Origin of the sequence: Microcoleus sp. A6-C6, assembly GCF_036705955.1 — a bacterium.
GTDB lineage: Bacteria > Cyanobacteriota > Cyanobacteriia > Cyanobacteriales > Microcoleaceae > Microcoleus.
This window is the reverse complement of sequence record NZ_JAUBVR010000004.1, coordinates 1-56884: the sequence shown is the minus strand read 5'-3', so window position 1 is coordinate 56884 and position 56884 is coordinate 1. Positions and strand designations below refer to the sequence as shown.

General features: G+C 46.2%; 55 protein-coding genes. 24 read left to right on the top strand and 31 right to left on the bottom strand.

Annotated features, from left to right (window positions below):
- Positions 1-4 precede the first annotated feature (4 nt).
- Positions 5-430 carry an endonuclease domain-containing protein gene (locus tag QUB52_RS03470; protein WP_332966874.1) on the bottom strand — a complete coding sequence of 142 codons (426 nt, stop codon included), beginning with the start codon at positions 428-430 and terminating at the stop codon, positions 5-7.
- 175 nt (positions 431-605) lie between these two features.
- Between QUB52_RS03470 and QUB52_RS03465 the strand changes: the two genes are divergently transcribed.
- Positions 606-833: a hypothetical protein gene (locus tag QUB52_RS03465; protein ID WP_265236279.1), complete on the top strand. Its 228-nt coding sequence runs from the start codon at positions 606-608 to the stop codon at positions 831-833.
- An 88-nt stretch (positions 834-921) separates the two neighbouring features.
- Here QUB52_RS03465 and QUB52_RS03460 read toward each other — a convergent pair whose 3' ends face one another.
- From QUB52_RS03460 to QUB52_RS03450, 3 genes are all read right to left on the bottom strand, one after another.
- The gene (locus tag QUB52_RS03460; protein WP_332973739.1) at positions 922-1317 is read right to left on the bottom strand and encodes a hypothetical protein; all 396 of its coding nucleotides are present in this window, start codon (positions 1315-1317) and stop codon (positions 922-924) included.
- A 357-nt stretch (positions 1318-1674) separates the two neighbouring features.
- Positions 1675-3279: a serine hydrolase gene (locus QUB52_RS03455; RefSeq protein WP_332973738.1), complete on the bottom strand. Its 1605-nt coding sequence runs from the start codon at positions 3277-3279 to the stop codon at positions 1675-1677.
- Positions 3280-3535: 256 nt separating this feature from the next.
- A complete protein-coding gene (locus QUB52_RS03450; RefSeq protein WP_332976116.1) occupies positions 3536-4609 on the bottom strand; it encodes an RNA methyltransferase in 1074 nt (357 codons plus the stop codon).
- Positions 4610-4861: 252 nt separating this feature from the next.
- Here QUB52_RS03450 and QUB52_RS03445 point away from each other — a divergent pair, with 252 nt between their 5' ends.
- Positions 4862-5017, top strand: a complete 156-nt coding sequence (locus QUB52_RS03445) for a DUF2256 domain-containing protein (protein ID WP_265237541.1) — start codon at positions 4862-4864, stop codon at positions 5015-5017.
- A gap of 62 nt (positions 5018-5079) precedes the next feature.
- Positions 5080-6015, top strand: a complete 936-nt coding sequence (locus QUB52_RS03440) for an isoaspartyl peptidase/L-asparaginase (RefSeq protein WP_265237542.1) — start codon at positions 5080-5082, stop codon at positions 6013-6015.
- A gap of 413 nt (positions 6016-6428) precedes the next feature.
- Here QUB52_RS03440 and QUB52_RS03435 read toward each other — a convergent pair whose 3' ends face one another.
- Complete coding sequence (locus QUB52_RS03435) at positions 6429-7679, bottom strand: WD40 repeat domain-containing protein (protein WP_332966868.1); 1251 nt, start codon at positions 7677-7679, stop codon at positions 6429-6431.
- A 195-nt stretch (positions 7680-7874) separates the two neighbouring features.
- Between QUB52_RS03435 and QUB52_RS03430 the strand changes: the two genes are divergently transcribed.
- The 5 genes from QUB52_RS03430 to QUB52_RS03410 all read left to right on the top strand — a co-directional run bounded on the left by QUB52_RS03430 (position 7875) and on the right by QUB52_RS03410 (position 12433).
- Positions 7875-8489, top strand: coding sequence for a tetratricopeptide repeat protein (locus QUB52_RS03430; RefSeq protein WP_332974212.1), 615 nt, complete (start codon positions 7875-7877; stop codon positions 8487-8489).
- Between the two features lie 41 nt (positions 8490-8530).
- Complete coding sequence (locus QUB52_RS03425) at positions 8531-9268, top strand: tetratricopeptide repeat protein (RefSeq protein ID WP_265237547.1); 738 nt, start codon at positions 8531-8533, stop codon at positions 9266-9268.
- Positions 9269-9663: 395 nt separating this feature from the next.
- Complete coding sequence (locus QUB52_RS03420) at positions 9664-10464, top strand: hypothetical protein (protein ID WP_332974213.1); 801 nt, start codon at positions 9664-9666, stop codon at positions 10462-10464.
- 193 nt (positions 10465-10657) lie between these two features.
- Positions 10658-11149 (top strand): hypothetical protein, encoded by a 492-nt coding sequence (locus QUB52_RS03415; RefSeq protein ID WP_265237550.1) that lies wholly within the window; start codon positions 10658-10660, stop codon positions 11147-11149.
- Between the two features lie 534 nt (positions 11150-11683).
- A complete protein-coding gene (locus QUB52_RS03410) occupies positions 11684-12433 on the top strand; it encodes a hypothetical protein (protein WP_265237552.1) in 750 nt (249 codons plus the stop codon).
- Positions 12434-12586: 153 nt separating this feature from the next.
- On the opposite strand, the gene glmU is transcribed toward QUB52_RS03410, so the two are convergent.
- Positions 12587-13972 carry a bifunctional UDP-N-acetylglucosamine diphosphorylase/glucosamine-1-phosphate N-acetyltransferase GlmU gene (gene glmU, locus QUB52_RS03405; protein WP_332974214.1) on the bottom strand — a complete coding sequence of 462 codons (1386 nt, stop codon included), beginning with the start codon at positions 13970-13972 and terminating at the stop codon, positions 12587-12589.
- 351 nt (positions 13973-14323) lie between these two features.
- Positions 14324-14533, bottom strand: a complete 210-nt coding sequence (locus QUB52_RS03400; protein ID WP_332974215.1) for a hypothetical protein — start codon at positions 14531-14533, stop codon at positions 14324-14326.
- On the opposite strand from QUB52_RS03400, the gene QUB52_RS03395 reads away from it, so the two are divergent.
- Together QUB52_RS03395 and QUB52_RS03390 are read left to right on the top strand one after the other, a co-directional pair.
- Positions 14520-15512: a hypothetical protein gene (locus QUB52_RS03395; RefSeq protein WP_332974216.1), complete on the top strand. Its 993-nt coding sequence runs from the start codon at positions 14520-14522 to the stop codon at positions 15510-15512. The genes QUB52_RS03400 and QUB52_RS03395 overlap by 14 nt on opposite strands.
- A gap of 66 nt (positions 15513-15578) precedes the next feature.
- On the top strand, positions 15579-16412 hold the full coding sequence (locus QUB52_RS03390) for a sulfurtransferase (protein ID WP_332974217.1): 834 nt from the start codon (positions 15579-15581) through the stop codon (positions 16410-16412).
- Positions 16413-16575: 163 nt separating this feature from the next.
- On the opposite strand, the gene QUB52_RS03385 is transcribed toward QUB52_RS03390, so the two are convergent.
- The 7 genes from QUB52_RS03385 to rfaE2 all read right to left on the bottom strand — a co-directional run bounded on the left by QUB52_RS03385 (position 16576) and on the right by rfaE2 (position 23984).
- On the bottom strand, positions 16576-18048 hold the full coding sequence (locus tag QUB52_RS03385) for an MBOAT family O-acyltransferase (protein ID WP_265237560.1): 1473 nt from the start codon (positions 18046-18048) through the stop codon (positions 16576-16578).
- Between the two features lie 487 nt (positions 18049-18535).
- On the bottom strand, positions 18536-20095 hold the full coding sequence (locus QUB52_RS03380) for an ATP-binding protein (protein WP_332974221.1): 1560 nt from the start codon (positions 20093-20095) through the stop codon (positions 18536-18538).
- Entirely contained in the window at positions 20092-21111 is a 1020-nt protein-coding gene (locus QUB52_RS03375; protein ID WP_265237564.1) for an ATP-binding SpoIIE family protein phosphatase, read from the bottom strand. The genes QUB52_RS03380 and QUB52_RS03375 overlap by 4 nt, the downstream gene beginning before the upstream one ends.
- A 298-nt stretch (positions 21112-21409) precedes the next feature.
- Positions 21410-21808 (bottom strand): anti-sigma regulatory factor, encoded by a 399-nt coding sequence (locus QUB52_RS03370; RefSeq protein ID WP_265237565.1) that lies wholly within the window; start codon positions 21806-21808, stop codon positions 21410-21412.
- Positions 21809-22078: 270 nt separating this feature from the next.
- Positions 22079-22447, bottom strand: coding sequence for an STAS domain-containing protein (locus QUB52_RS03365; RefSeq protein WP_265237567.1), 369 nt, complete (start codon positions 22445-22447; stop codon positions 22079-22081).
- 55 nt (positions 22448-22502) lie between these two features.
- Positions 22503-23372, bottom strand: coding sequence for an STAS domain-containing protein (locus tag QUB52_RS03360; RefSeq protein WP_265237569.1), 870 nt, complete (start codon positions 23370-23372; stop codon positions 22503-22505).
- Positions 23373-23489: 117 nt separating this feature from the next.
- Positions 23490-23984: a D-glycero-beta-D-manno-heptose 1-phosphate adenylyltransferase gene (gene rfaE2, locus QUB52_RS03355; protein ID WP_265237605.1), complete on the bottom strand. Its 495-nt coding sequence runs from the start codon at positions 23982-23984 to the stop codon at positions 23490-23492.
- Positions 23985-24952: 968 nt separating this feature from the next.
- Between rfaE2 and QUB52_RS03350 the strand changes: the two genes are divergently transcribed.
- The 3 genes from QUB52_RS03350 to QUB52_RS03340 all read left to right on the top strand — a co-directional run bounded on the left by QUB52_RS03350 (position 24953) and on the right by QUB52_RS03340 (position 27515).
- Complete coding sequence (locus tag QUB52_RS03350; RefSeq protein ID WP_265237571.1) at positions 24953-25336, top strand: hypothetical protein; 384 nt, start codon at positions 24953-24955, stop codon at positions 25334-25336.
- Between the two features lie 47 nt (positions 25337-25383).
- On the top strand, positions 25384-26214 hold the full coding sequence (hpsJ-B, locus tag QUB52_RS03345; RefSeq protein WP_265237572.1) for a hormogonium polysaccharide biosynthesis protein HpsJ: 831 nt from the start codon (positions 25384-25386) through the stop codon (positions 26212-26214).
- Between the two features lie 383 nt (positions 26215-26597).
- Positions 26598-27515, top strand: coding sequence for a glycosyltransferase family 2 protein (locus tag QUB52_RS03340; protein WP_265237573.1), 918 nt, complete (start codon positions 26598-26600; stop codon positions 27513-27515).
- Between the two features lie 333 nt (positions 27516-27848).
- On the opposite strand, the gene glgB is transcribed toward QUB52_RS03340, so the two are convergent.
- The 3 genes from glgB to QUB52_RS03325 form a co-directional block, all read right to left on the bottom strand.
- Complete coding sequence (gene glgB / locus QUB52_RS03335) at positions 27849-30143, bottom strand: 1,4-alpha-glucan branching enzyme (protein ID WP_265237574.1); 2295 nt, start codon at positions 30141-30143, stop codon at positions 27849-27851.
- A 405-nt stretch (positions 30144-30548) separates the two neighbouring features.
- A complete protein-coding gene (locus tag QUB52_RS03330; protein ID WP_332970216.1) occupies positions 30549-31220 on the bottom strand; it encodes a glutathione S-transferase family protein in 672 nt (223 codons plus the stop codon).
- A 114-nt stretch (positions 31221-31334) separates the two neighbouring features.
- Positions 31335-31568: a serine protease gene (locus QUB52_RS03325; protein ID WP_332970217.1), complete on the bottom strand. Its 234-nt coding sequence runs from the start codon at positions 31566-31568 to the stop codon at positions 31335-31337.
- Between the two features lie 340 nt (positions 31569-31908).
- Here QUB52_RS03325 and QUB52_RS03320 point away from each other — a divergent pair, with 340 nt between their 5' ends.
- Both QUB52_RS03320 and QUB52_RS03315 read left to right on the top strand, forming a co-directional pair.
- On the top strand, positions 31909-32493 hold the full coding sequence (locus QUB52_RS03320) for a hypothetical protein (protein WP_332970218.1): 585 nt from the start codon (positions 31909-31911) through the stop codon (positions 32491-32493).
- Positions 32494-32696: 203 nt separating this feature from the next.
- Entirely contained in the window at positions 32697-34583 is a 1887-nt protein-coding gene (locus QUB52_RS03315) for a peptidoglycan D,D-transpeptidase FtsI family protein (RefSeq protein WP_265237582.1), read from the top strand.
- Between the two features lie 210 nt (positions 34584-34793).
- On the opposite strand, the gene QUB52_RS03310 is transcribed toward QUB52_RS03315, so the two are convergent.
- From QUB52_RS03310 to QUB52_RS03275, 8 genes are all read right to left on the bottom strand, one after another.
- On the bottom strand, positions 34794-35411 hold the full coding sequence (locus QUB52_RS03310; RefSeq protein WP_332974223.1) for a transcriptional regulator: 618 nt from the start codon (positions 35409-35411) through the stop codon (positions 34794-34796).
- Between the two features lie 468 nt (positions 35412-35879).
- Complete coding sequence (locus tag QUB52_RS03305) at positions 35880-36209, bottom strand: hypothetical protein (RefSeq protein ID WP_332976118.1); 330 nt, start codon at positions 36207-36209, stop codon at positions 35880-35882.
- A gap of 107 nt (positions 36210-36316) precedes the next feature.
- A complete protein-coding gene (locus QUB52_RS03300) occupies positions 36317-36445 on the bottom strand; it encodes a hypothetical protein (RefSeq protein ID WP_332974225.1) in 129 nt (42 codons plus the stop codon).
- A gap of 175 nt (positions 36446-36620) precedes the next feature.
- Entirely contained in the window at positions 36621-37283 is a 663-nt protein-coding gene (locus QUB52_RS03295; protein ID WP_332974227.1) for a pilus assembly FimT family protein, read from the bottom strand.
- A gap of 59 nt (positions 37284-37342) precedes the next feature.
- Entirely contained in the window at positions 37343-38410 is a 1068-nt protein-coding gene (gene hpsC, locus QUB52_RS03290) for a hormogonium polysaccharide secretion pseudopilin HpsC (protein WP_332974228.1), read from the bottom strand.
- A gap of 58 nt (positions 38411-38468) precedes the next feature.
- A complete protein-coding gene (gene hpsB, locus QUB52_RS03285; RefSeq protein ID WP_332974229.1) occupies positions 38469-39128 on the bottom strand; it encodes a hormogonium polysaccharide secretion pseudopilin HpsB in 660 nt (219 codons plus the stop codon).
- 55 nt (positions 39129-39183) lie between these two features.
- Positions 39184-44355, bottom strand: coding sequence for a hormogonium polysaccharide biosynthesis protein HpsA (hpsA, locus tag QUB52_RS03280; protein WP_332974231.1), 5172 nt, complete (start codon positions 44353-44355; stop codon positions 39184-39186).
- 578 nt (positions 44356-44933) lie between these two features.
- Positions 44934-45383, bottom strand: a complete 450-nt coding sequence (locus tag QUB52_RS03275; protein WP_332974232.1) for a hypothetical protein — start codon at positions 45381-45383, stop codon at positions 44934-44936.
- Here QUB52_RS03275 and QUB52_RS03270 point away from each other — a divergent pair.
- The 3 genes from QUB52_RS03270 (at position 45374) to tnpB (ending at position 48167) form a co-directional block, all read left to right on the top strand.
- Positions 45374-46297 carry a sulfotransferase domain-containing protein gene (locus QUB52_RS03270; RefSeq protein ID WP_332974233.1) on the top strand — a complete coding sequence of 308 codons (924 nt, stop codon included), beginning with the start codon at positions 45374-45376 and terminating at the stop codon, positions 46295-46297. The two genes, QUB52_RS03275 and QUB52_RS03270, sit on opposite strands and share 10 nt — an antisense overlap.
- A gap of 188 nt (positions 46298-46485) precedes the next feature.
- Entirely contained in the window at positions 46486-46686 is a 201-nt protein-coding gene (locus QUB52_RS03265) for a heavy-metal-associated domain-containing protein (RefSeq protein WP_265237601.1), read from the top strand.
- 323 nt (positions 46687-47009) lie between these two features.
- Positions 47010-48167: an IS200/IS605 family element RNA-guided endonuclease TnpB gene (gene tnpB / locus QUB52_RS03260; protein WP_332974235.1), complete on the top strand. Its 1158-nt coding sequence runs from the start codon at positions 47010-47012 to the stop codon at positions 48165-48167.
- An 81-nt stretch (positions 48168-48248) separates the two neighbouring features.
- Here tnpB and QUB52_RS03255 read toward each other — a convergent pair whose 3' ends face one another.
- The gene (locus QUB52_RS03255; RefSeq protein WP_265239420.1) at positions 48249-48659 is read right to left on the bottom strand and encodes an ArsR/SmtB family transcription factor; all 411 of its coding nucleotides are present in this window, start codon (positions 48657-48659) and stop codon (positions 48249-48251) included.
- A 141-nt stretch (positions 48660-48800) separates the two neighbouring features.
- Between QUB52_RS03255 and QUB52_RS03250 the strand changes: the two genes are divergently transcribed.
- The gene (locus tag QUB52_RS03250; RefSeq protein WP_265239419.1) at positions 48801-48968 is read left to right on the top strand and encodes a metallothionein; all 168 of its coding nucleotides are present in this window, start codon (positions 48801-48803) and stop codon (positions 48966-48968) included.
- A gap of 275 nt (positions 48969-49243) precedes the next feature.
- The gene (locus QUB52_RS03245) at positions 49244-49504 is read left to right on the top strand and encodes a DUF7219 family protein (protein WP_265239418.1); all 261 of its coding nucleotides are present in this window, start codon (positions 49244-49246) and stop codon (positions 49502-49504) included.
- Between the two features lie 173 nt (positions 49505-49677).
- Here QUB52_RS03245 and QUB52_RS03240 read toward each other — a convergent pair whose 3' ends face one another.
- Complete coding sequence (locus tag QUB52_RS03240) at positions 49678-50748, bottom strand: metal ABC transporter solute-binding protein, Zn/Mn family (RefSeq protein WP_332974236.1); 1071 nt, start codon at positions 50746-50748, stop codon at positions 49678-49680.
- 88 nt (positions 50749-50836) lie between these two features.
- Here QUB52_RS03240 and QUB52_RS03235 point away from each other — a divergent pair, with 88 nt between their 5' ends.
- Positions 50837-51556 carry a metal ABC transporter ATP-binding protein gene (locus tag QUB52_RS03235; protein ID WP_332974237.1) on the top strand — a complete coding sequence of 240 codons (720 nt, stop codon included), beginning with the start codon at positions 50837-50839 and terminating at the stop codon, positions 51554-51556.
- On the opposite strand, the gene QUB52_RS03230 is transcribed toward QUB52_RS03235, so the two are convergent.
- On the bottom strand, positions 51542-51736 hold the full coding sequence (locus QUB52_RS03230) for a hypothetical protein (RefSeq protein WP_265239421.1): 195 nt from the start codon (positions 51734-51736) through the stop codon (positions 51542-51544). The genes QUB52_RS03235 and QUB52_RS03230 overlap by 15 nt on opposite strands.
- On the opposite strand from QUB52_RS03230, the gene QUB52_RS03225 reads away from it, so the two are divergent.
- Positions 51696-52535, top strand: coding sequence for a metal ABC transporter permease (locus QUB52_RS03225; protein ID WP_332974239.1), 840 nt, complete (start codon positions 51696-51698; stop codon positions 52533-52535). The genes QUB52_RS03230 and QUB52_RS03225 overlap by 41 nt on opposite strands.
- A gap of 305 nt (positions 52536-52840) precedes the next feature.
- Here the strand turns inward: QUB52_RS03225 and QUB52_RS03220 are convergent, their stop codons facing one another.
- The 3 genes from QUB52_RS03220 to QUB52_RS03210 all read right to left on the bottom strand — a co-directional run bounded on the left by QUB52_RS03220 (position 52841) and on the right by QUB52_RS03210 (position 55944).
- On the bottom strand, positions 52841-53521 hold the full coding sequence (locus tag QUB52_RS03220; protein WP_332974241.1) for a CADD family putative folate metabolism protein: 681 nt from the start codon (positions 53519-53521) through the stop codon (positions 52841-52843).
- A 133-nt stretch (positions 53522-53654) separates the two neighbouring features.
- Positions 53655-54731 (bottom strand): WD40 repeat domain-containing protein, encoded by a 1077-nt coding sequence (locus QUB52_RS03215; protein WP_332974243.1) that lies wholly within the window; start codon positions 54729-54731, stop codon positions 53655-53657.
- Positions 54732-54972: 241 nt separating this feature from the next.
- Positions 54973-55944, bottom strand: a complete 972-nt coding sequence (locus tag QUB52_RS03210; RefSeq protein ID WP_332970097.1) for a CobW family GTP-binding protein — start codon at positions 55942-55944, stop codon at positions 54973-54975.
- A 194-nt stretch (positions 55945-56138) separates the two neighbouring features.
- Between QUB52_RS03210 and QUB52_RS03205 the strand changes: the two genes are divergently transcribed.
- Complete coding sequence (locus tag QUB52_RS03205; RefSeq protein WP_265239504.1) at positions 56139-56456, top strand: hypothetical protein; 318 nt, start codon at positions 56139-56141, stop codon at positions 56454-56456.
- Positions 56453-56842 carry an aspartyl protease gene (locus tag QUB52_RS03200; RefSeq protein WP_265239505.1) on the top strand — a complete coding sequence of 130 codons (390 nt, stop codon included), beginning with the start codon at positions 56453-56455 and terminating at the stop codon, positions 56840-56842. Before QUB52_RS03205 ends, QUB52_RS03200 begins: the two co-directional genes overlap by 4 nt.
- Positions 56843-56884: the final 42 nt, after the last annotated feature.

Sequence of the window (56884 nt, the reverse complement as noted above, 5' to 3'; positions counted from 1 at the left end):
TCCTCTAGAAAGGGGCTGGGGGTGTGTTTCCGCCTCGGCCTTTGAGCGGGATTGGGTTGTATCCATTCTGCAAAATCCAACCCTGAATAACCTCTAGAACACCTTCAACGTGATACTTTGCATCTTGTTCTGTAAAGCGCAAAAATCTCACGCCAAGCGATTCCAACCGAGATTGTCGTTCTCGATCGCGCTTTTGCGCTTCCTCACTGTCATGGGAAGATCCATCAATCTCGATCGCCAGCATTAATTGTTTGCAGTAAAAGTCTACTATGAATTCATCGATAGGCCGTTGGCGATCGAAATCATAGCCCATGATTTGTTTGCCTTTGACATATTTCCAAAGACTGATCTCGCCTGGGGTCATATTGTTGCGCAACTGGCGAGCAAATTCCTTAAGTTTGGGGTTATAGGGGATGATGTGGTATCTCATAAAGTTGAAGATACGTAATTGTGATTTATCTTATGATACCCCTCCCATAGGTGGTTTCCTTGGTGGCTAAATCCAAAATCCAAAAAATAATATCCGATCGCACCTCACCTTTACCCGATCGTGGCACAATCTGTTTCACACTATTAGTCAACCAAACCAAAGGAGGAATTTTATCATGTGGCTGTTAATCATTAAATGTTCTGCGGAAAGCTGGACTCTCAATTCCAAAGCTTTCAAAGTCATTGCTGACAAATATCCGGCTACGCCTCTTTCTTCCAAAAAGATGAAAGGCGACGGTGAACGGATCATGGAATATCAGATTGAGAATGTCAATGATGTAGAGGATTTTATGGAAGAATGCTTGACTTTAGAGGGCTTTACTGCTAGTTTTGAATCTCTGTAAATCTAAAATTGACTGAGAGTGCGATCGCCCAAATCGACTAAAATAATTCTAGGATTGGCGATCGCAACTTTCCCCAGCATGGTTAAAATTAGTTAGAGCTACGAATGCGCCCGTTGTAATTGACTGTGATGCTTCCATCTTGGGAAACAGTAACAACCGTCTCTACCGTATAGACAGACGAACCGGGTTTGTAACCTTGAAAAGTAAATGTCCAAGTACCATCGCCGTTGTCAACAAAAGGCGATTCTGCTGATGCACCGTGCATCGATGCTTCGGCTCGATATTGTCCCAAACCTCCGTTAGCATTTTCTGCTGCTTGACGGGCTAAGTTTTTGGCTCGATTCAGTTCGATGTTATTGGAAATAACTGTAATATCGGTGAGTTGACTTTGAGAAGAGCGAAGGGGATTGCTCAAGGCGGGGGAGACTCCAACAGCTAAGGTTGAAAGCGCTATCAAACAAGTCAGTCGGGTGTTTAGTTTCATAATACAAACTCTTTATAGTTTCTAAACTCTACAGGGCTTGCGCTAACATACCCGGAATAGAGAATACGGCGGTTGAAACCGCGTCTACACAAACGATGTCCGAGATCAGAGGGACTCAAGAAAATAACGTAAAATATAATTTTTACCGGTTTTCTTCAACCCGCGTCGGCGGGTTTTGTTTTTGTAGACGCGAATTCTATTCGCCCGGTTTTCTTCAACCCGCGTCGGCGGGTTTTGTTTGTGTAGCCGCGAATTCCATTCGCCCGGTTTTCTTCAACCCACGGAGGCGGGTTTTGTTTGTGTAGCCGCGAATTCCATTCGCCCGGTTTTCCTCAAACCAATTTTACAGTGAATCAATTAATTTTTAATTTTCACTTTTGAATCTGCGGGCGTTTCCCCATCGTTCAAATAGCGGTAAGTCATTTTAGAAATATCCCGAATCAATGTTTGAGCTGGTTTCTCTGTTTCCGCCGGATGCTTCACCATCACCGCTACTAAATAACGCTTACCGTTTGGCAAATCCACCATCCCTGCATCGGCTAGCATTGTATTTATGTTGCCCGTTTTGTGAGCAATCACTGCTCCTTCGCCCAAGCCTCTCGGTAGCAAAGTATCGTTTTTAGTTTGGCGCATGATTTGCAAAATACGATCGCGCGATTTGACAGAAACCAAATTTCCGCGATCGATCTGGGCTATGATATTGATCAAATCCTTCGGGCTGGTAGTATTCGTTCCCTCCAAATCCGGCAACTTATTTCGCAACACCGTCGCCCTCAATCCCCAGTTGGCAAATTGCTGATTCAAAACCTCAGCACCTCCCAACAACTCAATCATCATATTTGTCGCCGTATTATCGCTGATCACAATCATTTTTCTGGCAACTTCCAAAGCCGAATATTTCTTACCAGGCCCGTCATCTTGCATATCTCCAGAACCGCCCACAATATTTTCCGGCTTCACCGTTAACATCTGATCTAACTGGATTTTGCCCTCGTCTACTGCTTGGAAAAAAGCTACTAAAATTGACACTTTAATTGTGCTCGCTGAAGCAAAAGGAGTATCGCCGTTAAAATTTAGGTAGCTTCCACTATCTAAATCAACTAGAAATATTCCTGCTGTCAAAGTAGGATTTTCTGTTGCTAAAACCTGAACTTCCGTTTTCAAAGCTGCTAATTCTTGATTCAATTGCAATGCTTCTGGGGCGGCTGGGGCTGCAATTGCGCTATCGGCTGGGTTCTTGCCTGCGGGCGTTTCTTGTGTCGCTACACTCGATCGACTCACAGCATTTACCACTGACAGCAGCGTACCGCAAATCACCGCAATCCCAACTCCCAAAATCAGCAACCGAGTAGCGTATACCAACGGTGGCACGTTCCGAGTTGCAGAGCGTTTGCCCGGTCTCTGGCTCGATTGCGAGCGTGGCTTCGGCACGGGAGCTTTTTTGAGCTTGGGGGCTATTACCGAGTCTGGAATGCTCTCTGGTGGTGTGCTGGCTCGACTTTTTCGAGGTGCGAGGGGAGTTGTAGTTTGGGTTTCGCTGATGGGATTGCTGGCGGGAGTGCTGACAGGAGAAGTCGGTTCGGGAAAAACGAACATATCCACAGCAGCGAGGCCTTTTTTACGCGGTTGGCGAGTCTTCGACTGGGGAGTTTTGGTAGTTCGGGGTTTTCTGGGATTAATCGCCGATTGGGGATTTGACAAAAAGTCCTGCGCGCTCAATTCTGCGGCGGTAGGTGCGGGAGTATTGGCTCTACTTCTCTTGCTGCGGCTTGGTTGTGGTGGGAAAGTCGCAGGTTCTGATGTTGGAATTTCCGGGCCGTTTGGCGGTTGAGGAGGGCGGCGGCTACCGGATTTGCCAGACTGACTTGCTTTGCCGGATTTAGGCGGCTTTGGGCCGGAGTCGGCAGAGGCCAGCGAGGACATCACTGATAATATCGATCGTTTGGGAAACCGCTCTGCCACGTCTTACTCCTTGTACACTGTAAAGTTTAAGTTTAAGATTTTTTAGCTTACCAGCCAATCAATTTGAGATTTTGGATTTGAGATTTTGGATTGATCCCAAACGCACCCGTGGTATCAAAAACCGGGTTGATTGCTGGGAAATTACCTTAAAGCGTAGGTTTTTAGTCAAGAAACCCGGTTTCTTTGGTGACAAGTGGGTAGGTCAAGTTGTCACCAAAAATTGTTAATCTCACATCCCAAATTATCACCATTTGCCCTAAGTATCCGTTGGATTTTCGGGCAGAGCCCCATCAAGAATATCAGAAACTGGCGATCGCGGATAACTTTTTAATCCCCATTCTGTTTGACGAATCACGCCCCGTAGCATGGCGACTTCATCCACTGTCGGATAAGCGCGATTGTACAAACGCCGAAATTTTTCCATCCGACTTGCTGCTGTGTGCGGCTGCAAATAGCCAATTTTCAGCAGCAGCGTTTCTAGTTGCTGGTAATATCCCTCTAAATTTTCCAAGGGAGCACTGTTGGGGGGAGGAGAGGGGGAGAGGGGGAGAGGGGGGGATTGGGAGAGGGGGAGAGGGGGGGATTGGGAGAGGGGGGGATTGGGAGAGGGGGAGAGGGGGGGATTGGGAGAGGGGGAGAGGGGGGGATTGGGAGAGGGGGAGAGGGGGAGAGGGGGGGATTGGGAGAGGGGGGGATTCGGAGAGGGGGAGAGGGGGAGAGGGGGGGATTGGGAAAATATTGCCTCTTCCTTATTCCTTGTATCTGTTAAATCCGTTACAGAATTTGTTACCGAACTTCCTTCTTCCTTCTTCCCTCTTCCTTCTTCCTTCTTCCTTCGGAAACCTTCCTCGCGATACAACTCATAACAACAAATAGCCACAGCTTGTGCAAGATTTAGGGAAGTGTAAGCATCGCTGCTGGGAATCCGAATCAAGCGCTGGGCGCGGTTTAATTCGCTGTTAGTCAATCCACAGTCTTCTCGACCAAAAATTAGGGCGCTGGGGGCTTCTAGCAACCAAGGTAAGGCATCTGCTGGTGCTTCTAGCTGCATTGGGTGCGATCGACCATCATCTCCTGTAGTTGCGATCGCCCTGACACATCCTACCAAAGCAGCAGGCAAACTCTCAACAACCTTCGCCGTTTCCAGTATGTCAGCAGCGCGCACAGCCATCAATCGGGCTTCTTCCCCTAAATGATCGCACTGGGGATTTACCAAAATTAATTGGCGCAAACCCATATTTTTCATGACGCGGGCTACTGAACCCACGTTTAATGGCCCTGCGGGTTCGACTAAGACTATTCGGATGTTGGCTAATGCCGTTGCGACCATTTTTACTGGGAGATATTTTGCTGAATTGAGAGTTATTGCATAAATCTTGGAATTATAGAGAAACCGCAGATTTAATGCAGATTAACCTGCATCACAGGGGATTTAAGCGCCCACCTTTAGGTGGATTGTTTTTAGGCTGGGGCTTAAATCCCCTGCCTAAAAACTTCGCTGTCAACTGTCAACTGTCAACTGTTAAGCAGATTAACGCAGATTAACGCAGATAATTTAAGATGACGTATTGTCAAAATTAGCATGGCTAAGCAGCGATTGAAGTCCGATTTACCGACGAAGATGTGTCCTGTGTGCGATCGACCTTTTACTTGGCGCAAAAAATGGGCCGACTGCTGGGATGAGGTAAAATACTGTTCGGATCGCTGTCGCCGTCGCCGCAATAGTACAGAAAATTAAGAATGTCTTGCTATTTGCCAAACTGAGGCTAAAATTGCAAAGGAAAAATTTTAGGTTAAAGTATGGCATCGCAACAGGTGGAACCAAAGCTAGTTATTCACGGCGGTGCCGGTAGTTGTCTGCAAAGCAAGGGCGGAATTGAAGCGGTGCGCAAATCGCTTTACGATGTTTTGGAGGCAGTTTATCCGCTGCTGAAAGACGGTGCAAGTGCCGTAGATGCAGTCGTGCAGGGCTGTCGGTTGTTGGAAGATGACCCGCGATTTAATGCCGGTACGGGTTCTGTGGTACAGTCGGACGGGCAAATTCGGATGAGTGCTTCGCTGATGGACGGTTTGGCTCAGCGTTTCAGTGGCGCGATTAATGTTGCTCGTGTGCAAAATCCGATCGAACTTGCTAAGTTTTTGCAGACTTCGGACGATCGCGTACTATCAGATTATGGTGCGGCGGAATTGCTGCGAGAACTTCATTTGCCGATTTACGATCCGATGACGGATTTGCGTTTGCACGAGTGGATGCAGGAACGTCAAGGTAATTTTAACAGAGCAATGGCTAATGTGGTGGCGGAACCTGCGGGTGTTGGCACGATCGGAGTTGTAGCTTTGGATACTCAGGGATGTTTGGCTGCTGGAACATCGACTGGCGGTAAGGGTTTTGAGCGCATCGGGCGGGTTAGCGACTCTGCTATGCCGGCGGGAAATTACGCGACGGGCAATGCGGCGGTTAGCTGTACGGGTATCGGCGAGCACATCATGGATGAGTGTTTAGCGGCGCGAATTGTGATTCGGGTAACGGATGGTTTGAGTTTGAAGGCTGCTTTTGAGCGTTCTTTTGCGGAAGCTGACGATCGCAAACGAGATTTTGGTGCGATCGGGATTGATGCTAGCGGTGCGATCGCGATCGGCAAAACTAGCGAGATCATTCTCGGTGCTTTTCACAACGGTACGCAAATGGGCGATACTTTGGAAGCAAACAAAGGAACGTTGGTTTTTGTTGCTTAGAAAAGCGGTTTGATTTTCCGTAACAAAACCCGATCTTGATTGGTAATTACGATGGTGCGCAGTGCGAACCTTACTGATAATTCGTAGGGTGTACACTGCGTACCATCCCCTTAGTTAACCGATGCTTAGGTGGCACGCTATAAAGTCAACCGGTGTGCAGTGCACACCCTACAAACTAGATATTTAATTAGTGATTCTTCGTCAAACTGTGCGCAGTGCACACCATACAAACTAGATATTTAATTAGTGATTCTTCGTCAAACTGTGCGCAGTGCACACCATACAAACTAGATATTTAATTAGTGATTCTTCGTCAAACTGTGCGCAGTGCACACCCTACAAACTAGATGTTTAATGAGTGATTCGTAGGGTGCGCACTGCGCACCATCCCCCGATATTTAATAGGTAATTTATTAAATTCGCAACTGCCAAAGTTTAACAGTACCATTATCGCTGCCGCTAACCAAAGTTTCGCTCAACTGCCCGATCGCCACCGCCGACACAGGGCTAGAATGTCCATCCAAAGTATGCAACAATTCGCCACGAAGATTCCAAATCCTAACAGTTCCATCAAAACAGCCCACTGCAAAGTATTTCCCATCCGGGCTAATCGCGGCGGCGGAAGTGATGCGAATTCCTGTTTGCAGCGAATGCAATAATTCGCCTGTTTGCAAATTCCACAGTGCGATCGTTTTATTCCCGTGACATACGAGAGTTTGGCTGTCGGGAGTAATTGCCACATAATTTTCGCTGCCAAATGTTCGCCGCACTTCTCCCCCCGGCAATTCCCACAAAGTGACGGTGGCGCGACAGAAACCGCTGGCTGCATTCAGCCCGCTGGCTATTAACGTTTTGCCGTTGGGACTCAGGGCGATCGCACTTATGTCATCCCCTTGATAGCCTTTCAAAACTTGCAACAGTTGGCCGCTATTGAGGTGTTGCAGCTTGACAGTGCCACAGGTGGTGCCGATCGCCAAAATTTGCCAGTCGGGGCTTACGGCGACGGATTCGTGGCGGTGTACGTCTGCTAAGCGCTTCAGCAGTTCGCCGTTTTGCAGGTTCCAGAGTTTGACTGTGCCCGCGCGCGATCGAGTCAGCAGCGTTTTGCTAGCGGGGCTGAAAGCAACTAGCAATACGGCTGTTGAATGTCCGCAAATAGTCCGCAACAGTTCCCCGCTGTGCAAACTCCAAACCTTCACTGTACTGTCGTGGGAACCTGTTGCGAGTAATTCTCCGTCGGGACTGATCGCGGCGGATAGAATGCTGTCTGAATGCTGGAGGGTGGCTTTTAAGGTTGCGCCGGATGAGGTTTTTGGTTGTTTTTTATACCCGGCTATTACCAGCCAGTCGATCGCATCTCTCCAATTTTTGAGGGCATTTCTCGGCCGATTTGTCAGCGTTTCTATATATCGATACAAAGTTTTGGATAAGTCAACTTCTACACCTTTGATTTGTTTGTTGAGAAGTGCCGCAATTTCGGCCGGGCTGCAACCGCACAGCAAGCCGCACAAGTGCCTTTTTTCCACGGGTGTCAGCCCTCTTCGGGTGTGCGGGGCAAATTCTAGTTTGGCGTTGGCCAAGTCGGTGTAAAGCTTTTCGATGTCCCAGTCGCGGGTAGCCCGTGTAAAAGGTTCTTCTGGTCGATCGAGGGTTGAGGGTGTCATTTGTGGCAGTCGCGATCGAGTTCCTAGTCAAATTCCTAACCAAAATCCTAACATTCGCTGTGCGCGATCGAACTGCTTTCACCGCTAATCTATTTTTAACACAGCAAACAACCAAAAGAGTTTCGGGTAAAAAATCTGCGGAAATCCTGACTTCTACAGTTTGCTAAATAATTCTACATTAACCGGAGAAACAAAATGCCTGGTATTGCGATCGCCTTATTTTTTGGCCTCGGTTTGATTTTAAGTCTTGTTGGCTATATTTGGGGATTAGTTCAAGCTTTCGGACAGGAAACTTTTTGGGGAGTGCTTTACTTAATTGTACCCTGTGCTGCCTTAGTTTTTTATATCAAAAATTGGAGCAATCAACAAATTAGAAAAACTTTCTTGATTCAATGTGCTGGCTTGCTAATGTTTATTTTGGGAGGTCTTACTACTTCAGTATTTTATGGCGCAAATTTTACAAACAGCCCGGATTCTGAGCTGAATCAAGAACTAAAAAATAACAATCCATCGCCCTCTTCTTTTCCTGGGGATCTTAACACTTCTCCATCACCAAGTCAAAAATCACCTCCGAGTTCTGGGCTATCTTCTCAAAGTTCTCTAGCACCCGATAGCAAAGATGAGTTCAAACAATCGATGAAACTCGGCTATGTCTACTACGCGCAGCGAGACTATCCAACGGCTTTAATCCATTTTAACAAAGCTTTGCAGGTGCGTCCTGGCGATGCTTATGCTGTCAAGGCTATTGAAAATACCAAAAGCGCGTTAGCGAAGCCCTCGAAGAGGATCGTCCAAGCAAAGGCTAAATAACCCACATACACATTCACTTGAAATTGATTAAACATAAAATCATGAAACAGACATCAGATAAACTAAAATTCGTAGAAATGTTCGCATTTTGGATACAGCTATTTGTTGGGGGGAGTTTTTTATTGGTCGGTTTGTTTGGGGGTTTGTCTTCTGGCAGTTTTTTCGTTTATTTATTTGCTGTAGTTGGTTTGCTGTTGATGATATTCGTAGAGATTGAGACAATTACATTTGACAAAAATCTCGGTCATCTGACTATCAAGCGGCATAAACCACTCATTGCCAAGACGAAACTTATCAAACACCTACTTCAAGATATTTCAGGTGTGGAAATACAGGAAATGTCAAGTAGCGAGAGCAATACCTATCGTGTCTGTCTTGTGTTGCACTCAGGTAAGCAACGTGTTCCTCTAACTTCTTCCTTCAGCACTGGTTTAGGAAGCAAGCACAAAAAAGCCGAAGTCATTGCGACATTTTTGGATATCCGAAATTACGGTCTTGATGGCTTTCCCACAGACAACTCTAACGAACTTAAATGGGAGACTATAGCAGAGGAAATTACCCACTGGGAAACTGCAATCAAAAGTGATTCTAATGATGCTGATGCTCACCTGAGATTGGGATTAGCTTTGATACTTCAAGACAAAACAAAAAATAAAGAACAAGCAATGGGCTATCTAAAACAGGCCGAGACTTTGTTCAAAGCTCAAGGCTGTGACGAAGAAGCTATGCAGGCTGCTCAACTTTACGGCGCGGCTTATTGGGGAATGCTGGGAAAGTGAGGTTCAGATGCAGTCTTGGATACACTCCGACTGAAGAAACCAAACCGGGTTTTTTTGCAAAAATACTTCGTTGTAATCCGCAGATTCAGTAAAAAGTCCGGTTTATGGGTTTTATCTAAGTCCTAATTATCCGACATCTAAACTTTACAGCCAAGTTTGAATAAACTCTTGTGGGGAGTAGGAGTTAGGCATCTTGCCCGCCCTCAACATACAATAATTATGACTTTTATGAATTTAATTAATGAATTATATGAATTGACCTGAAAAGAAAACTGTTTAATAATTGTAGTTAAGAGCTTTTCTGTAGAAATCATAGGAAAACTAAATTTTTCAGTCAAAACTCTGCAAAATTTTGTAAAAAATTTCAATTAATTACACGGGAGCTAATACCTAAGATGAAAGTTATCAAAAAAACCGAACATCTTCTAAAGCTTAATAATTTAGGAGAAATGATTTATGGTGCGATATCTCCTACAGTATGGGTAACGGGATTTTCAGGAATACCTTTATTTATGATGCTCTTGATTATGGCATCTGCTGGAGTGGAAAGACTTTCCTGCAACAAAATTGAGCCAAAAATCGCAACTTGCGAACTCAGTAGATCGAGTTTTATGGGGTTAAAGCAAGGCGAATTAATCTCGATCGAGCAAGTCCAGGGAGCTAGATTTGAGACAAGCAAGACTACTGATAGTGATGGCAACCCCATGACTGTGAACCATGTATTTTTGGTGACGAAGGAAGGGGAATTATTGCTAGCCAATCAAAGTACCGAGGATGCAAATTCGTTCAATAAATATATACAAACCTCGACCGGAGGGTTGGTGATAGAAAAAGATAATCGGTTATTAAGTTTTGGGATAATGCTTTTTCCTAGCTTGTTTTTAGTTATTGGTTTTGGAGTCTTTTCTGGTGTATTGCGTTCTTTTATTGTTGAAACTTACATTTTTGACAAAAATGCAAGTACCTTAACTATGAAGAAAAAAGGAATATGGGTGAATGAAGTTTCTGAACGCTCGCTCGCTGAAATTTCAGAAGTCGAATTAGAAACAAAACACACCGAAAATGGTATCTTATGCAAGGTGTATTTGCTAACCAATGGGGGCGATCGCCTCTTTTTAAGTAGTAGTTTGAATCATAAAAAACAACAAAAAATGGCTGATTTAATTCGCAGCTACCTCAACCGGCGATCCGTCTGAATAAATACACCGATCTCAAAACCGATCTGGAAAATTCTGCAAAATATGTTAATCAATTAAACGGGAGTTGATACCTAATATGAAAGTCATTAAAAACACCGAACATCTTCTAAAGCTTAATAATTTAGGAGAAATGATTTATGGTGCGATATTTTTTACAGTATTGGCAAGTTAATTTTTAGGAATATCTTTCATGAAACTTATAAAACAAACACCCAATCAACTAACAATTCAAACTTGTACATTCTGGGATGGTTTGTTATTGATTTCTCCTTTCATAGTAATTGGCTTATTGCTGATTATTTTTGCGTCAAATTGGATAGGTGGAGGTATATTTTTGTTGTTTTCGCTGTGTTTGTTGGACGGCGCAATAGATGAAATCTATGTTTTTGATAAAAGTTGTGGCAAAATGACTGTTAAACGACGGGGTTTGTGGCTGAATCGTGTTACACAACGCTCAACTCGCAATATTTGTGCGGTGGAATTAGACGCAATAGCAGATAGCGAGGGGAATCTCAGCTACTATGTTGATTTGTTGATGTTGGGGGGCGATCGCGTTTGTTTGGGAAGTAATGCGAGCGGCAAAGAACAGCAAAAAATTGTTGACTTGATTTGCGAGTATCTGAATTTAGCATCGCGCCAGTCAGCTAACGGGATTAAAAATGAGAGAATTGTGTTATTTTGACGCGCACAGTCTCATATTTCTTTGCTAAAGCTGTTGATGGTAGCTAAAGCTCTAATTGCTCAAATTTTTCAACGTTTTGATGCGTTTATTTAAGATTGTTCGCCACGCCGCAGCCTACATCCAACCAAGGCGCAAGTAAACTCGCGACATTAATTGTAGGCGAGAAATATTTAAGCTAATCTATGAGTAATACAAAATCCGACTTAAATACCCCCTTGATTCTTTAGTGCTTCTGGCCTAGAACGAAAGGAAAGTTTGGGATGCGTTTCAACCGCCCGGTAAGAGCGAGGGGTTTTTCACGCGGATTGGGTATAATCGCAGTTACGCATCAATTTTTGGGCTAGTCTGCGAGTATAGCCCGAATATCTAGGTTAAAAAATTAAGTCGATCGCACTTTAATAGCGTAACTTATGGGTAGAATAACAAATACTTTCGCTCCCTCGAACCTCAAATAATATATAACTTAACAATTCGCTATAGCTCGATCGGGAAGTGGATTTGTAGCATCGTTTTAGGAATAAAAGGGTGAATTAAATGAAAATAATCAAGCACACAGCAAGTGAACTAATCATTCAGACTCAAAACATATTTGATTTTTGGTTCTACAGTTGTTTATTCATGACCTGCGGGCTGATATCTCTGGCTTTTCACTATCATGCAGCTACCCTGATCTGCCAGCGATTGCAGCAAAAACAAGGAAGTTGTCAGATTGTGCGATCGAATTTACTGGGCTCGAACATCCAAGAAATTCAGCTTGATTCTTTGCGGGGGGCGAAAGTTCAAAGCTGCGGGTATAAAAGCAGAGTCGTGCTTTTGACGAGTGTTGGCGATGTTCCTTTTACTCCTAACTCGACTAACTGGGGGAATAAAGAGGCTGCTGCTTCTGATATCAATTTTTTTGTTAAAAATGCAAAACGTCGGTTGCTGCGCTTAAGTCAAGACGATCGCTGGCTGGGATGGACAGGAGGTATATTTTTGCTCGCGGGAGTCGCAGCCCTCCTGTTGGGAAATAATGAAACCTACAGCTTCGATGGAACTTTAAACACTTTGACTGTCAAACAGCGGGGTTTGTTGGTACGTAAAGTCATTCAACACTCTCTGTGCGAGATTTATGGGGTGGAAGTCGATCGCACCAAAGATCGGGAGCATGACATTTGGTACGAAGTCAGATTGTTAGTTTCTGGCGGTTCTCGCATATCTCTGCCCCACACTATGAACCCCTATGAGCAAGCAAAAATCGCCAAAGCGATTAACAACTATCTGCACGCGCGATCGCACTATTGAACTTTGGTAGTTTGTAGGGTGTGCACTGCGCACCGGTTGACTTTCACGCCGATCGCACCGACATAGGTTAACCCGCCGGTGCGATGGGCGCACTCTACAAGACTAGCCGGTGCGCATTGCGCACCCTACAGAAGAATGTGCGCACATATAATGTTATTTTTCCGGTTCTTTTAACTTCCAACCAGGTTTGACAACTTGCCGCGATCGGGCAACTACTAAACAGTCATTCGGCACATCTTCTGTAACTACAGAACCCGCCGCTACGGTAACATCTTCTGCCAAAGTTATTGGTGCCACCAGCACGCTATTGGCACCGATTTTAGTCCGATCGCCTATTTGAGTTTTGTGCTTATTTTTGCCGTCGTAATTGGCGGTAATTGTCCCAGCACCGATGTTGACTTTTTCTCCCAAATTCGCGTCGCCCAAATAAGACAAGTGAGCAACATTAGTGCGATCGCCAATTTGAGTATTTTTCAATTCTACAAAATTGCCGACGCGACAGTTCGCCCCTATTTGCGCGTGTCCCCGCAGGTGTGCGTAAGGCCCAATTCGCGAATTTTCCGCCACAATACTATCAGAAATTACCGAATAAAGCACAGTCACATTTTCCCCTATTTGACTGTTTTCGATCAAACTACCGGGGCCGATGCGACTCCCAGAGGCGATCGAAGTTTTACCCCGCAGATGCGTTTGCGGTTCAATTACCACCTCCGGCTGCAACTCTACGGTATCGTCGATCGTGATGCTGTTGGCATCGATCAGCGTCACGCCGGCTTTCATCCACTTATCCTTTACCCGCGTTTGCAAAATATCGGAAGCTGTGGCTAAATGTTTGCGATCGTTAATTCCCAAGATTTCTTGATAATCTTCAACATCCACCGCCATCACCGGAGAGAGAATACTTACCGTATCAGTTAGGTAATATTCTTTTTGGTCATTGTCTGCTTTCAAATTTGGCAAAATCTTCTCTAAATGCGGCCAGTGAAAACAGTAAACACCTGCATTAATTCGCTGGTTTTGCTTTTGCTCTTTCGTGCAGTCGCGGTCTTCGATAATTTGCTGAACTAAGTTTTGACTGTCGGTAAATACTCGCCCGTATCCTTGAGGATTTGGCAAATTAGCTGTCAATATAGTAGCAGAGTTTTTGTGCTGTGTGTGAATTGCCATCAATTGTTTGATAGTTTCTGCCCTCAGCAAAGGTACATCGCCATTTAAGACCAGCAAATCTCCTTGAAATCCCTTTAAGTGAGGCAGCAATTGCTGGATGGCGTGACCGGTTCCCAATTGTTCGGTTTGTTCGACAAATTCTAGGGGAGGAGATTCAGGATTCTCTGGTATTTCTTGACCTCCTATCAGTGATTGTTGAACGAGTTTTCCTCGATAACCGACGATAACAAGTCGCCGGGAAATTTGAATTTCTTGACAACTTTCGAGGACTCGCTCAACTAGGGTTCGCCCGCCCAATTCGTGTAGAACTTTGGGCAAGTCAGATTTCATGCGCGTGCCGCGTCCAGCAGCTAAGATTGCTATTGCTATCATTGTGCGATCGAGCTATTTGCTATAAAAACTAGAATATTGACAAACTGATGATATCACTCGCTGTCCGTCGATGGTAGTGCGATCGCACAATTTTTTAATCTCCAATCTCGAATTCGGGTGTGCGGCGTCTTTTTGCAGCCGGATGTCCGTTTGAGACGCTACGCTTGCGGTTTGACTTGATGTCGCTGGGGTAGATAGAGCTCCGGGCGAGGTATCAAATTTCTGAGGACTGAAGTCCTTACTAAGAGCCTAACTCAGGTTCGTAGTAAGCACTGAAGTCCTTCCCCAAGGGATACGAGGGGGATCGAGAGTGATAATTTGGATCTGTCAGCTTGGATTTACCGAGATAGATTATACTATTCGTTGAATTTCAGTTATGGTGTTTTCAGCTAAAAAAACTATTAGTTGCTTCTTCCTCCTCCTTCCTCCTTCCTCCTTCCTTCTTTTTAGCCGCTCGCGTAGCCTTTCATACCTTCTTCCTTCTTCCTTCTTCCTTCTTCCTTCTTCCTTCTTCCTTCTTCCTTTCTGCATTATCAGATGTCCAGCTATGACAGAGATCAATTTTCAGGAACTTGCCAAGCAGGGAAATCCACAGGCGATCGCATCTTGGCTCAATAGCAAGTTACAATCTGAAGGGATCGCAGCCTCTGCGAATCTCGACGGTGACTGTTTGGATGTAATTCTGGAGGCCGAGCAAGTACCGATAGAAGATACATTAGTTGATTTTGTCCGCAGCCAACTGACGAATTTGCAGCCAGATTCGATTCACAAAGTGAAGGTTGAAGGGCGAGAAAGCGGTGAGATTGCGGCTGCTTGGAGTCAGGAGTTTAGTTTGGAGAGCAGCATTTTGGAACCACAAAGCTTTGCGGGAGAATCAGTGCAAAATACTGGGGTTGCTAATATGGACGATCGCACAGAAACGGAAAGCACAAATATGGATGAGGATAAATCGCCGGAATTTGCTGCATTTGAGCACCGGTTGCGATCGACTTTCATTGTCGTCGGGCTGGTAACGGGTATGTTGGCGATCGCCGTGGTGGCGTTTGTTGGTAAAATTTTAAACGAGCCACCAGCATCTGCGGGGAAAAATCCAGATGAAACTGCCAATGTAGTAGCAACTGCACCGGATACCTTTCGAGAGGCTGTTAACAGCGCCGTTAAAGCAGCAGAGTTAGGGCGATCGGCAAAAACGAAGGAAGATTGGGCGATCGTTGTCGATCACTGGCAAGAAGCGGTATCGTTGATGAGAAGAGTACCCGTATCCAGCGTCAACAATCAACTAGCTCAGACAAAAGTAATCGAGTATCAAAAATATCTGCTTTATGCTCAAGAATCAGCAGTAAATCCACCTCCCCTAGAGCCAACTCCCGCAACAGCCACAAAAGCAAAACCGGAAAAAGCAACTCCGAAAAAAGCTAATTCCGAAAAAGAAACTTCGGAGAAAGCAACTCCGAAAAAAGCTACTTCCGAAAAAGCCGAACCAGAAAAAGCAACTCCTAAGAAATCCACTTCCGAAAAAGCCGAACCAGAGAAGCGGTAAGGTACACATGGCGCAGTATGAATTAGCAAGTCCAAGACTGTAGATAAAACACAAATTTGCATAGTTATGAATGAGAATAATTTAATCGTTTCGCCTGAATGGTTGGCCACCAATGAAAATCCGCAAGTTGTAATTATTGACTGTCGGTTTGCCCTCGCTGACGCAGAATTGGGACAAAAACAATATCAAGAAAGTCACATTCCCGGAGCTTTCTATTTAGATTTAAACCGGGATCTAGCGAGTGCAGTTGGCACACACGGCGGCAGACATCCGCTGCCAAATATTATAGAATTAGCTGATAAATTGAGCGCGATCGGGATTAATTCATCAGAAACTTTGGTCGTAGTTTATGACGATTCGCGGCTGGCTTTTGCGTCTCGTTTGTGGTGGCTGTTGCGATATATGGGACACAGCAAAGTTGCTTTGTTAGACGGCGGTTTCAGTGCTTGGAAGGCGGCGGGATATCCGGTAACAGATGTTTTGCCCGATCGCCGCGACGGTAAATTCGTGGTGGAATTGCAGCCGGATCTGGCGGTTGATATTGAGGTTGTAAAACAGCGGAAAGACTTGCCGGAGAGGGTTTTGGTTGATTCGCGAGAAGGTGAGAGATACGAGGGCTTGCGGGAGCCGATCGACCCCATTGCAGGTCACATTCCGGGTGCTGTTAACTATCCTTGGCAAGGGGTGACGGATGAAACTGGAAAAGTGCGATCGATCTCCGAACAAAAACAGCGGTGGACGGAATTAGAAAAAGCCGAGGAAATCATCGTTTACTGCGGTTCCGGGGTGACAGCTTGCGTAAATTTATTGTCCTTAGAAATCGCGGGAATTCCCGATGCTAAACTCTATGTCGGTAGCTGGAGTGACTGGTGTTCCTATCAAATAAACATCGGCGGTTGAAATCGCATTTATACAACATTTTCTTCAACCCACGGAGGTGGGTTTTGTCTGTATAGACGCGGTTTCAACCGCCCGGTTTCTTCAACCCACGGAGGTGGGTTTTGTCTGTATAGACGCGGTTTCAACCGCCCGGTTTCTGTATAGACTCGGTTTCAACCGTCTTCTAAAAATCGAAATAAATATAAGGCAAACCGCCATCGGGGGCCAACACCCAAACTGCATACAAACAAAGCGGCACTAACACCAATTTCAACGGCCAATTTAACTCCAACTTCAAACCCCGACTCAGCGCATAATTCCCCAGCATTGCGGCAGCCACAGCCGCCAACATCCAAGTTAAATGCACTCTTTCCAAACCCAAAGCTTCCACATAAACTTTATTTGCAAACTGCACATCAGCAGTGTGTCCCCACAAATGCGAAATCGCCCATCCCGAATCCTTCAAATCGGGAAGCCGGAAAAATATCCAACTACCAAAAACCATCGCCTGAGTTAACAGCCAACCGATCGCAATCCCGATCGGATTTTCCCACAAAAACTCCATCCGCAACCGCTTAAAAGTCACATCCGTCACCCGGTGTACCGCCAAAGCCAAACCGTGCAAACCCCCCCACACAATAAATCCCCAAGCCGCCCCGTGCCAAATTCCCGCAATTAACATTACGATCGACAAATTGAGACAAGTGCGCCACAAACCGACACGCGAACCCCCCAAAGGAAAATACAAATAATTACGCAACCAATCCCCCAAAGTCATGTGCCAGCGCCGCCAAAAATCACCGATGCTGGTACTAAAATAAGGGAAATCAAAATTTGGTGGCAAATACCAACCCAACAGCAAAGCAGTACCGCGCGCCATGTCAACATAGCCACTAAAATCGAGATAAAGTTGCAGCCCGTAAGCAAAAATCGCCAGCCACAAATCCTCGCTACCCGCCCGCTGCAAGTTGGTAAAGCTTAAATCGACGTAAATTCCCAAGTTGTCGGCGAAAAGACCTTTTTTGACTGCACCAAATGCGATCGTCCAAAGTGCCTCAGAAATGCGATCGGGCGTGGGAAACTTCTGTGATTTAAGTTGATTGATCAAATTATGATAGCGAGTAATCGGCCCCGAAATCAGTTTCGGAAAAAACAACTTGTAAGCAGCAAAGTGCAGCAGCGAAGTAGCAGCCGGCGCGCCTCGGTACACGTCAATCAAATAAGCAATGCACTCAAAGCAAAAGAAACTCAATCCTAGGGGTGCCATGACGTGAGTTTTCACCCAGTTAGCGCTGTCTAAGGCGAAGGGCCAATTTAACAAAGTGCCGATCGAACTCAAGAAAAAAGGCACATACTTAAAACCCAAAAGCAGCAACACATTCAGCCCAATTCCGATCCAAAGCAGCAACAAACGGCGGCGATTCCAAGATTCATTCGCAATCCGCCAATCCAGAGGTTCCCCAATCGCCATCGCCAAGTAGTAATTAAACAAAACACCGACTAATAGCAGAGGAATGTACCAGATTTGCAGCGAAGCATAAAAGATCAGACTACCAGCCAACATGATAAACAGTCGCCACCATCGTAGGGGAACCAACCAGTAAGCCGCGAACAAAACTAACAGAAACAGGACATATTGAAGGGAGATGAAAGTCATTTTTCACAAATAAACAAGATCGGATATTCGATCGGGACAGGGCGCAGTACCCATTGGTGTCAACAATCGCTTAAAACCATCTGTATCTCTCGTTTTTAGCCCAGCCTCGATCCCCTAAATCCCCCTTAAAAAGGGGGACTTTGAAAGTGCTTCCAGTTCCCCCCTTCTTAAGGGGGGCTAGGGGGGATCGAGATTTTGCTAACAACGAGATTTGTCATGGATTTTAGCCGATCGCAAACACGAACAAAAGCACAGCCTCAGTCCCTACGGTATAGTCGGCAACTGAGAACTGCTACATTTTACAGCACAAAGTTAAATGCTGTTGCAAATTAAATAAACTTCGTTTATGTAGACGCGGTTTCAACCGCCATCTTATCTATCTTGAAATTATCTGCGTTAATCTCCGTTTATCTACCTTATATCTGCGGTTGACCGATCGATCCTGTGATTTATGCAATAAGTCTAAAGACTAGCCGATCGCCAACCTTCAGTACCGTTGGCGGCCTCGATCGCAGTACAATGAATTTCTGCCAGCAACTTTTTCAGCAAATACCGAAAAACTATTTTCATCGTCCACACTCAAAACTTTTGCTGCTGAATCCGGCGCTGGCGATGGCCCGGAGCCCCGCAAGCTACGAGAATTTGCGATCGCCAGCGATATTGCTTCTTTCTTAGCAGCAGACATTTCCAAAAAATTTTCTGGATCTCCAGCATACACGATCGGCAGTTTGACAAAAAAAGTCGAACCCACTCCGGGTGAACTTTTGATTTCAATACTTCCCCCCAGAAATTCCGCCAATTTTTTGCACAGAGACAATCCCAATCCGGTGCCTTTGACGCGCTTCTGCAAGGGATTTTCGAGTTGGACAAATTCTTCAAAAATTCGCGTTTGGTCGGCTGGAGAAATGCCAATGCCCATATCTGCGACTGAAAAAGTAACTGTTCCCCCGTCTCCTATTTCCGCAGCAACTCGGACTTCGCCTGCTTCGGTAAATTTGAGGGCATTAGAAATCAGATTTCGCAAAATTTGAGAAACTTTGCCCTCGTCGGTAGTGAGGATTGGAAGTTCGAGAGGATCTTCAAAAATTATAGAAACGGCAGAGTTTGGGGGAAGCAGGGGGCGCATCATTCCTCGCAGGGCGCTGAACAAATCTTCGACTTCAAAATCAGCCACGCGAACAGTTAGTTTTCCGGCTTCCACTTTGGCTAAATCTAACGAGTCGTTGACAAGTTCTGCGAGAGACTCGGCGGATTTGTAAATGTAATTTACTTGCTTGTCCTGTTCGGCTGAAAGTTCTCCGTCGAGGCGATTTAACAATATTTCAGAAAGGCTCATAATTGCCGTTAGTGGAGTGCGAAACTCATGGCTCATATTGGAGAGAAAGCTGGTTTTGAGTTCGCTGGCGCGCCGGAGAGATTCGGCTTTATCATTCAATTCGGCGTAAAGTACCACGACTCCGCGATTGGTATCTTCTAGTTGTTGATTTAATTGTACGAGTTCTTCTTGACGCTGGCGGAGTTCGTCTAAAGTGCGTAGTAATTCTTGATTTTGCTGCTGAATTTCGGCGTAGGGATCTTCGGGAATTTGGCGCGCTAGTTTGTCAACTAATTTATTTAGTTCGATCGCACTCAGCGCAGGCATATTTTTGGAAAACTGTTTAATTAATTGTACAGCCGTTCCGCGATCGGGCGCAGAGTCGATTTTCACTTCGTCCATCAACCGTTTCGCTGCTGCTAAACCGAGTCCCGCGCCGGTTTGCGATCGAAAATTGGGGCCCAACACAGTCGCTAAATCAGCAATTCCCGGCCCCGTGTCAGAAATCCGAGTCCGAAAAAATTGGGGCGATTCCCCTTCCACAATGAATTCTACTTTGCCACCGCCTGCATATTTGAAAGCATTGCGGGCAATTTCGGAAACTGCTGTGGCGATGCGGGTTTGTACTTGGGAATCGAATCCCAGCCCTTTAGCAATTTGGCGAGCTCTTTGGCGTACTTGTACGATGTCTTGTTCAAAGCGGACTTCTGTCGTCAGGATTGGGTAACTCACGCTGCTTCTCTCACCTTGGCTACTATAACTGTCATGTCATCGCGAGTGCGTTTGAAGTCCCGGTAGAGCACGGCTGCGATTAAAGCAGGATGTCGGGAGGCTAAACCCGGATAGCGGTTTAAATTCCACTGCGTCGCCAAACCGTCGGAGTGCATGATGAGTAGGGACTGCTGCGACCAAGGATAGACAAATTCTGCTACTTTTCGCATCATATGTCCAACTGTGCCATTGTAGGAAACCATGCTACGGGTTTGGTTATCTGTGACCACTACACCGGTGATGTTGCCAATTCCGGCAAAACAAACAGTTTGTTGGGTAGGATCTATTTGGGCGATCGCCGCAGCCGCTCCTCTGGTATTTTTTAAAGCAGCGTGCGCCTTCTCTAAAATTGCTTTCGGCCCGAGTTTGGCGTTTTCCTCAAATACCCGCACTGCTTCGCCAGACGCTTCCTGGGCCAAATCCCCGTAGCCGAGCCCGTCTGCAACTAAGATCAGGTTTTTGTCAAGGTGATTTTCTGCCGCCCACGAATCCCCGCAAATTTGCTCTCCTGCTTTCGGTAAGTGGATAACCCCTAATTCTAAATAATTGCTGTTTTGAAAGGCTTCCCGGCTATTTTGGGTAGGTTCCACCCGCGCTAATAAGGCTGTCCCCAGTTTTGGTACAGAATGAATATCAAAAAAAGTAGAGAGGCGTTTAATTGCCCCCAGTCCAGTTCCAGGGCTTCCCGCTGTAGAAAAACCGTCCCGCATACACAGCGCGACATTTGCCATTCCTTGGCCCCGGTCTAGCGCTACTATTTCAATGCTATATCCTGCCGCTGTTTTTAATGTTCGCAGCAAAAGTTCTCCTTCGCGACCGTGTTTGACCAGGTTTTTTGCTGCTTCGGTGGTAACAATTGCCACTTTACCGCGATCGGTCTCATTAAATCCGACTTCGGTCGCTAGGGCAACTGCGATTCGGCGCGCTTCTCCCACTTGACTTTCTTCTGTTACGGGCAGGGCTACGGCATCTATCATTATTTTATAGTTCTAATCTTAAGCTGGCGCGCATTTAAAAAGTCATTAGTCATCAGTCATCAGTCATTGGGCATTGGGCATTGGGCATTGGGCATTGGGCATTGGGCATTGGTCTGATTGCATAAATCTGTGATTAATTGCGAAACCGCAGATGCAACGCAAATGCAACACAGATAATTTTAAGATAATTTGCGACTTTGGCAAGAGGTATATTAGTTACAAAAAAGCAGTCAAGCGTGAATATTTCCCCCCTCTCCCCATCTCCCAATTTCCCAATCTCCCCTTCTCCCCATCTTCCTCACCGCCAGCGGACGATCGCAATTTTAGTCCCCTTACCCACTTTGGAAACAATCTCAAATTCGTGCATCAACCGCTTGGAACCACTCAGCCCCAAACCCAAACCGTGATTAGAAGTATAACCGTCAGTCATTGCCAATTCGATGTCTGGAATTCCCGGGCCATTGTCTTCAAATATCAGCCGCAGCCCTTTGCGGCTGCCTAATTGGAGCGTTTCGAGAGTTACAGTTCCCCCTTTACCGTAGTCTACAGTATTGCGGGCGAGTTCGCTAGCTGCGGTAACGATTTTCGTTTGGTCTAATAAACCGAATCCCATTGCTATAGCCCAAGCTCGCACTTGCTGTCGGACGTGGACTATATCGGATGACGATCGGATTTCTAGTGTCTCACGTTTTGACATGGCTACTGTACCAAAATAGAACTTCTCCCCAAAATATAGGACTTACACTCGTCAACTTAGTTTCTCCTAATAGGACTTACGCACTTACTACGATTTTTTCTCAATAGAGAACATAGTGAAGCAATTTCAAACCCTTGATTTAACCCTCTTGAGTGCGCAAGCCCTGTCCTAAGAAATCTTCAGTTTGTCAACAAGGTACCTACAAACAAACTCGGTTTTTTTACTGTCTGTGCATCAGTCAGGGGACAATTAATCGACTGTTTACGATCGCTAGTCAGGAGAGAAACCCAAGGATTTTCTCAACAAAATCATGCCTTTTTCAACGCTTAAAGCTGTGCGAACTCCTGTCAGGGAAAGCCCCAATTCAACGAGCGTAATAGCAACCGCTGGCTGCATCCCGACCACAACTGTTTCCGCATCTAAAATTCGCGACATACTAGCGATATTGTTGATAATGCGACCGATAAAAGAATCAACTATTTCAAGGGAAGAGATTTCAATTAACACACCTTTAACACCTGTTTTGACGATGCGGTTCGTCAGGTCATCTTGCAATGTCATTGCTAAGCGATCGTGCATATCCACTTGAATTGTTACTAGCAAAAATTCTCCCATTTGAAGTATCGGTATTCGTTCCACAAATTCACCTACTTGCTAACATTTACTTGAGTTGTCATGTCAGAGTGCAATATTTTTATGTTTCCTCTTTAATATTTTTTATAGTTAAACCTTGGCGCTGCAACGCGACTTTAAAAGCATCTGCTAAAGTAGCTTTTGTGAGAATATCCTGCAAGTCAACTCCCAAGTGAACTATGGTTTGAGCTATTTGCGGGCGAATGCCACTGATGATGCACTCAGTACCCATTAAACGGGCGGCTGCGACAGTTTTTAATAAATGTTGAGCAACTAAAGTGTCAACAGTCGGCACGCCTGTAATGTCTAAAATCGCAAATTCTGAGCCGGTTTCCATGATTTCCTGCAACAGAGTTTCCATGACTATTTGAGTGCGGGCACTGTCGAGAGTCCCGATCATGGGTAAAGCGAGAATGCCTTGCCAAAGTTTGACTACGGGTGTTGACAATTCGAGCATTTCTTGCTGCTGGCGTTCGATGACTTCTTCGCGAGCTTTGAGAAAAATTTCTGTCACCCAAAGGCCGAGCTGGTCTAATAAACTGGTGGAAAGCCACAGTTGTTCGACAAGTGCGTCGCGGTTTTGTGTCAGTTCGCGACAAAGCCGATCGAACAAAGGCTTTTTGAAGCATAAAATGAAACTCGCTATCTCTGAGGGAGTAAAGCCTCTCTGAACGCGCGATCGCGAAACTTCTGCTAGCAGCAGCCGCATATTTTCCCATTCGGGTGTCTGGATGTCGCTAAAGTTACCGTGCCCCACTGCAATGTGGAGCAATTGCAGGAACTCTTGACACTCAGACCGCAATTCTTTGGCTCTCATCAAGTCGTCCCGCCGCAGCCCGGTATTTTGCAGTTCTTTGAGCCAGTCTGCTAGTAGCTCTGCTTTGTGTCTTTCTAAGATTTCCGCAATCGTGTTATTGCTTGTGAGTTCCATTGAAATTATCTCCTGTTTCGCAATTGGGATGAAGTTGTACGAGCGATCGCACCAAGCGTATTTTTTGATGAGCCAAATTCTGAGTTTAGCTCACTGTTTGCTGTTTGTGATCGAGGGTTAAGTACCTAACTGCAAAATGCGTTTGACGAGCGCGCTGGTAGAACTGGGAACTTCTATTTCGATCAAGGAAATCTTGCCGCCTCCGGCGATAACCGCCGGTGCTTCCGGCAAAGTTTCGAGTTGATAGTCGCCTCCTTTAACATAAATATCTGGCTTCAGGATACTTATCAGTTTAGTTGCTGTAATCTCGGAAAAAATTACTACCGCGTCTACTGGTTTGAGGGCAGCTAACACTTCGGCTCGCTGATTTTCCGGTACGATCGGGCGGGGTGGCAATCCCGGCTGTTGCGGTTTGATAGCTTGCACGCTAGCGTCGCTATTCAAACCCACCACGAGCGATCGCCCCAAAGCTTTTGCAGCCTGCAAATAGCGAACGTGGCCCGCGTGCAGGATATCGAAGCAGCCATTAGTAAACACGATCGGACGCCAATTGTCCGGATCGGATGCGATCGATCTTTCAAGTTCTCCCAACGTGTAAACACCCGAAATCATTGCAGTCATGACTAAAAAAATTGCACGGCGATGAATCATCCTAGCAAAAAATGTAAAATCTTGCACCTTTGCCATTGCACAATCGAACGCTCAAGCTGTTAATAATTAATAGTTGGCAATTAGTAATTGGTAATTAGTAATTGTTCACTTTTAAGGAGGAAGCAACAAACAAGAATGCCCTTCGGCTGCGCTTTCCGGCAAACAGAAAGAAAAAGGGAGAAATAGCTACTCCTGTATCTGTCCTCCCACCAAAAAACCGATACTTGCTTTCCCACAGTCGCCATCCGGCCAAAATTTGAGACCAAGAGTTCAAACTCCCAGATTCATCTATGGAGTAATAACATTTGCGATTTGCGATTTGCGGTTGGCGACGAGGAATAACTTATTCGCTATGGGTTCGAGCATGAGCCGACAGTTGCATTGTTTTTGGCAATAGGTATACATCTTAAAGCGAAAATGGAAAATCTCAAATCGACTGACTGCCGTGTTGTGCAGTTGGTAATTGGAGGTTCAAAAGATTGGGAAACAATTATTTCTTTCAGCTCTCTGTGAGATCAATTACTATAAGACAGGGGATTTTATGCCACGCCATCTGGCAGGCGGGAGATATATAGCCTTTCGAGCTCTCATATGAGGTACTATCCGGCATAGGGCATAGGGCATGAGGCTCTCCTCACTTTTTTGAGAACCGCTATAGGGGGTGAAACCCACCTAAACCTTACCCTCCTATGTCTATTATTTCTCGCACTGCCAGGGAAGGGAAAGCTAGTTAAAAGCTGTAGCCACAAGCGTGCAGAACCATCTGTGCGCTGCCCCCTCACGGGGGCCCGTGGGTGAGTGCTATCTTGACAAATCTTCACAGCCGCCGCCTCTAGGGCGCAGCCTCCTGTGTCAAAGTCTGCATACATCGTGCAGCAACTCCGATCGACTGGTGTGGCAATCGCAGCCTGTGAAAACTGGGAGGAAAGTTGAGGCGATTACCCGATCGAGCTATTTTGGTGGAAAATAACGTAAAGTACCAACCTGCGCCAGCCTCTGGTTGGGGCTTCCAAAATCATCAAATGGGGGACGGTTTGATTCGTCTTTCGTCTGCGGAGTTTCCCATCTCAACAGCCATTTTCAAATTCAGCACTGCTGTTTCCACAGATTCGGGACTTAACCTCTGGGATGCTGTGGCGCCGGCCACGCGATGGCTGCCCCCAAGCGAAGCAATCAGTGAGGAAGAGCAATTGAGCGCTCTCACCAGTTATAGCGGTTCTCAGATAAATGAGGTATGCAGAAACCCTGTATTGTCAAGCTTTCCAGGTCAAAATTCATACCTCACCTTTTTGAGAAAGGCTATAACTCATTAAACAAAATGTCGTTCAATCTAACGCTGTAGAATTATCTCACAGGAATTATGAAAGCAACTAACAGCCGTCAATTTTCTTCAGTAGCTGCTCGCACTCTCAAAGTAGTCGGGATTATCTTGATTCTCTCTGCCTTGCTTGACTGCATTGTTCTGTCGCTGCCGGGAGAAATCTCCGATATGAGCAATCGAGGCTGGCAGCTTGCCGCAGCAACTCAGATAGTTGATAGGGGTATTATTCCTTTGATGGGTATCGCCCTGCTAATGACGGGCTTTTGGGTGGACAGCAGCAGCGGAGTCTCTATTGAGCGGCGTAATGTTTGGGTTGACTTGCGATTCTGGGCCCTGTTGATTTCCAGCTTTTTAGGGCTAATTTACCTATTGCTGGTTCCCGTTCATCTTAACAATACTCGTTTGGAACTCAAGGATAATCTGGCTCAAGTCGAGAAAGAAGCCGGACAAGCCGAAACTCAACTAGAAGGGCAAATTAAAAGTGAGCAGTTTAAAGCTCAGGTAGAACAGCTCAAAAGCCAGCGCCGCAGCCAGATAGGCGCCCTGCTGCAAGATAACGGGAAGCTGCAAGAAGCACTCAAGAGTCCAGATGTTCCCAAGGAATTGAAAGCTGTGCTTCAGGAGTCGAAAAATGACCCGAAAGCCCTCGACAAGTTCCTAGAACAGCAAGCCCAAGAACTGCCAAATCAAGCTCGCAACGAGATTCGCACCCGCAAGCAACAAAAAGAGAAAGAATTGAGAACTCGATCGAGAAATTCGAGTTTGCAGACAGGAATCAACAGTTTGCTGTTGGCGATCGGCTACATTACTGTTGGTTGGACTGGACTCCGAAGTATGGGAATTCTGCGGTTCGGCCACCGCAAAAATTGACCTGCGCCAGCCCCTAGAACCCGTAAGTCAAGATATCTTGCGAGAAATACTTAATCTGCTGAACATAGCAACCGCGCCTGGCAGTTACGACCTTATTAATGACTGAAGCCATTGATTTTCTTGCATTTTCACATCGACTTCTTCCCGGTTTCTGCCCAACGCAGGGCGTTAATCCCCTCGCGTAGTCGAAGAGCCTTCTTCCTTCTTCCTGATGACTAATGACTAATGACTGATGACTGATGACTGATGACTGATGACTAATGACTGATGACCAATGACTGATGACCAATGACTGATGACCAATGACTGATGACCAATGACTGATGACCAATGACTTCTTCCTTCTTCCTTCTGCTATAGTTTGCCCTTACTGAAAGCTGGGAATGTTCTCAATTTATATTCTGACTTACAACGAAGAGATTGATATCGCCGCTTGCATAGAATCGGCAATGCTTTGTGACGATATCATTGTAGTTGATTCTTTCAGCAGCGATCGCACCCTTGACATTGTTCATAACTATCCGGTGCAAACAGTGCAGCACCGCTTTGAAACTCACGGACGCCAGCGGACTTGGATGCTCAAAGAAGTAGAATGCAAGTACGAATGGGTTTATATCCTCGAAGCTGACGAGCGGATGACGCCTGCACTGTTTGCTGAATGCTTAAAGGCGATCGTAAGTCAAGAATATATCGGTTATTACGTAGCTGAAAAAGTAATATTTATGGAGCGCTGGATTCGTCGCAGCACTCAATATCCCCGCTATCAAATGCGCCTATTTCGCAAAGACCAAGTGTGGTTTACTGATTACGGTCACACTGAACGGGAAGTCTGCAATGGGCCTACTCACTTTTTGAAGGAAACTTACCCTCACTATACTTGCAGCAAAGGTCTTTCCCGCTGGATTGAAAAGCACAACCGCTACTCGACTGACGAAGCAGCCGAAACTTTGCGTCAATTAGAAGCGGGCAAGGTGAATTGGTGGGATTTAGTATTTGGCGCCTCGGAGGTGGAAAGGCGGCGCGCTTTGAAAGATTTTTCTTTGCGCTTGCCTTTGCGGCCAGTCGTGCGCTTTTTCTATATGTATATTTTACTCGGCGGATTTCTTGACGGTCAAGCGGGATTGGCTTGGTGCACGCTACAAGCTTTTTACGAATATCTAATTTTGCTCAAAGTGTGGGAAATGAAACATATGCCACTGCCAAATTTAGACGCAGTGGAGGAACAGTCTATTTCGGAAGTAATAACAGTTGAGCCGTCTAAAGTTTCATCTAATATTTGTGCGTCGGATACTCGTAGTTGAAAATTGGGAATTGGGAATTGGGAATTGTTGGGCGGAATGAAACGGAGGGTTGTTTTTTCACGGGGCCGGCGTATAAGGTGCGTCGCCATGAGATTTGCGATTGAATGCCAGAGATTAAAAATGGCTACAAACCCTACGATTACTGTTACATATTTTTTGAGAAATGGTATAAAATCTAAAATCTAAAATCTAAAATTCTGTAAGTTCCGTTAAGAATATGCGACACAGGAAAACAGAAGAAAAACCCGGTTTCTTGGAGAAACCGGGTTTCTGAATACCCTCAAAGTTTGAAGTTTAATCAAGTTTTGATTGTTAACTCAAAACTCTCACAACTTAAAACTCTTGAGATTTGGCTGCTGTTTTTACCCGATCGATCTTTAAGATCAACACACCCAAAGGTGGCAAACACAAGTCGATCGAATAAGCACTGTTGTGGAACCACCACTCATCAGTCCACTTACCCCCCAAATTCCCCATATTACTGCCGCCGTACTCCCGCGCGTCGCTGTTAAACAACTCCGTATAGAAACCCGGTTCCGGCACTCCTACACGATAGTGAGAGTGCGGTTGCGGCGTAAAATTGCACACTGTCACCACAAACTCATCGCCATCCTTCTCGCGGCGCACGAAGGCCACCACGCTGTGCCGATTGTCGCTGCAATCAATCCACTCAAACCCATCCTCAGCAAAATCTTGACTGTAAAGTGCCGTTTCGCTGCGGTACAAATGGTTCAAATCTTTAAAAAATAGCTTCAACTTTTGGTGCGGATCGAATTGCAGTAACTCCCACTGCAAATCCCCCCAAACGTTCCATTCATGCCACTGGCCGAACTCCATCCCCATAAACATCGTTTTTTTGCCGGGATGAGCAAACATAAAGGTAAACAAACACCGCACGTTTGCAAACTTTTGCCATTCGTCCCCTGGCATTTTGCCGATGATGTGGGCCTTGCCGTGGACGACTTCATCATGGGACAAAGCCAGCATGAAATTCTCGCTGTGGTTGTACCACATACTGAAAGTTATGTTGTTCTGGTGGAACTGGCGGAACCACGGATCCATGTGGTAATAGTCAAGCATATCGTGCATCCAACCCATGTTCCACTTGAGGTTGAAGCCCAAACCGCCTACATAGGTCGGCCAAGATACCATCGGCCAAGAGGTAGATTCTTCGGCGATCGACAGTGCCCCTGGGAAATAGCTAAAAATGACGTGATTTGTCTGACGCAGAAAATCTGCCGCCTCGATATTTTCGCGGCCGCCGTACTGGTTGGTCAGCCATTCTCCGGGTTCGCGACAGTAATCTAAGTACAACATCGAGGCTACGGCATCTACGCGAATCCCGTCGATGTGATACTTGTCAAACCAGAACAGAGCGTTTGATACTAGGAAATTCCGCACTTCGTTGCGGCCGTAGTTAAATACTAGGGTTCCCCACTCTTTGTGCTCGCCCTTGCGGGGGTCGGCGTGTTCGTACAAGTGAGTTCCGTCAAAGAAAGCCAAACCGTGGCCGTCTTTGGGGAAATGCCCTGGTACCCAGTCCACGAGTACGCCAATGCCGTTGGCGTGGCACTGGTCAACAAAATACATGAAATCTTCGGGTGTGCCGTAGCGGGAAGTTGGGGCGAAATAGCCGGTGACTTGATAGCCCCAGGAACCGTCGAAGGGATGTTCGGCGATGGGCAGCATTTCGATGTGGGTGAATCCCAAGTCTTTGACGTAGGGAATTAGCCGATCGGCCAATTCGCGGTAAGTCAAAAAGCGCGCCCCGGGATTCAGTTCCGAAACCGGAACGGCGGGTTCTATTTCCCCATTTAGCCCCAGGGCGGGTTCCCCAGCGCTGGCGTGCAGCCAAGAACCGATGTGGCATTCATAAACCGAAACTGGTTGTGTCAGTTGGTCTGTGTGCCGCCGCTGGTCTATCCAAGCGCTGTCGTTCCAAGTGTAGGTATCTAAGTCTGTGACAATTGAGGCTGTTTTTGGCCGTACCTCTTGCTGAAAACCGTAGGGGTCGGACTTTTCGTAGGGATGTCCGTCTTGGTTTTTCACTTCGTATTTGTAGTGAGTTCCGTAGGATAGTCCCGGAATGAATAATTCCCAGATGCCGTTTTGGGATTTCCGCATTTGATGTTTACGGCCGTCCCAATAGTTGAAATCTCCTAAAACTGAGACGTTACGGGCATTCGGAGCCCAAACTGCAAAATATACTCCTGTGATGCCGTCTACTTCGGTGAAGTGGGCCCCTAGTTTTTCGTAGATCCGATGGTGGTTGCCTTCTGAGAATAGGTGTTGGTCAAATTCTGTCAGTTTGGGCGATCGAAAGGCGTAGGGGTCGTAGATAAAACGATCGTGTTCCCCTTCTTTGACTCGCAATTGATAGTTTGCTAGTTCTGGGGTGTCGATCGTACATTCAAAAAAGTGAGGGTGATGCCCTGATGTCATCGGGTATTCGGCCCTGGCCTCTGGCAAAACTACCGATACTGCATCCGCATTGGGAAGATAAACTCGGACGGCCCAGAATTTTTTGCCATTTTCTTCGATCGCGTGGGGGCCTAGCACTTCAAATGGATCGTCGTGTTGATTTCCAACAATCCGGTTAATCTGTTCAATGGGGACTGTCGCGGGCATAAAACTACTTACCTCAATATTTTAACTAAATGGCTTTCAAAACCTAGAGCGACGCTGCACTTTACATTTGGATACATTTTTGATCGCTAATCCTACCACGCTCACTGCTCCAACGTGCGCCCTTGCCCACACAGCAGGCAATCTGATTGCCTTGCTGGCGGTCAAGCTGTGATTTTACTGCTAACGCCTAACATTTCACTATACAAATCTTAAAACAGATTGAAAAATTTATATTTTTCCCCAAATATCCTTGACTTTTTATAAACTGTGTGATATGTGATTCTTTTTCAAACTCTTGTCGATTCGTTTAACCAGGGGCGTGAAGGAGCCTGAGTTTTTGGAAGAACTTAATTTTGATTAATAGCTGGAATTTTTAGGCTTTGTTGATCGCCCGACAGGTATCTTTTAAAATCCCGGAGGCAGGGTTTCGCCGCAAACCTGGTGAATTTTGGCAATGCGATCCAACAGCCAAGGATACTCAATCCGGTATTGAGGAATCAAAGCTAAAGGACTCAGCAGGGCGGCAGCAGTGATATCTGCCACGCTCAAGGAGTCGCCTACCAAATAGGAACCATCCTGCCAGCGACGCTGCAACAGGCCTAAAGCAGCACTCAGGCGCAACTCGGCTAGTTTTGCCGAAGCGTGGTTAATGCCGAACTGACGACGCGCCAATTGAATCACTAACTGGCTCAAAACAGATGGGTCAATTTGCTTGCCCGCACCGGCGCGAAACTCGTAGTAAACAAATCGAGTGGCAATGCCGATGCTTTCATCGAGCCAGTCTTCGATCATCCAAGCCTCTGCTTGCAAACTCTCGTCTGCGGGCAACAGTGGCGGGGAAGGGAAGCGAGACTCGATCGAGTGCAAGATTTGCGTCGAGTCTGCGATCGCGAACGGTTGACCTTCAAGTTGAGGAATAAGTACCGGCACTGTCCTCAAACCTCCCGTTAGAGGCTTGAGTTTCAAAACGTGCAAGCCCGGAGTCAAATTTTCCACTTGAAAGGGGATGCCCTTGTAACCAAGCGCTAAGCGGACTTTGCGGCAGTAAGGGGAGGTACTAAACTGTAGTAAAAGCATCTGATAATAACACCCAACTTGAGGCCTAGACTGATGAGATGAAAAAATGCGAAGAGCGAACTATTTTTCACCCACTGGCTAGGCTCGTTGGGCAAACACTCCGGGAACCCCTAGTTAGGGCTTTTTAGGAGCGGGAGAAGGGGAAGCAGTTCCACCAGCCCCAGCTCCACCAGCCCCAGGAGTAGCCTTTGGAGATGCTGTCGGTGCTGGAGCAGAAACAGGAGGAGTAGTAGTGGTGCCACCAGCAGGGGTGGGGCTAGCACCGCCACCGCCGCCTTCACCGCCGCAAGCACCGAGGGCTGCTGCAATGCCAATTACCAAAGTCAAACGAATTAAACCCTTGTTCATAAACACTCCTTAACATTCAAAACCCATCGCAAGGAAGGGAATAGTGTACTTGAGAAACAATGCTGGCACGAATAGATTGACGATTCGCTCGTTGATTACAATACTGCATTTATTAATAAATTTCACATTGATTCTGGCGAATCGGCAAAAAATTCCTTGTTTTGGCAAATCTAGAAGTCAAAGAGACCAGTGGTAGGATGGGTTGGTTGGTTAGTGAGGTATCTTTAGGTAAAGGATAACCGATCGATCCGAGATTTCCAGAAATTGGCGATCGGCAACCGAAAAAACTCCTAACCTCAATCAAGCTGAAGCTGCCCCACTATACGTATTGGTGAATTCTATGACTGCTGCTATCAGATCCCCAGATTCTCCTCGCCGCTCGCGATCGACCGGCAAGCCCACTACATACCCTGCCAAAAGCAAAGTTACTTCTATTGCCCGAGCTAGACGGGCAAAAACTGGGCCGGTATTGCCTAACTACTCGCCAGCCGACGAACAAGCCAAACCGCGCGCGGCAGCATCGGTGCTGAAAGTGATGCCCGATCGCCAGTCGCAGCCGATGTGGTTGCGATCGCTCCTGCGGATGGAGCGGGCCTCCTCAGCGGCAGTGGTACTGATTTTGGGTGGTGCTCTGACTCTCTACGGTTTGACTGTTTACGGCGAGCAGCGCTGGAGTCAAGAGTATCAAAAGCTGGAAACTCTGCGTCGGGGTGAACAGCAGTTGAGTGCTGCTAGCGAAGTCTTGAAAAACCAACTTGCTAAAGAAGCTGCAAATCCAGAAACGGGTTTGGCTGCTCAGAAGCCTGCGGACACGATTTTCTTGCGCCCGGCCCCGGAAAACCGATCGCTCGGTGCAGAGGCTCCAAACTCCGAAGCACCTGCTCTCAAAAATCCATCAAGTGTGGCAACGCCACTGGGCTATTGAGGGGTCAACGCGGAGAGGGCCCAAGGGAACTGTCCGAGGGCCCGATAATTTGAACGGATAGCATTCGTGATTCGTCTGAAGGAATCGATCGCAAAGGTTTATGCAATTAAGAACTGCTTAACGGTCTGGGTGATTGCTATAAAATATAAAATCTAAAATCCAAAATCCAAAATGATATAAGTTGCTTTTAAATTTTTAATTTTATGAGCTATGATCCCCGTTTTGACCGATACAGATCGCCGAATTTTAAACGTCCAAAAGCGTCGAGCGATGGCGTTTGGTGGGGCAAACTGACCAAACCCAGAGTTGCGACTAAGGCTAGCAGCCAGCCCCGGCCGAGGCCACCGCTGGAACGTTTAAAACGCAGCAAGTTCCGCTTGTGGGCTGTGTGGGTGGTTTTGATGCTATCGGGGCTGGGGCTGGCTGTAAATTTGTTCTATTTGCAGGTGACGCGAGCTCCGGCGCTACGCAAACAGGCTCTTGAACAGCAAACTCTCAAAACGAAGCCGTTTGTGCCGAGACGCCCGATCGTCGATCGCACGGGGAATGTTTTGGCGATCGACAGACAGGTGTACACGCTCTACGCTCACCCGAAGTTGTTCAAGCACTCAAAGGGGGATATTGCTGCTAAATTGGCTCCGATGTTGCCGATCGAAGTAGCCCCTGGCAATACGGCGGAAACTGAACTGCTGCGAAGGTTTAATCTGGGCGAAAGCGGTATTACCATTGCTAGTTCTTTGGCTCAAGAGGTAGCCGATCGCGTGGAGCGGATGCAAATTAAAGATAGTCCCGTGGACGGGCTGGAGTTGGTACGGCAGCAGCAGCGTTTTTACCCGCAGCAGGAGTTGGCGGCGGATATTCTGGGTTATGTGGATGGGGAACAGAAGGGACAGGCTGGGGTGGAATACAGCCAGCAGAATTTGCTGGAACGATCGATGCCGTCGATCCAATTTAGTAAGTCGATCGATGGACATTGGCTTCCCGATCGCCTGACGGCGGGATTTGTGCAGCTTGATGACTTGAAATTGCAATTGACGATCGACAGTCGCTTGCAGCGGGCGGCGCGGATTGCTCTGAAGGAGAAAATGCTGAAATACGGGGCGAAGCGGGGCACGGTGATTGTGATGGATGCCCGCAACGGGGAATTACTGTCAATGGTGGCTGAACCTACCTATGACCCGAATCAATATTTTAATTTCGATTTGTCGCGCTATAAAAATTGGGCTGTAACTGATGTTTATGAGCCTGGTTCGACTTTTAAAGCGATTAATGTGGCGATCGCCCTAGAAGCCGGTGCGGTGAAACCTAACACTGTGTTTAACGATGAAGGTCGGATTTACATGGATGGCTGGACTATCCAAAATTCCGATTACAAACAAGTTGGTGCCCGCGGCCCTTCCACTGTTACGGAGATTTTGAAACATTCTAGTAATGTGGGGATGGTGCACGTCATGAGAAGTATGAAAGCTTCTCTTTACTATCAAGCTTTAGAAAAACTGGGAATGGGACAAAGTGCAGGAACTGATTTGCCTTTTGAAGTAACCAGTCAGCTTAAAAATCGCGAGCAATTTATTAATTCTCCGGTGGAAGTTGCTACTACGGCTTTTGGGCAGGGTTTTTCGATAACTCCGATGCAGTTGGTGCAGCTTAACGGGGCTTTGGCTAACGGTGGCAAGTTGGTAACTCCTCATGTTGTGCGGGGACTTTTTGATCGGGAAGGTCAAGCTTTCTGGAAGCTGCCGAGGGCTGTTGGGAAACAAGTTTTTTCGCCACAAACTACTAAGCAGGTTTTGGAAATGATGGAAACTGTGGTGGATGGTGGTACGGGGAAAGCTGCACAAATTCCTGGGTATCGGATTGCTGGGAAAACGGGGACGGCTCAAAAAGCTAATGCTGGTGGGGGTTATTCTGATAAGGCGATTATTACTAGCTTTGTGGGGATCATGCCTGCGGAGGCTCCTCGGTATGTGGTGCTGGCGGTGATTGATGAACCGAAGGGTGGTTCGGGGGGAGTTGTGGCGGCGCCGATTGTGGAGTCGGTGATGGAGACGCTGATTAATATTGAGAAGATTCCACCGAGTAAGAAGTAGGAAGTCGGTTGAATGGAGATGATTCGCGTGGGGCTGGTTCACCCGCATAAGTGTCTACTTAAGACTAAAGTCCTTTGGATCTGTCGTTCAAATCCGAGGCCTGATCCCCCTAAATCCCCCTTAAGAAGGGGGACTTTGAGTGCTTCTTGTGCACACCCTTCTTAACGGGGGGGACAAGAGTACATACAAGGGTGAGGTCTGGATGTAGTCTCAGTAGCAATATCTGCCGTCTTTAGCTGTGCGTTGTCTTTGGGAGGTGCGCTTGTGTCCTAAGAGAGTGGAGACGATGACGCAGCGATCGCTATTTTTTAAATCGGGATGAGATAGTGTTAGGGTTCCTTTTGCTCGCAGGCTTGTTTGGCCGCACTCGTCGGTACTGTTATAAACGACGCAACCTCGGAAGTTGAACATTACCCGCCGAATTGTTTTTTCTCCTGTAGCTTTGTTGTTTTCATTGACGTTGAGCAGTGTTGTTTCATCGGGATTTATTTGAATTTGCGGTTCTAGGTTTTTCCATTGACTGGGTGGTACTTGGGCTGGGGTAATCTCGGCTGGGTGGACTGCTACTTGTAGGTTTTTTCCTACTTCTTTGAAGCTAGTTTGCCATGAAATTTTGTCGCGTTTGGCGTTGCTTAGGGCTAATTCCATTGCCCAATAAGCCCGATCGACTGATAGCTTCAAACGGTGGTTGTTGATGAACATCAGCCAACTGGGAGTGACGATCGCACTAAACACTCCTATGATTAAAATAATTATCAATAACTCAACCATTGTAAAACCGGCGGCAGGTGCAGTGGCTCTGCCTTTGAGCGTTTTATGTATTGACACGTAGATGCACTCCTTGATATTTAGTTTGAAATGAAAAATGGCTAGGAGAAACTATTTTTGATGGCTCGATTTTAACTTTTGAGTTTGGTTACTGTGTAGATCGGTATTTACTGAAATTTTATATCTATTTAAACAAGCTGCGGGTAAGGATACGGCAGTGCTGTTTGCCGACAAATATCGCCTGCAATGTATATGCTCCAAGGGATAGTCTAGTCAGGATACGGCAGTGCTGTTTCCATACAGGCATCGCTTGCAATGTATATTTTACAACAATACGGTAGTCGGGACACGGTAGTGCTGTGTCGCTAGAGAGATCCCGCAGCGGATCAATGGCGGGTATTGATTCGATCGCCCTTTGGGAGAAATCGCCCGATCGGATCAATGGCGGGTATTGATTCGATCGCCCTTTGGGAGAAATCACGGGTATTGATGCGATCGCCCGGTGTGGATGAGAGTCTGCGGGGGTTGCTAAATTTGCGATCGCACTAAAGCTCGAAAGGCTTTGATAGCGACGTTTCTGCTGGCTGTTTTGCTGCGTTTGATATACTGGGGGATGAGATGGGCGATCGGGAAGTTGGGAAATTGGAAACTGCGATCGACCTTGATGTATTTTCCATCTTGGAAGACACTGATTTGCAGGTTGTGGCCGTTGTAGCGCCACAATTCGGGAATTCCTAATGCTGCGTAGTTGTTGAGCTGAGTGCGCGATGTGATGTCGATTTCTATGCCTAAATTGGGATGGTGGTTTGTGGCTAAGTCGATGCGATTTTCGCCTCGGACTGCGGCTGCGTTTTGGATGTAGAAACTGTTGTCTGCTTCTACTCCTTGAGCTATTTTTGCATTTTTAAATGTGGTTGAGCCCAGCGGTCAAAATTCTATATCTAGTTCTTTGAGGAGATTTTTTACTAATCGCTAATCAGCACTTTGTTAACTTCGTGTTCCATGCACGGAACCATGATTTTTAAGGTTCCGTTGCTGTATGAAAGTCGGGATGAGCGCTTTTCTCCCAGTTCTGCTAATATGGTTTCAAACATCTGCCAGGTTAGGTCTTTTGGCGGTAATTGATTTTTTGTCTGAACTGTTATTTGTTTTAGTTCTAGCTGCGTAGTTTGAGTATTTTAATGGCATTTAAAATATCAAATAATTTATGTTAATATTTTTTAGCAATTCAGAACTTATGCGGAATCGCTGTTAGAGATTATAAAATATCTAGGGAACTGCTGGACAACCCTCTTTTGTAGTATCGTTATATTTTCCCTCAGCAGTTCGCATTCCTCCTAGGAGAGTTTCCACAAATACACACTTTTTCGGACCGCCAACAACACCGCCAACAACAGGAGCAACTGTGACTTGAAAAGGTAGGGTTGGTTTACTATTTGGATCGAAAGCACCGTCAAACTTAAAGGTGAGGGATTTTTGAGTAGCACTAAGAGTAGGAGCAGGAGAAGGAGGAGGAGTTATATCTCCACCAATAACAGCAAGTTGAACCTGTCCGGCTTTAATTTCACCTCCAGCATTTAACTGCTGCGTACTACCACCCGTAGCTACTGGCGGGTAAAACATAACTTTTAGTGGATCGCTGGTATCAAATATCACACTCACATCGCGTTTAGTTCGCTTTGCTTCGCTTTGTGCAGTTCGTAGTGATTGCAAAACTCGATCGTTCACAGTGCGAACTCTTTGATTGTTGATGAATGCCAGCCAACTCGGAGCGGCGATCGAACTTAATATGCCTAATACCAACACTGTCACCAGCACTTCTAGAAGCGTGAATCCTCCATCGCCCTTTCTAGATGCAGTTTTGTTGAATTTAGGGTGGGCTTTGGCAGCAGAATTATGCAAAAGTTTTAATAATATTGGTGGGGTTTTCATAGTTTTCTCCTGTTTTTGCGATCGGCGGGGGCGATTCGGAAATATGTTTCAATAATAAGTTACTTTCCTCGCGCGCCTAGACCTTGTACTTGCACGGTTGCTGTTGGAAAAAATGCCGAACTCGTGGATTTGAAATCAGCATCATTGGCTTGCAGGCGGCGCAGGCTGTTTCCTCTGATAGTAACTCGGGCGATGTTTTGGTTGTTTGATCTATCTACACAAGCGTAGAAGCTATTTGTGTCTGTTGCTGCTGGTGAGTCGGTTACTCTTAGGGTCGTTTCGAGAACAGCATCTCCTTTTGAGTCCTTAGGATTATTAAAGGCGAGCGTGCATTCATTGCCTACTAATGCCACCTTACTGTGGTCGATGTAATTAACCAGTACATCAGAGCCATCCCAATTACCTGGTGGTAAATTTGTCACATTTTGCTCGGGCTTCGTAATGTCAAAAGCTGGTGTCGTACCGACGGGAGTACCATTGTAAGCTGGGCTGGTCTTTTGTCCAGAGTTTAAACCCGTGTAAGGCTTAGTTGGGTCACTACTTTTATTTTCCAATCCGTCCTGAATTTGATACCGAGCAATACGGGTAGGACAAGCAGAGCCTTGCGGCTGACACCAAGTAGAGTCAGTATCTTTAATCTGGTAGTATGCAACTAATGATAAAACATAGGTATCGTTGCATTCTCCTGCTGTACCGGGTTTTGCGCTTGAATCGCATTTATCTGGTTGAGGAGTCAGATTAATATCAACAGGAAGAGAGTTCTTGAGAACTTGTCGCTTCCAAAATACAAGAATAGGAGTTTTATTTGTTTGTGGGGGGAGGAAACTTTTGATAGCAGGAATACCAGTAGTAGGATCGTTATCGTAAATATAAATAGCTTGACTCAAATCTTGGGCGATGAAATCAACAGCCGCCTGAAGGTCTTGCTCGGTGTTTGACTTGACTTGTTCCCTCCTGTCGGTATTCAGCATATCAACTACAAAGGCGAGCATCGGGGTGATGATTAAAAATGCCATAATCGAGCCGACTAATAGCTCGACTAGAGTCATGCCCTTTTCTGTTTGAGCTGGTGCGGAGCGGTTTCGCTGGTGCTGAGTTTTGAGAAGCAACCTGAGTAAAGTTTTCATTTTGACTGTTTCCTTTGTCAAATGTGGAGCGATTCTAAATTTAATAACGGGACTTTGATTATTGCTTGCAGCCATTTGCGATCCGATCGCAAAAATTGTTGTAAGCACCTGCTCTATCAGTAGCGCCTATTTCCGTTCTAATTTCTACCAAAGGCGCTCGGAGATTTCCCAGCCCTGCGGTAGTAGTTCCTTGCTGTACTTGTCGTTTTTGATCGGCTTGAAGTTTCTGAGTTGTTAGTGCGCCCACCTCACTAGCAAAAGAATCAGCCCTGTAAACACGAACAATTAAGCTGTAGCCTGTTTTTGCCGGATTTGTAGTAGCTGGTAAGTTGTTAAAATAGTAGCCCTGAACTACAAAGTCTTGATTGCTGCCATCGGTACAGATTTGATCGCTATCTTTGTCTATGCAGTAAAGAGCGTTGATATTGGTTGGGGCGGGGGTGTTTTCTAATTTATTGTCGGTTGTGTACTGAGCAGGAAACCCCGTCGTACCTGGTTTGAGCGCCTCAGACCTGAGCCCCTCAATATAGGTTTTGGCGGCTTGAGTAGCCATTTCTATCCGTTTGGCTTGGACGCGAGTTGCTACTGAGAAAGCCATCACGGGGGCGATCGCGATCATCAGCACCGACACTACAATCATCGCTACCAATGACTCGATAATCGTGTAGCCGCCTTCTTGGGACTTATGTAAACTTTGTGGCTGTTGGCGTTTGGTCATCGTAATCACTCCGCATTTGGAACTCAGAAATTTGAGTGTTTCAAGGTCAGGGAACTTAAGGACAGTCTGCTGGTTTAGTAGCGCCGTCATTGCGAGCATAGGTGCCAGAGGAAGTGCGATCTGGATTCAATTTTTCAGCGCACAGTAAAGACTTCACCCAATCATCATCCCGGCTGATTTCTCTGAAGTATTCGTCTGGTTGTTTCTGAGAAGCAGGGAGAGTGAATTTTTGGGCGAACAAGTCGGCGGGCTGCGAAAGTAAACCTACATCAAATCCCCAGTCCCGATTTGGTGCAGCGAAATAGCCGACATTACCAGCTAAGTTTTGGATTCTGTAATTGGCGGAGGTGCCGGCTGGATCGTCAAAGATTTTGGTTTTTAGAAGCGAACCAGCAGTGCTATCGTTAATAACTGATTGATAGGGAGCTGTTGCATAGGCGCTGCGTTTGAACTGGATAAACGAACCAGCGATCGAGGTAGTTAGGTTTTGCCAATTTTCCATAAAGCGGGGTAAGTTTTGCACACCACCATTGGTTTCGCCAAGGGTGTCAGATATTTTGCGTGAAGGAACGTCATTTGAGGCGACTATCAGGTTGAACTCTGTAGATTGCGCTTTTTGCATCCATTGCGTTAATTGGGCCTGAGCGCCTGGAAATAAGGGCCCAGGACTAGAATCTGTCGCCTGAATCTGCAAGGTAGGTCTTAGCTGTGGCTGCTTAACTGTGTTAGCAAGATTAGAACCTGCATTAGTTGGTATTGTCACGTAGAACAGTGGGTTTGTATTGGCGTAATCAATTCCTCCTAGTGGAGTTACTGGAGTTATTGTGGTCGCATACCAAAGAGCATTGTCTCGCGGAGTAGGGACACCAGTATTAGTTGTAGTTGCACCAGCATTGGTAGAGGAATAGTAAGCTAAGTTCCCAGCATTAATCCCCAATGCAACCGGAACGTTGTTGTTGTCTAGCACCAGTTTGTTTCGGTTGGGGCTTCCCGCTGCTGAAGAGTCTCGCAGAAAAGCTACCCGACGGGGATATCTGCGATCGGCTGGATCTATGGCTGGTCTAGCTGTTGTACCCGACAAAAGTTGATCGACAGATGTAGTATTTGCTGGGACAACGCTTGCTTGTTCTCTTTCAGCTTCAAATTCCCCAACAGTACCAGCGTCAATACCAACTACCCAGTCATCGGCGCCGCAAGCTGAAACAGGCAACTTGCGGCAGATTTCCATTACATACTCTGGAAACTCAGCCCGTCGCTGAACTGGGGTGATGAAATTGTTGAAGTATGAACTGTTGGGAGCATTATTACTAGCTGTGCTACTCCTGTACTTTTCGTCTGTTGGTGATACGCTAGTAGTCCCCTCAATGTTAAAGTCTGCACCGCTACTCAGACCGTTAGTGACGTAGTTGTTAGCATCGAAACCGTTAATCAGGCGAGCTGCTTTGGCTGTTACTTCCGTCTCTGGAACGCCCGCATCGTTGCTCGGATTCCCATCTCCATTAGCATCTCTGCCATTTAGGTCAAAGCCGAAATTAACTTCATTAGCTGTACTACCTGTAGCATCAATCAGGCCATTGCCATTAAAGTCATAACCGACAATTGTGCTGCCTGCATTATTTCTCAGGTCAAAATCTCCGTGATTGCGGAAACCGTACCGGAAGCCTTGATTTAATTGACCTGAAGCTGGTGCAGAGAGGAGCGTGATCGCATCCGAGACCACTGTTGCTGCTCGCCAATCATCGCTGCCTGCGCATTTCCCAGGGTATCGAGGGTCGCCCAACCGACAAGCAAAATCGGGATTGAGGTTGGCACCCGAACGGCCGTAGAAATCGCTGGGAATCCAACTAAAAGGATCTGTAATTTTCCCAAATTCCCGCTGGGTGTGTTTGTTAAATGTGCCTTGGATGTAAACCGGCAGGTTAGAAACTAACAGCAGACCCTTCTCTTTAAGTACGTCTGTCAATGTGGTTACAGTTGTCGGGCGACCCAAGCTTTCTCCGTTAATCAGCATAATTCCGTGGGGGCGGCGGCTGGGGTCTAGCTGAGAATCCGTTGAACTGCTGATTTTGCTGCGGGTTGCGTCAATAGTGCCAGTAGTATTCGGAGTGCGATCGCTCCGATCGGGTGCTGCATCATCACGGCTGGCGTAAATTAGGCCGCTGTAAGGCAGCATATACTCTGGGTTAAGCGTGTTGATGACGGGCGATCGCTGGTAGCCGATCGTTTTCTTCCTGAGCTGAGCGATATCTAATTGCGTCACCCGGATTTCTAAGGGTTGCCGTTCTGCTAGAGGAAGGTCGTAATTTCCTGTTAATTTTGCGCTCTGAGTGCTAGCCATCAAGCCGCTACCAGCGGAAGAACTTAAAGGACTGCTGAGGCTATAAGTTTCGTCCACGGCAGTAGCTGGGTCATCCTTGTCGATCGCCTTAACTTCTCTGGGATTGAGAAAAGCAACTTCCCGAATTGTCCCGTGATCCAGCAGAGCACCGCTCGGATCAAAGCCCGTCGGATCTGCCAAAATTTTAAAAGAGCAAAGAGTAGAGTCGATCGCTGCTTTTTCCGACAAGGTGCGTTCCGTGTCAACCTTCTGCAAAGCCTTCCTTAAGTTCTCGTTGACAAACCGACCGTCTGGGAAGACGAGACTGGCTTGATAGTTCAAGCGATCGTTTGGTGCTGCTGGATTGAGACCCGATGGGTCAGTCATGAGAGCTGCCGTCAGAGTTGCACCCGGTCTCGCTTCGGGAGGGCCGTAGACGATGCCGTTGTTGGATTTACCATTTGGGTCGATTCCCGATGGCAAACCTGGACGGTTGAGACTGGAATCAAATACAGTTCCACCCTTGCTGTATCGGTAGCTGGGATCGTAATAGCTGCTGACGCAAGCCAGCGGACTATCAGCTAATTTGGCAGTTTCAGTGTTTTGATCGCTTGTGTTGTCTGCGTAGTGATAGATGGCAGTTGCGCGCATCCGCAAGTCGCCCTTAGCATATTGGGGAGTTGTGGGGTCAATGGTACCCGTTAATACCGCAGGGGAAGGGTTGGGCAAATTGTTCCAAAGGGCAGCAGGCAAATCCGTCCAGGGGTCAGTACCAGCAGGAAGAGTATTGTTGTTATATACCTTGGAGTTAAGGCCGGGTGACATCGGCATCGAGTCCGGCCAAACAACGGGGAATTTTTCAACAATAGTTGTTGCCGGATCGTCGTACAAATCAGATACTCGATCGGTTGGAAGAACAGCAGCAGGGTTGAATACTTTAGGAGGTGGCAGAAAAGAGTTTTTGCGCTCGTAAACGCCGGCACCCGTGATTACCCGCAGTCCGCCAATGCCATCAACTGCTGTTTTGGGTGCTTGGGCCGCACTCTTTTCCCAGAAACCATCGCGATCTCCTCCTCCTACATCAGCGAACTGCTTCACTTGGGGCTCCCGGTAGCGATCGCCCCCATCCTTCCAAGGAACTCCTAATTTTTCTTTTGCTTCATCATCACCCTGACCCACAAATCTTCCCTTTGTTGCATTCCATTTCTGTGCTGGTAGGTTGTTTCCTACCACTATGCGATCGCCTAACTCGGATTCTTTATTATTTTGCTCTACATAATCCGGGCTGTTGGCTTGCAGCCTGACAGTTGTATCTAGTTTCGTGTTGCTGTCCGAAGGTGTAACCCAGGCATCGACTGGTCGCAGTTGCTCCCCTGTACCGTCGAATGGAGATGTAGTTACCACTTTTGTTGTAGGGTTAACAAAGCCAGCCAATGCGTCTCCAGTCGCCGGCACTTCTGCAAACGGGACTTTCCGCGTCCGCAATCTAAAGTAAGATTCCAGCTTTTCTGTGCGAATTTCGTCAAGACGAGCGGCGCTCGGAGCTGTGGGGTCAGTTTCCTCTGCAACTTGTTTGGCAATGGCATTTTTAACTTCCGTTGGATCAGCCGAAGGAGAGGGATTTTGTGCTACCTGTTGTGAAACTAACAGACCGATGCGATCAGAATAGGCCTTGTTATTGTACATGACCCCTAAAGCACCTGCGTTGTAGTCTACAGATTGATCGCTTGGGCCTTTAATTGCTTTCGCTATGTCTGGATCGGTAGCAGTTGTCCCGAACAAATGAACGAGTATCTCTTTTCCCGTGTTACCATCATTCCCTGACCAGCCATTAACAACGTTACCGCTAACGACGATTTTGCTATTTTCTAGGTTGTAGAAACAAGATTCTTTGCTGCTAACAAGATAGAATGCCACCGGGCCAGTGTTCGTATTTGTGACCAGAAAGTTACTATTAGTAAATATGCGTCCGTTCAGACGTAGCGCCGGGCCGGGAGATACTTCTAAATCATCTTCATAAACTACCGCATTATTTTGTAGTGGAATGCGTTTTACGTCTTGTTGATACTCCAAAGCTGAGAAGCTGGGAGTTCCTTTAAATTTATTAGGAATCGGGACGTTCGCCGTGTAGACAAAAAAGCTTTTTTTGAGTACGCCATCTGCTTTGTACCAGTCCGTACTGCCTACCAAACTAGCGCTAGTACCTGCTGCTGCTTTGCAGATAGCGTTGCTAGAACCTTGGGAACTCGACATCGGAGGGGTTCTGGCTTCTAAACTCTTTCTAGCTCTCTTAAAGTCTCCTGTATTCTCGCGAGGAGGGCTGCGAAAATATATCCCGTATAGAGTGTAGGTGTCATTTTCACCATCGTTGTCAGTATCGACAGGGAACCTCCAAGCGGTATTTATCCTCTCACTTTCATTAAGTTTAGTTGGATCTGTAGGGAAAGGATCAATTCCGTTTTTACCGTCAATATCGAACTTAATCTGGAGCACTTCCTCATCTCCAAATTTAAAGCTATCTGAATCCATCGCTTGGTAAACGCTCAACTCTGATGGTGTCTCAAGTGTTCCGCTTCCTTGAGGAGATAACGCATACTGAATTTTTGCTTTTGCCCGATCGAGCGCCGGAGTAGCGGCCGCCAGCACCTGCTGGTTCACGCGCACGTTGCGAGCCGTATTTGCCCGATCGAACGATCGCAGAGTAATCGCCACAGTCAACAAGATCACTACCAGCAACACCATCGTCACCGTCGGCAGCACAAACCCCGCCACAGGAAGTTGCGCCCTGCGGCTCATAGCCATCATGGCACGCAGCATTGCTCTCATCAGCCGATTTGCCCCGGATCTGGTAACACCAGCGATGCGCCGCAGCAAAGATACGATAACTCTGGATAATTTGCTTTTAAACATTAACGCCTTCCTGAATAATTTCAGAGCTGGTATTGCAGGTAGTTACTGCTCGACAGTACGATCCCATCTTTATAGTTCCCAATTTCCACAACATCCATATCACCCCTTGCACAAATTCACAAAATGTGTACTCTCGCTGAAAAATAAAACCGACAAACCCGCGATCAAACTCATCGCCGATATATTTTCCCCGAAAGATTTGACCTGCAAGGATTTTGGTTCGGGAACTCCACTCTAGTCTAGTTCGATCGAAATGTCAGGGCCCAGCAACAAAGTCAAATGGAGGTGCTGTTTTTGTGCCGAGATTCGATCCCCCGTATTCTTGCCCCCTACTCCCCCGAAAGCAAGGGGGGGACAAGAGTGTTCTCAAAGCCCTGTTTCTTAAGGGGAGGACAAGAGTGTTCTCAAAGTCCCCCTTTTTAAGGGGGATTTAGGGGGATCGAATTTCGGCTGTAGTGCGATCAAATTTTGGTTGTTGTGCGATCGCCCTACGGGAAAGGGCACTGCCGTATCCTCCTGCAACCCGAATGCGCGATCGCCCTTGATGTATTGTCCAAAAGTGCGATCGTGCTCAAATATCAAGCAGCGGCGGTAGCATTTGCTTGCAGAGGCTCAATTTCCTCCGCTGTAGCGTGACGGCGCGCGTCCTTAAAGCCCCAAGCAAATAACCAATCGGGGTCAGCGTGTCCGCAGCCGATCGAATATATCTGACTGTGCTTAAAATACTTAAAAAACTCCTGACACTTTTCGTCAGTCATTAGCGACTCATCTAACGGCAAATCATGAATCAGCGCATACAAATCAAATTCATCACGCTCTGGATTCCATTGATAACGCAATTGGGGACTGTAACCAAGTTCGCTCAACTTTGCCAAAGCCTCATCAGAGTTAGCATGGCCGTCTAACCGAACGCGGTTAAGACAAACCACTACCTGAACGTGGCGGTACTTTGCTGGTGTTAATCGATATTCGGTCATCGCGGGTGTATAACCTCCAGCTAGTAAAGCTTTGATGGCTTTTGACTGCAAAAAAAATCGCGGGTGTTTCTCGCGATCGACCCGACGTACTCAATCACCTCAGTTTAACTCATTCAGTAGCCACCATCTGTAAGCTATATTTATCAACAGTTCGACGCCCAAACGGACACCAACGAAGCGCCAAATATCACCACCAACCCATGAAGCAAACTCCTAATCCCCCAAATTTCATCATCATTGGTGCCCAAAAAGGTGGCACAACCTCGCTGTACACCTATCTCACCCAACATCCCCAAGTCGCCCCCGCCGCCCAAAAAGAAATCCATTATTTCGACCTCAACTTCGACAAAGGTGCAGAATGGTATTACTCCCAATTTCCGTCCTCAGCAGAACGCGGATACAAGGTTACAGGAGAAGCCAGCCCCTATTACATTTTTCACCCTCATGTTCCGCAGCGCATTTACCAGTTATGCCCAGAAGTAAAATTAATTATATTGCTGAGAAACCCGGTTGACCGAGCGATTTCTCACTATCATCACGAGATCAAAATTAAATGCGAATCGCTATCTTTTCAAGAGGCGATTGCCTCGGAACCGGAAAGACTCAAAGCCGAACTTAAAAAACTTCAAGCCAACCCAACATACTACAGTTACGAGCACCAACACCATACATATCTCAGCCGCGGCATTTACGCAGACCAACTTCCAGCATGGATAAAACTATTTCCCAAATCACAACTTTTAATCCTCAAAAGCGAAGATTTGTATACAAATCCTTGCGGCACATACAACAGCGTGTTACAATTTCTAGGCTTGCCGCCCCACGAATTAGAAACCTACGAAAAATACAATTCCAACCAATATCCGCCCGTGAGCGAGACAGTATACGAGCAATTAAGGGCATATTATCGATCGCCCAATCAGAGATTAGCTCAATTGTGCGATCGAGACTTCGGCTGGGACTGAAATCATAAATCCGACAGGGGTTTAAACCCCTGCCGGAATTGCACCGAAAGCGCACTGCTGAGACGGCAAAAAGCAATGCCTGAGTCTCTACCCGCAGCTAAACTTTCAAAAAATCTTATGAAAACCAACCGAAATAAGGTTAAAATAAAGGCAGAATAAATCCTGCAATCTACAATACTGGTTTAATTATGGCACTCAAACTTCATGTTCCGTCGATCGTCTGTTCCGGCTGCGGAACCACTATTACCGAAGCCATCAAAACTGTTGAATCCGATGCGAAAATCGATGTAGATATAGCAGCCAAGACTGTCACCGTGGAAGCTAAAGCCTCGGAAGAGTCTATTAAACAAGCTGTGGTTGCTTCCGGTCACACTGTCCTCGAAGCCTAATATTAGGATCAGCCCTAGTTTCTAGTCGGGGCCGTTTTAAACATAATCCCTTACATGAATCTTGGGTTGGGGAGGGCGAGTTTACAAATATTCTCGATGTGCGTCATAGATATCGGTGAACTCGCCGCTACAGAATCCGCGTATACAGAAATTGCCAATGACTACTGACTAATTTAACTAGCGTGAGTGGGAAGTCCCGCGCTCTACCTGTACTCAGGTGAGCGACGGGATGAAAACGAGCCAGAAAACAAATTGAGCGACAGCGAGTCAATTCTATCTATTTGAGCTATGAGAGTTTAATCAGTATTTGGTGTTCTCGATAAATGTATAAAGCATATAAATACAGAATCTATCCAACAAGTGAGCAAGAAACCTTGCTTGCAAAGTCTTTTGGCTGTTGCAGATGGTTCTGGAATTATGCCTTAAATCTTTGTCAAGAGACATATAAGAATACTGGTAAGGGATTAACTAGAGGGTATATACAAGGATTGTTGCCCAATCTCAAGAAAGAATATGAATGGCTAAAAGATCCTTATTCTCAATGCTTGCAAGTCGTGGCATTGAATCTATCGACAGCCTACAAAAACTTTTTTGATAAACGCGCCATGCTGCCTAGATTCAAGTCTAAGCATGGTAGACAGTCGATTAGTTATCCCCAAAACATCAAATTTGAAAATGACTATATCAATCTACCTAAGATTGGTTTGGTACATTGCAAGCTGCATAGAAATTTTGATGGAGCTATTAAAACTGTCACAGTATCTCGCAACCCTGACGGTAAATACTTTGTTTCCGTTCTAGTCGATACTTCGACTACGCTCAGCACATATGATGGCAAAGATCAAGCCGAATCAGTACCAATTAATAAAGCGGTTGGGCTTGATCTGGGATTAACTCATTTTGTAATTACCAGTGATGGCTCAAAGTTTGATAATCCGAGATTCTTGGTCAAGCATCAAAGGAACCTAAAACGGAAACAGCAAAAGCTATCCAAGAAAAAGAAAGGTAGCAACAATCGCAATAAAGCCAGATTGAAAGTGGCGAAAGTCCACTCCAAAATTGCCAGGTGTCGCGAAGATTGTCTGCACAAACTATCCCGCAAGGTAGTAAACGAAAACCAAGTTATTGCAGTGGAAAATCTCAACATCAAAGGCATGGTACGGAATCATAATCTAGCCAAAGCGATCAGCGATGTTGGCTGGGGTATGTTTCTCACGATGCTTAAATACAAGGCTGAGTTTGAAGGAAAGATTTATATCGAAATTGATCGATGGTTTCCTTCATCCAAGACTTGCCATGTTTGCCTAAATCGAGCTGACAATTTGACTCTTGATGTTAGGGCATGGACTTGTAAGCATTGTGGTACGCACCATGACCGCGATGTAAATGCAGCAATCAATATAAGAAATGAAGCCTTGCGGATTCTGGCGTTAGGAACTAGCGCTTCTGCTTGTGGAGGGGATGTAAGTCGTCAAGAGTAAGATTTCGGTCTTGCTAGACGCTGTTCCCGTTGAGACAAGAAGCCAGCACGCTCGCCGCCGTATCGGTCAGTGTCTGGTAGTTCACGATTCTTCGTCCAAGTGTTCGGCGACTGCTCGGTAAAGTTCCAAAACGTGCCGATCGAGTAAACTATAAAAAACCTGTCTGCCAACCTTGCGGTAACTTACCAACCGCATCGCCCGCATCGCCCGCAACTGGTGCGATACTGCCGATTCACTCATTCCCAAAGTCGCCGCCAAATCGCACACGCACAATTCTTGTTTTGCCAACACAGACACCAGCCGCAAGCGATTCGCATCTCCCAAAAGACTGAAAAACTCTGCCATTCGCTGAGCTTTTGCCGTGTTGAGCACTTGTGTTTGGATGTCCCCGACCCGCGAACAGTCAGCTACGTGCAGGCGATCGCACGTTGGTGTATCGTTCTCTTGGTGAGGCTGACTGATCGCTCCGTTAACAGCAGAGTTTGGTGACATCTTTGATCGGCTGGGTTTAATTCTCATTTTCATCTTAGCGCGATCGACCCATCTTTTGTAACAAAGTTTTTACATTTCCTTGACATACATCTGAATATATGTTCAGATGTATGTATCGATCATCCACCAGGAGAATCCAAAATGACTACCGTCACCCAAATAAAATGCGCCTGTCCTTCTTGCTTGTGCGTTGTCAGCCTGACTGAAGCCGTCGAAAAAAGTGGCAAATCATACTGTTCCAGTGCTTGCGCTGACGGCCACCCCAACGGCACCGGCTGCGGCCACACCGGTTGCGAGTGCCACAAATAAATATTCCGCTTCAGAATAGGTTAAGGAACCCCTGTAAAATCTATCTAAAGGGAGATGCCAACAGCGCATCTCCCAATTTTTGTGCTTTTAGGTTAAACTAAGGTTAAAATCCGGGTAATTAAAGGTTAAAATTGCCTTAATAGGCTAAGTACACAGCGAAAAAGCACAATTGTTACCAGCGGAATACAATAAAAGTAAGTTAGCGCCGCAATACTAAGTGCAAATACTGCTATTAATAGCAAAGACAGAACCAAAAGTTGAATTAGGAGGGGGCAATGAAAGAACGGGAAGATTTTTTACATCCTCGCAGTCGCTACTACGGAGATTTCACGCCAGAAAACTTGGCCTTTGATGCCAACTTGCAGGAATTTGCTCAGAAAATAACTTACATTTGCTCGCTGGAAACAGGCGGGAAAATTAGCACGGAGAAAGCTTATAAAGATATTAAGGCGCTTTGGAAAGACTTAAAATCCTCTAAGAAGCAGTTGGGAATTGGCAAAAAACCACCCACTACCGATGAAGAAAATTCACCTTAAATTCATCGCAGATAAGACGGTGGTTGAAACCGAGCCTATAAAAACGTAGGCATTAGCCTTCTTGAAGGCTAGTCCGCCGACGCAGTGTAAAGAAAATAATATAATTTTAACCGTCTTCAAACCGCGTCGGCGGTTTTTGTTTGTCTAGGCGCGGTTTCAACCGCCGGCTTTTTCTACGGTTTAGGAATTGGTGTTGCTTCTCCTGCAAACGGAGTACAATTGCCGCCCAGGCCAGTAGTAATCGCGCAAGTATTAGTTTTCAGCATTCCTTCATAGGTATCAGCGCCCGTACCAGGGCCGCCCAACTCGTCGCTATAAAGTTCTTTGTCCGAAATTTTGACATTTGCTTCCCTCGCTACAGTCTCCATTAACTTCGGATTAGTTGTATTTTCTACAAAAATTGTCGGCACTCCTGCGGTCTTAATTTGTGATGATAATTCGGCAATTCTGGCGGCTGTGGGCTGTTCCTCTGTTGTCACTCCCTGCAAAGCTCCAGCAACTTCCAAACCGTAAGCATCGGCATAATAACTCAAAGCATCGTGAGTTGTGACTAATTTGCGTTTATCCGCCGGAATTGTCGCAATTTGCGCTTTAATCCAAGTATCTATTTTTTGCAAATTACCAGTTAATTTCGCGGCATTGCTAGTATAAAGTTGAGTATTTGTAGGAGCAACTTTGATCAATTCATCGCGAATTATTTCTACCATCCGTACACCATTTTTAGGGTTGTGCCAAACGTGAGGATCAGGAACTTTTTCGCCGGCTGCGTGGGGTTTATCTTCTGCTTTGTCTTCCCCGCCTTCGTGTTCGTGTTCGCCCATTAGAGGTTTGGGAACGGCGAGTTCGTGTACGGCGATTTTTGGTGCGGAATTATTGCTGGATTTAATTAATTTAATGATGCTGGGTTCGTGGTCGTAGCCGGCGTATAAAATCAAATTTGCTGTTTCAATCGCTTTACTGTCTTCTGGCTTGGTTTGGTAGGCGTGGGGGTCTTCTCCGGGCTTGATTAGACAGGTGGTGTCGATCGAGCTTTGGGCAATTTCCTTAGTAATATCGCAGATCACACCAGTGGTGGCGACGACTTTCGGCAAGTTGGCGCTGGGACTGGCTTGAGTGGCGCTGGGGCTCTCTGGCGTGGAATTGCTGGGTTTGGGGGTGGAAGTGCACCCAACCAGTCCAAAACCGATCGCCAAAACAGCCATACTGCAAAATCTGCCAGTTTTTCCAGACAATTTTTTTAACATTTCACCTTTGGAACGATAATCGTTATTACTTTTAGAGTTATCCTATTGTAGTAGCTACGAACAAGAATGGTTCTCAAAATCTCGAATTATGTTAGAAGTGCAAGACTTGGCTGTGAATTATCGAGGAATTTCGGCCCTTAACAACGTGAATTTCCAGTTAGAACCCGGACAGTTAACGGGGGTGTTCGGCCCCAACGGCGCGGGGAAAAGCACGATGGTGAAAGCGATGCTGGGATTGATTCCGGCGTGTCGGGGTTTGGTAAAATATCAGGGGCGGTTGTTGAAGGAACAGTTATCGCGGGTGGCCTATGTGCCGCAGCGATCGCAAATTGACTGGGATTATCCGATTACGGTGTGGAATGCGGTGATGATGGCGCGGACTGTCCAGACTGGTTGGTTTCGGAGTCCCTCGAAGCAGTCGCGGGAATTGGTGAAAGCTGCTTTACTGCGGGTGGGAATGTGGGATTTGCGCGATCGGCAAATTGGCGAACTCTCCGGGGGACAGCAGCAGCGGATATTTTTAGCAAGGTCGATCGCCCAACAAGCCGATTTATTCTTCTTCGACGAGCCCTTTAATGCGATCGACAAAGCAACAGAAGAGATTATATTCGATATTTTTGCCGAACTCAAAGCCGAAAATAAAACATTGCTAGTAATCAGCCACGATTTAGGCGAAACCTTAAAAAAATACGATAATTTATTGTTACTCAACAAAGGATTAATTGCCGCTGGTTCCAGCCGAGAAGTTCTCACCGCCGCTAATATTCAAAAAGCCTATGGATACGATTTAAGCTTAGTTTCTGCCTGAGCAAAATGGGATTATTTTCATCGTAGGGTGCGTCGCTACGAGATTGTCGATTTCCCTTGATAATTTTTCAAGGGCGACACACCCTACAGCTACCTCTTCCTTCTTCCTTCTTCCTTCTTCCTTCTTCCTTCCTCTATAAATGTTAAACATACTAATTGAGCCGCTCAAATTCGAGTTCATGCGAAATGCGATCGCCGTCGGCATTTTGCTAGGAATTGTCTGCGCCGTAGTCGGCTCATACCTAATTGTACAGCAAATGGGAATGATGGTAGACATGATTGCCCATTCAGTATTAGCAGGATTGCCCGTTGCCTTTTCTTTAGGTTTCAATATTTCCATCGGCGCGTTTATCTCAGGAATCATCAGCGCCGTAATTATGGCATGGATTCAATCGCAATCGCGGCTCAAAATTGATGCAATCATGGCATTGATTTTGTCTACATTCTTAGCAATTAGCGTCACATTGATTAGCCTATTACGGACGACAAAATTAGATTTAGACGGGTTTCTGTTCGGCAATATATTGTCAGTTGCACCGTCTGATGTGCAGCAGACTTTCCTCATAACAGTGATTATTTTGGTGGCGGTTAAAATCTTTTACAAAGAACTGCTATTCTATACGTTCGACCCGCTGGGAGCGCAAGCATCGGGTTTACCTGTAAACTTGATTTATTTGGGGATGATTTCGGCGATTACACTAACGATTGTGGCGAGTTTGCAAACTGTGGGGGCGCTGTTAGTAATTTCGCTGTTAATCGGGCCTGGAATTACGGCGTATTTGTTGGTAAAAGAGTTACACTTAATGATGGGATTTGGTGCTATAATTGGAATTATAGCTAGTGTAACTGGGATGTATCTTAGCTATTATTTTAATATGCCATCTGGTGCGGCAATTGTATTAGTTGTGTTTGGGTTATTTTTAGTAGCTTTGCTGTTCAGTCCGACTCAAGGAATTTTGACTAGAAAGAAAGGAGAATAGTCCTATTCAGTGTAAACATTTTGATAAATCTCGCTGCTAGCTGAGTCTAGATCCCCCTAAATCCCCCTTAAGAAGGGGGACTTTGATCCTATCCGGTTCTCTCCTTTTGAAGGAGAACTTTGATATTTTCCGGTTCCCCCCTTTTTAAGGGGGGCTAGGGGGGAGCTGGGCCAGTCGTCAAACAAGAAAGTTATTACTACGTTTGACAGTAAGTTGACACCAATGCTTTTCAACCCGCCCTGCAAATATGCGTTTTTTACCAGAAAGAAGCTGTCAACTGTCAACTGTCAACTGTCAACTGAAGCTTACTTAGCTTGACAATAGGTTTCGTAAACACCATCAAGCAGTAAATTAAGAGCAGAAGTTGCTTTCTCGGCAGCTAACAGCGCTTCTTGCTGTGCTTCTTCAGTTTTGCAAAGCTGTAACAGGGCTTCGCGGGTGGCTTGCGAGTGGAACTCGTCGGCTTTTTCATGGACTTGAAAGAAAGACAAAGCAGCTTGTGAATCGATGCCGTAAAATTCCTTTAAACCAGCAATTTTGGTTGTAGAAACTTCGGGAATTTGTGCTTCGTAAGCGTAAAGGGCGGCTAAACCTTTGGCGGGAGATTCGCTGCGCGCTAAGTCTTTGAGAATGCGGACGGATTCTGTGGTTTTTTCTAAGTGTTCGTGTGAAAGAACAGCGTTTCTATCTAAACCCAAACCTTCGGCAAAGCGCAGCCACAGTTCAGGGTGATTTGCAGCGCCTCGCTCTTCTTCTATCAGGTTTTCGAGGAGCATTTGACGAATTTTGATGTCGTCGCAAGCGGCGTGGGTAGCGCTGACGTAGGTGGGGAAGTTGTGGACTTGCAGGTAGTATTCTTGTGCATATTCTTGCAGCATTGCGAGGTCGAGTTTACCTTCGTTCCACATTTGGTAGAACGGGTGTTTCAGCAGGTGGTTTTGGTCGAGAATGCTGTTGAGTTGTTCGAGAAATTGCTGTTCGGTCATAATTGTCGATCGCCCTTAAGGATAATGCAGCCACTAAAATGTTATATTAATCTAGCCTTCAGTAAAGTGCAAGTTTTCAATTGTTGATGTTTTTGCAACTTGGAGTGCGATCGGTCGTTATGCGAACTCAACCTCACCCGAATCCCTTGCTGCCCGTAGATTTCGACCAAACCACCAATTCGCCACCACAGCCACCAGCCGCGAGAAACTGACCATCGGGATGCCATGCGAGACAGGAAAAACCAGCCTCTGCACCTTCTAGAATTTGCAGCAATTGTTCTGCTTCGTACCACAAACAAAGTTGACCGTCGGCGGCGGCGGAAGCTAATAAAAATGTGTTAGGCTGAAAGGCGATCGCACTTACCACATTTTCATGAACTTCTAAAGCCCAACCTTCCCAACCGACACTTTCATCAGCATCTCTTGCCCAAACAGAAACACCTTGAGAACTCGAAGCAGCCAACAAAGGTGCCAAAGAATTAATTTGATCCGACCAAGCCAACTCCCGAACCTTCCCCGGAAAACCCTGCATTACCCACGGTTCCAAATTTCCCCATTCACTAACAATTAGGGTATTATCCATATTACCGCAGGCTAAATATTGCCCTGACGGCGACCAAGCAATTGCACCTGTTGCGGACGGTACAGATAAAATTTCCGGGTCTTCGTCCCAGTCTTCGCCACTCCAAACTTTAACGCCTTGATAGCCACTAACTGCCAGGTATTGAACAATCGGATGCCATGCTAAATCTAGGATAGATGATGACTCGAAATTCAGCGTTACTTCTACAACATTATCATCAGCATTCCAGACTTGAACACAGCGGCCAATACTGAAAGCTAACTGATTGCAGTGGGGACTCCAAGCTAATTTATCAACCCACACACGGTGATTGTCCAAATTAGCGATTAACTCCCCAGAATTAACCCTCCAAATTTGCACTTTTCCATCTTGTCCGCCCGCAGCTAAGAATTGACTATCGGCAGAAAAAGATAAACAATCTACCGATTTACCCGTGGCACTTTGCAGCGGTTGCAAAGACAATTTATTAATTTCCCCTGTCGCCAGCATCACTTCGCCCGCAGCGGAACAAACTGCTAAAGTTGCGCCATCCGGCGACCACGTAACAGCAGTTATGTAGTCAGAAAGCATGGCTTCAGCCTGAAATTGCAGGGTTAGTTCACTTTTATTTGTCTTTTTGTTACCCATATTTATTGAATCTGAGATGTTGCACTCTTCTTAAGAACGGGCAAGATGCCCGTTCCACAAGAGATGAATTTTCTTCCTGTGGAACAGGCATCTTGCCTGTTCTGTTCCACAAGAGATGAATTTTCTTCTTGTGGAACAGGCATCTGGCCTATTCTGTTCCACAAGAGATGAATTTTCTTCTTGTGGAACAGGCATCTTGCCTGTTCCTAAAAGGCTTATTAAAAATGCTTCAATATGTCAGTTAAACTAGACACCGATGGAAATCCTCTCGCAATTGAGTTTCGTTTAAGTTGCGGCCGATAAATACGAGTTCATTTTTCGGAGTTTCGGTGGCTTTCCAAGCTCTATCCGGCCGACCATCGAACAACATATGTACTCCTTGAAAAACAAATCGCTCGTCTTTTCCAGCTATATTCAAAATGCCTTTTGTCCGAAAGATATTCGGGCCTTGAGTTCGTAACAATTCCTCAATCCAATCGCTAAATTTGTTGCCGTCAATAGCGCCGGATTCGACTATTGCTACGGAAGTTACTGTTACGTCATGTTCGTGTTCATGTTCGCCCAAAAAGTCTGGTTCGATTTCTAAGGCTCGGTTCAAGTCAAAGGCTTTAACGCCTAACAAAGCATCCATTGCTAATTCAGCGTTCTGAGTACGGTGAATTTTTCCCATTGCATTCATGGCGCGAATTCGCTTTTCTAATTCAGCCAATTCTCCGTCAGTCACTAAATCAGTTTTGTTGAGCAAAACCACGTCAGCAAAAGCAATTTGTTCTTGAACTTCCTCTGCATCCCAATGTTGCCAGATGTGCTTGGCATCAACGACAGTGACAACTGCATCCAGCAGCAATTTGTCCCGCATATCTTCGTCTACAAAAAATGTTTGAATTACGGGTGCGGGGTCGGCTAAACCTGTAGTTTCGATGACTATGTGGTCGAATTTGTCGCGCCGCTTCATTAAGTTGCCGATAATCCGAATTAAGTCGCCTCGGACTGTACAGCAAATGCAGCCGTTGTTCATTTTAAAAATTTCTTCGTCGGCATCAATGATGAGTTGGTTGTCGATGCCTACTTCGCCGAATTCGTTGACGATGACTGCAACTTTTTTGCCGTGTTTCTGTGTTAAAATGTGGTTGAGTAGCGTAGTTTTGCCTGCACCCAGATAGCCTGTGAGAACGGTCACGGGAACTGATTCGATCGCCCCAGCAGTCACCATACTTTACCTCGTTTGTTGTACAATGATAACCATTGTCGCTATCTTACACCATACTTGCTACTAGCAGCAACAATATTAAAAAATGTTAATAAATTGTTTGCTGAAGACTTTAAGGGCGGGTTTTAGCAAAAATAGACAAAATAATACTTGTGGGCTATCATAAATCAATCTATACATTTAATCTAAAAAAAACCATGACTCAGCTATCAGAAAAGCGAAAAGCGCTGCGGGGTAGAATCTCTCGGACTATATCACCAGAAGAATTAGCAAAACACAAAGCAGAAAAAACTAAACTCCGTTTACGCGGTCGAGCAATATTTGAGCGAATTCGCCCGGAACTGATCGGGGACTATTACAATTGGTTTATTGCGATCGAGCCGGACAGTGAAGAGTATTTGATAGACCCCAAACTGTTAGGCATTGCACAAAAAATCAAAGAATACTATGGCGATAAAAATGTGATGTTAACAATGTTTCGCCTCAATGAAAAAGGAACCTGTGGCAGTATATGATATCAGGTTGGTTTGGGGAAAACGGAGAGTTGTTTTTTGAGATTGAATTGATTGCATTTAATGGCGAGCGCTTTCCTGTTGAAGTGCTACTAGATACAGGTTTTACCACAGGTTTTATAGCGATTAATTCTCAAGATTTAGATGGTTTAGATTGGTCTTTAATTGTCCGAGAAATCGAGATGCAGACAGCGCGGGGAGATGTTTTATTTGACCTCTATGAAGGTCGAGTAATTATTGACGGTCAAGAATTTGTTATTCCCGTCCATGTTGGAGAGGATCTCCCGGAGATTTTAATCGGTTCGCAATGGTTAGACAGGATGCAGTTAGTTGTTAATAAACCGATCGGGCTTTTGACCGAAAAGCGAGATGCAAGCCCCTGGCTTTAGACATGGGGATAAGTCGGCAGCGGTTTCAACCGCCTTCAGTAT

Bases quoted from the DNA above. Each gene is read 5' to 3' on its own strand.
- QUB52_RS03430 (WP_332974212.1), top strand. From the start codon at position 7,875: ATGCCTGGTATTGCGATCGCCTTATTTTTTGGCCTCGGTTTGATTTTA.
- QUB52_RS03390 (WP_332974217.1), top strand. From the start codon at position 15,579: ATGAATGAGAATAATTTAATCGTTTCGCCTGAATGGTTGGCCACCAAT.
- QUB52_RS03205 (WP_265239504.1), top strand. From the start codon at position 56,139: ATGACTCAGCTATCAGAAAAGCGAAAAGCGCTGCGGGGTAGAATCTCT.
- QUB52_RS03375 (WP_265237564.1), bottom strand. From the start codon at position 21,111: ATGATAGATGCCGTAGCCCTGCCCGTAACAGAAGAAAGTCAAGTGGGA.
- QUB52_RS03215 (WP_332974243.1), bottom strand. From the start codon at position 54,731: ATGGGTAACAAAAAGACAAATAAAAGTGAACTAACCCTGCAATTTCAG.
- hpsB (WP_332974229.1), bottom strand. From the start codon at position 39,128: ATGACCAAACGCCAACAGCCACAAAGTTTACATAAGTCCCAAGAAGGC.
- QUB52_RS03230 (WP_265239421.1), bottom strand. From the start codon at position 51,736: ATGAACTCGAATTTGAGCGGCTCAATTAGTATGTTTAACATTTATAGA.
- QUB52_RS03470 (WP_332966874.1), bottom strand. From the start codon at position 430: ATGAGATACCACATCATCCCCTATAACCCCAAACTTAAGGAATTTGCT.
- QUB52_RS03320 (WP_332970218.1), top strand. From the start codon at position 31,909: ATGACTGCTGCTATCAGATCCCCAGATTCTCCTCGCCGCTCGCGATCG.
- QUB52_RS03295 (WP_332974227.1), bottom strand. From the start codon at position 37,283: ATGAAAACCCCACCAATATTATTAAAACTTTTGCATAATTCTGCTGCC.
- QUB52_RS03315 (WP_265237582.1), top strand. From the start codon at position 32,697: ATGAGCTATGATCCCCGTTTTGACCGATACAGATCGCCGAATTTTAAA.
- QUB52_RS03435 (WP_332966868.1), bottom strand. From the start codon at position 7,679: ATGACACCCTCAACCCTCGATCGACCAGAAGAACCTTTTACACGGGCT.
- QUB52_RS03425 (WP_265237547.1), top strand. From the start codon at position 8,531: ATGAAACAGACATCAGATAAACTAAAATTCGTAGAAATGTTCGCATTT.
- QUB52_RS03445 (WP_265237541.1), top strand. From the start codon at position 4,862: ATGGCTAAGCAGCGATTGAAGTCCGATTTACCGACGAAGATGTGTCCT.
- QUB52_RS03330 (WP_332970216.1), bottom strand. From the start codon at position 31,220: ATGCTTTTACTACAGTTTAGTACCTCCCCTTACTGCCGCAAAGTCCGC.
- hpsA (WP_332974231.1), bottom strand. From the start codon at position 44,355: ATGTTTAAAAGCAAATTATCCAGAGTTATCGTATCTTTGCTGCGGCGC.
- QUB52_RS03220 (WP_332974241.1), bottom strand. From the start codon at position 53,521: ATGACCGAACAGCAATTTCTCGAACAACTCAACAGCATTCTCGACCAA.
- glgB (WP_265237574.1), bottom strand. From the start codon at position 30,143: ATGCCCGCGACAGTCCCCATTGAACAGATTAACCGGATTGTTGGAAAT.
- rfaE2 (WP_265237605.1), bottom strand. From the start codon at position 23,984: ATGATTTCGGGTGTTTACACGTTGGGAGAACTTGAAAGATCGATCGCA.
- QUB52_RS03360 (WP_265237569.1), bottom strand. From the start codon at position 23,372: ATGGAACTCACAAGCAATAACACGATTGCGGAAATCTTAGAAAGACAC.
- tnpB (WP_332974235.1), top strand. From the start codon at position 47,010: ATGTATAAAGCATATAAATACAGAATCTATCCAACAAGTGAGCAAGAA.
- QUB52_RS03250 (WP_265239419.1), top strand. From the start codon at position 48,801: ATGACTACCGTCACCCAAATAAAATGCGCCTGTCCTTCTTGCTTGTGC.
- QUB52_RS03460 (WP_332973739.1), bottom strand. From the start codon at position 1,317: ATGAAACTAAACACCCGACTGACTTGTTTGATAGCGCTTTCAACCTTA.
- QUB52_RS03245 (WP_265239418.1), top strand. From the start codon at position 49,244: ATGAAAGAACGGGAAGATTTTTTACATCCTCGCAGTCGCTACTACGGA.
- QUB52_RS03450 (WP_332976116.1), bottom strand. From the start codon at position 4,609: ATGGTCGCAACGGCATTAGCCAACATCCGAATAGTCTTAGTCGAACCC.
- QUB52_RS03395 (WP_332974216.1), top strand. From the start codon at position 14,520: ATGACAGAGATCAATTTTCAGGAACTTGCCAAGCAGGGAAATCCACAG.
- QUB52_RS03420 (WP_332974213.1), top strand. From the start codon at position 9,664: ATGAAAGTTATCAAAAAAACCGAACATCTTCTAAAGCTTAATAATTTA.
- QUB52_RS03300 (WP_332974225.1), bottom strand. From the start codon at position 36,445: ATGTTTGAAACCATATTAGCAGAACTGGGAGAAAAGCGCTCATCCCGA.
- QUB52_RS03325 (WP_332970217.1), bottom strand. From the start codon at position 31,568: ATGAACAAGGGTTTAATTCGTTTGACTTTGGTAATTGGCATTGCAGCA.
- QUB52_RS03385 (WP_265237560.1), bottom strand. From the start codon at position 18,048: ATGACTTTCATCTCCCTTCAATATGTCCTGTTTCTGTTAGTTTTGTTC.
- QUB52_RS03225 (WP_332974239.1), top strand. From the start codon at position 51,696: ATGTTAAACATACTAATTGAGCCGCTCAAATTCGAGTTCATGCGAAAT.
- QUB52_RS03265 (WP_265237601.1), top strand. From the start codon at position 46,486: ATGGCACTCAAACTTCATGTTCCGTCGATCGTCTGTTCCGGCTGCGGA.
- glmU (WP_332974214.1), bottom strand. From the start codon at position 13,972: ATGATAGCAATAGCAATCTTAGCTGCTGGACGCGGCACGCGCATGAAA.
- QUB52_RS03255 (WP_265239420.1), bottom strand. From the start codon at position 48,659: ATGTCACCAAACTCTGCTGTTAACGGAGCGATCAGTCAGCCTCACCAA.
- QUB52_RS03235 (WP_332974237.1), top strand. From the start codon at position 50,837: ATGTTAGAAGTGCAAGACTTGGCTGTGAATTATCGAGGAATTTCGGCC.
- QUB52_RS03415 (WP_265237550.1), top strand. From the start codon at position 10,658: ATGAAACTTATAAAACAAACACCCAATCAACTAACAATTCAAACTTGT.
- QUB52_RS03410 (WP_265237552.1), top strand. From the start codon at position 11,684: ATGAAAATAATCAAGCACACAGCAAGTGAACTAATCATTCAGACTCAA.
- QUB52_RS03465 (WP_265236279.1), top strand. From the start codon at position 606: ATGTGGCTGTTAATCATTAAATGTTCTGCGGAAAGCTGGACTCTCAAT.
- QUB52_RS03370 (WP_265237565.1), bottom strand. From the start codon at position 21,808: ATGTCAAAACGTGAGACACTAGAAATCCGATCGTCATCCGATATAGTC.
- QUB52_RS03240 (WP_332974236.1), bottom strand. From the start codon at position 50,748: ATGTTAAAAAAATTGTCTGGAAAAACTGGCAGATTTTGCAGTATGGCT.
- hpsJ-B (WP_265237572.1), top strand. From the start codon at position 25,384: ATGAAAGCAACTAACAGCCGTCAATTTTCTTCAGTAGCTGCTCGCACT.
- hpsC (WP_332974228.1), bottom strand. From the start codon at position 38,410: ATGAAAACTTTACTCAGGTTGCTTCTCAAAACTCAGCACCAGCGAAAC.
- QUB52_RS03210 (WP_332970097.1), bottom strand. From the start codon at position 55,944: ATGGTGACTGCTGGGGCGATCGAATCAGTTCCCGTGACCGTTCTCACA.
- QUB52_RS03340 (WP_265237573.1), top strand. From the start codon at position 26,598: ATGTTCTCAATTTATATTCTGACTTACAACGAAGAGATTGATATCGCC.
- QUB52_RS03440 (WP_265237542.1), top strand. From the start codon at position 5,080: ATGGCATCGCAACAGGTGGAACCAAAGCTAGTTATTCACGGCGGTGCC.
- QUB52_RS03200 (WP_265239505.1), top strand. From the start codon at position 56,453: ATGATATCAGGTTGGTTTGGGGAAAACGGAGAGTTGTTTTTTGAGATT.